This window comes from Dyadobacter sp. CY312, assembly GCF_021390535.1.
Classification (GTDB): domain Bacteria; phylum Bacteroidota; class Bacteroidia; order Cytophagales; family Spirosomataceae; genus Dyadobacter.
The window spans coordinates 1-57,671 of sequence record NZ_JAJUXG010000012.1; the positions used below are offsets into that span (position 1 = coordinate 1).

Genomic DNA, 57,671 nt, shown 5'->3' on the forward strand with positions numbered 1-57,671 from the left:
TTACATAATATAAATTAACTCTTACTGATCTCTTCTACTTCCAATATGACATGAAATTCAATGTTGATCATTGAATCACTCAAAGATCTTGTTGGTGGCTATTGGCCTGGACGGTGCGACGATTCGCCGAGACGCGAAGTCTTCACCTGTTTCCATCCCAATGTCACAAATAAACCAACGAAAATCTTGTTGGTGGCTATTGGCCCGGTGTTCACCTCTTCCCATCCCGAACAGAGAAGTTAAGCCCGGAACCGCCGATGATACTTGGATCAAACCTGGTAAAGTAGGTAGCCGCCACAATACTATTACAAAAGCCTCACAGAAATGTGAGGCTTTTTGCGTTTAAGCCGGGCCACCTAGCCCGGAACCGCCGATGATACTTGGCCTGCGCGGCGCGGATCAAACCTGCGCGGATCAAACCTGGTAAAGTAGGCGGGACGCGCAGTCTAGCCGCCACAATACTATTACAAAAGCCTCACAGAAATGTGAGGCTTTTTTGCGTTTAAGCCGCGACGCGTAGGCCGGACCGCGCAGGCTATTGGCCTGGACGATTCGCCGATTCGCGAAGTCTTCACCTCTTCCTGTCGACCGCGACTCCGACCCGCATACTCCCTCAAGTCGTTAGTAAGCCCTATCCAGAACCGCTGATTTTACCGCATACAGGCCTGAGGACATTCTCTTGGACTAAGGCGCCGTCGTCCCCTGATCAACCTGGACGTTGCGGCCTGGTAAAATAGGTGGGACACGCTATCTTGTCGCTAGTACCATTCTTAAAGAGATTTTGAAATATTGTCTTTTTGTATTTCCTCTACCGAATAACCGAAAAACATTCTGATTGTATTGAATCATACCCATGTAATTGGATAAATCCGGCACTTTAAGTCTTGTCTTGCGTAATTTAAGTCACCTCCATACCTGACCCACTTCTACCTTGTTGTAAGAAATGCTGATTACAAGTAAAAACGTATATTGGTTAAGTTCGAATTGCCTTTAATACTAATATGCGGAGATTAACTTATTTCCAATGGTATATCATGTTTGGAAGGATTGTGTTCTTTAAGCTGTTTTAAATACAAATGACGTTTACTATTATGAGTCGCTATATCCATAGAATTATCTAACAGTTAAATGAACCACTGATGTAAATGAACCACTGATGGTTTTTGACAATTTAAACTTGCAATTAATACTGTGAGGGACAAAGCTTATTGAAAGAGAGCTCAAATTTGTGCTTTTCCCCGATTCCACAGGGAAAGGTTTAGAATGGTTCGATAAATGCCGTGTGCTTGAAATAACAACCGCTTACCGCCATTCTAATGAGTGATCTTCATTAGCGATTTAACAAAAGGAGTTGCTAACCAGATTGCCGGCAAAATTCAATTTGCATCACCATGGCTTGGTTTATATAAGTTAGGGGTTGAAGTGCAAGGTCAGGTGGGATTACTTAGTTCTTTTCTTCTTGCTGGTAGCATTTTCAATGGATAAACAGCAGTTCGCAAAAAATCGGATCTTATTAAGATTTGTACAATATATCAAAGCTAAAGAGTCGAGCATGTCATTATACAACGGGCTTCAATGATTAGAAAAGATCTTGTTGATTCAAAAATCATTTCTTGGTCCCGAAACCGATTCCGGATTGTCATTTAATACAAACGCAAAACGCCACCATCTTTCGATAGTGGCGTTTTCTTTGTAGCGGGAGCTGGACTCGAACCAGCGACCTTTGGGTTATGAGCCCAACGAGCTACCAACTGCTCCATCCCGCGGAGTCGTTGAATTGGAGTGCAAACATACAACAAATGTTTCATTAAAAACAACTATTTTTGTAAAAAAATTGAAAATTTTTCTCATCTCTACTATTTTTTCTGGCACCACCATATTTATCAAATGCGTCTTTTACCTGAGTTCTCCTCGATAGGGAGGAATATACATTTTGTTTTATTTTCCAGAATACTGTGCGTCATGACCTTGTTCATGGTTTGCCGTATTGTCTTTTATTGCTTAAATGCTTCCTATTTCCCCGGAATCACCATTTCTCATGCATTTCGTTTACTGGGTGGCGGAATAAGATTTGATATCGTGGCGGTGTTATACACCAATTTGCTGTACATCCTTTTAATGACAGCCCCCATTACGTTTAAATACAGGGATGGGTTTCAAAAATTCCTTGATTTTTTATTTGTGTTTACCAATAGTATTGCCTTGGCGGGGAACTGCATGGATTTCATTTACTATCGTTTCACCATTAAACGCACAACCTGGACTGTTCTCAAAGAATTCTCCAATGAAGACAACATGGGAAGCCTTTTTGGTGGTTTTGTACTCAGATACTGGTATGTAACAGTAATATGGATTTTGTTCGTATTCGTATTGGTGAAAGTGACGAAATATGTAAGGGCGGGTGCAAGGCCAAAATTACCTGTCTGGGCATTTTTTCTAGTCCATACGGCGGCTATGGGTGCCGTCATGCTGTTATTCATTGCAGGAGTCAGAGGAGGCTTTTTACATAGCACGAGACCAATTACATTGAGTAATGCGGGAGAATATGTTAATAAACCCAAGGAGATGTTCCTTGTGCTTAACACACCGTTCTGTATCTATAAAACGATCAGACGAAGTGATTACGAGCGTGTAAACTATTTTTCTAAGGAAGAAGCCGGACGAATATTCAGCCCGGTACATTTGCCGGATACAAGTCAAAAACCATTCAGGCCCAAAAACGTCGTAATTATAATCTGGGAGAGCTTTGGGAAGGAAATGGTTGGAGGTTATAACCACGGGCTGGAAAATGGCACCTATAAAGGATATACACCCTTTATTGATTCGCTCATGCAGCACAGCAAGGTTAATTGGTATTCTTTTGCCAATGGGGTTAAGTCCATAGAAGCGATTCCATCTATTTTAACAAGCATTCCGGGTATTAAGGAGCCATTTGTAACATTACGCTACACTGATAATAAATTGCCAAGTTTGCCGGTCATACTTCAGGAAAAGGGATACAATACATCTTTTTTCCATGGAGCCCCCAACGGTTCAATGGGTTTTAAAGCTTTTGTGAACCTTATTGGCGTCCAAAAATACTACGGCAAAACAGAATATGCCAATGATGCAGATTATGATGGCATTTGGGGAATATGGGATGAAGAGTTTTTACAATACTGGGCTACAAAAATGAATACATTTCAAGAGCCTTTTCTGAGTACACTGTTTACGGTTTCTTCACATGATCCTTACAAAGTACCGGAACGTTATAAAGGCAAATTTCCCAAAGGAACAATGCCGGTGAATGAATCCATGGGTTATTCGGACTATGCAATAAAGAAATTTTTCGAACGTGTCAAAACAATGCCCTGGTATCAAAATACGCTGTTTGTTATCACCGCTGACCATGCCACATTTGCACATTACCAGGAATATAAGAATTCCGTGGGGAACTTTTCTATCCCAATCTTGTTCTATGCTCCCGGCGATAGCTCAATAAATGGAGTGGATTCGACAACTCTGGTTCAGCAGATTGACATCATGCCGTCCGTTTTGGGTTACCTGAATTATGACAAACCGTTTTTTGCTTTTGGTAAAAATGTGTTCAAAAAGGCACCTTTGAACTTCGCAGTGAACTACGACGGAGGATATCAATGGTTTAATGGTCCCTATATATTGCAATTTGATGGACAGAAAACCGTAGGTTTGTATAATTATCAGAAAGATAAGCTATTAAAAAATAATTTGGCGGGTAAGATGCCTGCCATACAACAGCTCATGGAGGTGCAAGTGAAAGCTTTTGCCCAACAATATATTAACCGCATGCTTGACGACCAGCTTACGCTGGAAACAAAATAGTTTCGTTGTTTAACAATTTGCAATAACCCTTTATTCAACGAATTATAAAAAAATATTATGAGTGAAAATGTAGAAAATGCAGTTCCTTTCCGCAATCATCGTGCAGGATTTGTGAGCATAATAGGAAAACCTAATGTGGGTAAATCAACGCTGATGAATGTGTTGGTAGGTGAAAAAATGTCTATCATTACTTCAAAAGCTCAAACGACCCGTCACAGGATTATGGGTATTTTAAATGGGAAGCATGAAGACATTCCTTTTCAACTGGTGTATTCGGATACGCCTGGCGTTGTGAAACCCGCATATAAGTTGCACGATTCTATGATGACCTTCGTAAAAGGTTCTCTGGAGGATGCTGATGTTGTTTTGTTTGTTACCGAAGTAGGAGAGAAAGCCCCAAATCATGAGGTATTACCCCTTCTTGAAAGAACACAGTCACCGGTTATTCTGGTTCTGAATAAAATAGATATTTCCTCAGATGAAGAAGTGAAGAGGAAAATGGAAGAATGGGAAGCAGAGATTCAGCCAGCTGCTATTATCCCGATTTCTGCTTTGCACAATGCTAATATTCAAACCTTGTTTGATGCGGTGATCACAAGGCTTCCTTTCCACCCACCGTATTTTGACGGAGACGAACTAACCGATAAACCGGAGCGATTCTTTGCTTCCGAAATTGTGCGTGAGAAAATTTTTCTCAATTACCGTCAGGAGATTCCATACAGCTCGGAAGTAGTGATTTCAGAATTTAAGGAGCGCGACGACATGATCGTGATCCGGGCGGAAATTTTGGTGGAACGAAAAAGCCAAAAGGGTATAATTATTGGCGAAAAAGGGGAAATGCTTAAAAAGATAGGAACCCAGGCACGAGAAGATATGGAAGCATTCTTCGGGAAAAAGGTGTTTCTTGAACAATATGTAAAAGTAGAACCCGAATGGAGGAGCAACGAAAGAAAGCTGCGCCAGTTCGGATATGAAGAGTAAATAAATAAGTAGAACGGAGGAAAGGGGTTCCTTTCCGGATCAAATTTTTTTAAAGGCTATACAAATGGCAAACATAATATCGATTGTAGGACGCCCGAATGTTGGGAAATCTACACTTTTTAACAGACTTACTGAAAGCAGGAAGGCGATCATGGACAACCAGAGCGGTGTAACCCGTGACCGTCATTATGGATATGGTGAATGGACCGATCAGTATTTTACCGTAATTGATACAGGTGGATATGTAGTTGGTTCAGAAGATATTTTTGAAGGAGCAATCAGAGACCAGGTTGAACTGGCAATTGAAGAATCAACGGTAGTATTGTTTATGGTTGATACCATGACGGGACTAACCGATCTTGACAAAGACTTTGCAAACGTACTCCGCAAATTTAATAAACCGGTATACCTGGTTGCAAATAAGGCTGAAACGACTGAAAGATATCAGTCAGCGGCTGAATTCTATGAACTTGGAATAGCTGATGAAATTTATGCAATCTCGGCACAAACTGGTTTTGGTACAGGAGATTTGCTGGATGAGGTCATAAAACATTTCGAAACAGCAGGTGTGGAAGATCCGGAGGCGGGTATTCCTCGTATCGCTATCATGGGTCGTCCTAACGTTGGAAAATCTTCGTTCCTGAACGTTTTGACTGGTACAGACAGAAGTATCGTAACAGACATTGCCGGTACAACACGCGACGCAATCCATACCCATTACAAGGCGTTCGGAATGGAATTCATTCTTACGGATACAGCCGGACTCCGTCGTAAATCACGTGTAAATGAGGACATAGAGTATTATTCCACACTCCGGTCTGTGAAGGCTATGGAAGAATCGGACGTTTGTATCGTACTTCTTGATGCCACATTGGGTTTGGAAGGGCAGGATCTTACCATTATCGGATTGGCAGATAAAGCTAAAAAGGGGATTGTGATCATGGTCAATAAATGGGATTTAATAGAAAAGGATTCCAAAACTGCCGACGCATTTAAGAAGAGTTTGCTCGACAGGCTTGCTCCTATGAATTATATGCCGATCATTTTTGCTTCTGTGGTTGAAAAACAACGGATTCACCAGGTGATGGAAAAGGCAATGGAGGTTTATCAGAACAAAACGAAGAAAATTTCTACTTCGAAACTCAACGACGTGATGCAGAAAGAGATTGAAAAATATCCTCCTCCTGCGGATCGTGGCAAGTATATCAACATTAAATACATGATACAGCTGCCGACACCTTCACCAACTTTTGTGTTTTTTAGCAGCAATCCTAAAAATGTGAAAGATCCTTATCTGCGCTATCTCGAAAACAGAATGCGTGAGAATTTCGATTTTTCAGGTGTTCCGATTACAATTTTCTTTAGGGAGAAGTAATACATATTTTAAGTTTTATCAAAAAAGCACCGATGGATCTTTCTGTCGGTGCTTTTTTGGTTCGTCCTTAATTTTGTACGGTTCACACATCATAAGTGACGCTTTGGTATAAATAATTTTTTTGATGCAACCTTTCCTTCTAATTTTCCATCTGTTAACCAATTGACAGGTAGCGAAAAGAAAAAATATAAAAATTGTTAAAAACAAGGTACTATGTATTGCAAGATACCAGATAAAACATATATATTTGTATCGTTAATTAGTTACAACAACTTTCAAAAGGGGAATATCTAAAAGACATAAAAGCCATAGCCATGAAAACCATCAAACTCCTTACACTTTTAGTTCTGTTCAGCATTCAGGCCGGAGCCACCGGTTATTCCCACAACATGTTTGTGGCGCACAAAAAATTGCAAGCCGGTAAAGAACGTAACGTAGTTCGGGAACACGACGTGGTAACACGGAAGACGAGCCCTGTTAAGGTGCAGATTAAGGTTTCTGCAAAGGCAGAGGGATCTATAACGAAACAGATCAGCGATAAATTTTCGAAGGCTGTAACCTTAAATCAGCGAATCGTTGAGCAGGGGCCATCTTCACTGTTTGTTTCTGACGACGAGGAAGAAGAGGCAGGAAATACAATTGTTTCCAGGCTGGTTGGCTTAGTAAAAGGAATGGTTTTCGCATTTGTTGGATCAACCTCATTGGGTAAAGCCTGAACAAGTCGGGATGTAAATATATTGGGGAAGCAGGGTTTTTGCCCTGCTTTTTCTATTTTATACGAGTGAAACTAACGATATTTACGGTCTTACAGAAGTAGTTAGTCTGTAAGATTTTTGTTATTTTACATTTGTTAATACTTCTTGCGACGGAGACGAAATGGTACAAAAGAAATGGACGAACATTTTTATCTTACTCTTAGCAGTTCTTTTTTCCAGTTGTCATTCAGAACTCAGGCCTAAAGAGACTGATAAGGAAACAGAAGTTGTGGATTCCTTAATTGCCGAGCCCGGTAGCGATACTACCTTTATTCCCATCGATACCAGTATTATCCGAAATACGGATTCTACCTTGTTCCACTCTATTCGGTTTGATGAATCTAACATTTACACGGAAAGTCAGATTCATGTGGAAAATGGACAATATTGGAGAGCAAATGATTACATCGGCCGGCCAATAGATCTTGGATATACATTTCAGGCGCCTGCAAATGACACCATGAAAGCCAGACCCTTCGTTATTTTGCTTCATGAGGGAGCTTTCTTGTTTGGAAGCCGAAAAAATGAGGAAGGCAAGGCCAGACTCTTGGCCCGGAAAGGATATGCCACTGCTACGATTGATTATAGAATAGGTTTTAATGGTGGAAGAGAAGGGTTTGCTTGTGAGAGCAATAGCCGCGAGCTTTATCAGGCCATTTATCGTGGCGTTCAGGACATTTATGTTGCTTTACGTTACTTCATGGATAACTCCGTAAAATTCGGTATTGACCCAAGGAATGTAGTTATAGGTGGTAGTAGTGCGGGAGGCATAGCAGCATCAGCATTTTTGTATATGGACGAAGCTGATTTTGAAAAGTTGAGTCCAGGTATCGTGAAAACATTAGGAAGGTTGGATACGTATCCGAATCATACCGGATTTAAAATAAGAGCTTTACTGACAAGCCTGGGATTTGCAATAATACAGAGCGATTACATTACCAGTAATAACGCAATACCAACTGTGTTCTTTCAAAGAACAGGTGATGATGTTCTTGCATATGAAAAAGGAAAATTGTTTTTCTGCAATGACTATTTTTTTACTGAGGGTGCAAAAAATACCTCTACCCGACTTGAAACCCTTCATAAGCCGTATGAGCTTAATTATGAACCGAAAGCTGGTCATCAATTAAGCTATAATGAGGATTATGTGGTAAACCGGTACGCCAAGTTTGTCAATCGAATTTGGGGCGGAGACCGGCGGCAGATAGTTAATGAGAACTATAACAATATCCGGAACAAGATTTTAAATTAACTGGTCCGGCTGGGCGATTTTCTCTGGTCTGGTAAAAGAAGATTTTTTACATAATTTGAGAATTCGAGTTCCAGGTATTTATGTGAGATCACGGAGCAAATGATTGTCATAGACATTGTCAGGAAAAACATGGCACTACCTGCTCCATACAGCGGGTAGCCAACCCTTTGAAAGATCGTTTCGATCAGCAGCTTAACGGGTAAATGTAGAAGGTAGATAGAGAATGAAATATCTCCCAGGCGGACAAGCCACTGGGGAAATTGGATGACTTTGCTGCTGGAATAGAATAAGACTGCAAGAAATAATAATCCGGAACCTACGCCCCACTGCAAAGGACCTTGCCCACCAAAAAAGCCGGATAAGTACTGCCACACTACAATTATTGTGACCGTACTCACTAAGGTGAGCGAAGAAAATATGCGGGATAGATAGCGATTGGAAAGAGGTGTGATAAAAAGCAGGCCGATAACAACGCCATAAACAAAATTCCAGATGATCGGATTAGTGATCATGTTGATATAGTGGTTGCCAAAATTGAAGTGTCTAGTTGGATCAGTTGTAAAATGTCCTGCCAGCTGGGGAATCACCACTAATGTGATAATTACCAAAAGGAAAAATACAACCCACCTGTATTTTGTAAAAAGCAGTGAAATTCCGACAAGGAAGTAAAAATAAATTTCATAATTGAGACTCCATCCGACTGAAAGAGTAGCATATCCATAAAATGGCGGATTATCATTAGTCAAAGGAATAAAGAGAATGCTGCGGATGATCTGACTCGCTTGATAACCAATTTGATAGCGGTAAGTTAAAAAGGCATACAACAGGGTAATTAAAACATAGGTTGGCCAGATCCTGACAAAACGTTTTATCAGAAATTGAAATACATCTTTCGGGCCAAAGGTTTTATGACTGGTGATATATACCATGATGAAGCCACTAATTACAAAAAACAGATTTACTCCGGCAGCCCCACTATTAAAGAAGAAATCCAGCGTTTGTGAGAATGCGGGAATATCTGTGGCCAAGTATTTCAGATGATATACAGCCACAATGACGGCAGCAATACCTCTAAGTACCTGAATGCTATCAATTTTAGAATTTTTTGCAGAGGCTGTCCTGTTATTGCTCTCCATTATGACACCCTGGTAAATTGCGTATTTGCTAAAAAAAATTTGGAACCCCTGCCATAAATTTATGAAGAGGTTCCAAAAGTAATGAACAATCAGCAAACAGCCGTACTAATGTATAATCTGTATACGTTTCAGGGTATAGGTAATTAGTTACCCGACAACATTTGTCAGTGTTCCAATTGGTTCAATGGTAATATGAACAATATCATCTTTTTGAAGCGTAAAGTCTGATGGAGGAATGATTCCTGTGCCCGTCATGAGATAACATCCTTGTGGAAAGGATAATTCTCTGAAAAGGTAGCTAAGCAATTCCGTAGGATTTCTTTTCATTTGAGACAATGTAATCTCGCCGTTGAAGACCTCTTCCCCACCTCGAACTATCGAAAGGTCAATGATGGTATCTGCCGGCAGCGGTTCTGCCGGAACGTATAAGCATGGACCAAGTGCAGTACTGCCTGTGTAAGATTTCGCCTGTGGTAAGTATAGTGGATTTTCACCTTCAATGCTTCGTGAACTCATATCGTTACCGATAGTGTATCCCACGAGTGTTCCAGATGTGGTAGCAAATAATGTTAACTCTGGTTCTGGAACATCCCAGGCAGAGTCCCTGCGGATTCGAACCGTTCCATGGTTGCCGATAACCCGCCATGCGGTCGATTTGAAAAATAGCTCCGGACGCTCGGCATCATACACGCGGTCATAAAAACTTCCTCCACCTGCTTTTTCCGATTCTTCCATGCGCGCCGTACGACTGCGGAAATATGTAACGCCGGCGGCCCACACCTCCTGCGATCCGATGGGTGCCAAAATCTGCGGAAACGCGAGATCTTCCGTAAAAGTGATAGGAATGAGATTCTCTGTCTGGAGTTCCAGCCATGCATACAGGTCGTCACGGTTAACGACTTCGTCCCAATCAGTTTCGTGTAAACGATAGAAGACATCTTCCTTGTCCAGTATGATACCTTGCGCGGTTCTGAATAATTTCATAAGAATTAAAGTTTACTTGCAGATTGCTTTCCAAGCATTTATGTAGTTGGATAAGCCTTCAATTGATCTGCTTTACTTATTTGGTACCTTGTTTTCTATTATTTAGGCTATGACGATAAGCGTAAAAATTAACAAAAATGTATCCTGTCGAGAGTTAGTCAGCACGCGCTCAGGCCGGGATCATTTTCAAAGCTTTTCCTTCAAAAAATCCGCAGTGTAATTGCCTTCCAGTTTAACCATATCCTCAGGTGTTCCTGAAAACGACAAAAACCCGCCCGAATCTCCGCCTTCCGGCCCAAGATCAAGTATCCAGTCAGCGCATTTAATCACTTCCATGTTGTGTTCAATAATGATCACGCTATCTCCCTGGTCAACAAGTGCATTGATGGCTTTAAGAAGCTTTTTGATATCATGAAAATGAAGGCCGGTAGTGGGTTCGTCAAAGATGAAAAGTGTTTTGCCTTTATGAGAAGAACCTTTCCCCAGAAATGAAGCAAGTTTTACACGTTGCGCTTCACCACCAGACAACGTATTTGAAGACTGTCCCAAGCCGACGTAACCCAGTCCAACTTCCTGTAATGGCATCAGTTTGTCGGCCAGTTTGGGTTCCGACTCCCGGAAGAATGCGATAGCCTCGTCGACGGTCATATCCAGAATTTCAGCAACATCTTTGCCTTTGTACTGAACTTCCTGAATTTCCTGTTTGAAACGTTTACCATTACAACCCTCGCACTTGAGGTAAATGTCTGCCATAAACTGCATTTCAACCTTTACCTGACCTTCTCCCTGGCAAATTTCGCAGCGCCCGCCATCCACATTGAATGAGAAATGTGATGGTTTGTATCCGCGGGATTTGGAAAGCGGCAGATCCGACATCATCTGGCGTATGTGATCATAAGCTTTGATGTAGGTTACAGGGTTGGATCGTGACGACTTCCCAATTGGGTTCTGATCAATCATTTCAATCGCCTCAATGCGGTCGACGCTGCCTGACAGTTCATCAAATCGTCCCACTTCTTCACTAAACTCACCTTTTAGGCGCATGAGTGCAGGATAAAGTATTTTTCTGATCAAAGTAGATTTCCCGGAACCACTCACACCGGTAACCACGGTGAGGTTATTTAAAGGGATCCTTACGTCAACGTCCTTGAGATTATTTTCTCTTGCTCCTTTGATATCAAGAAAATGCAGCGATTTTCTGCGCACCGGAGGTACCGGAATGGTATCATCTCCCAGCAAAAAGTTCAGTGTATGTGATTTCATTTCAGCATCATTGGCAGCAAAGGAAGGATCATTTTTCCAATTGCGGATATCATCCCAATTCCCCTGAAATACAACATGACCGCCACCTGTGCCTGCCTCAGGACCAATGTCGATGATCTGATCCGCAGCGTGCATTACTTCTTCCTCATGCTCTACAACAATCACAGTGTTTCCCAAGTCACGAAGCGATTCCAAAACACCAACAAGTCGTTGCGTATCGCGTGGATGCAATCCAATACTCGGTTCGTCCAGGATATACATAGAACCAACAAGCGCACTTCCAAGAGATGTAGCTAGTTTGATTCTCTGAAATTCACCACCAGACAATGAATTTGTCAACCGGTTTAAAGTCAGATATCCCAGACCGACACGATTCATGTAGTCTAGTCGTGTCTCTATTTCGGTGAGAATACGGCGCGATATCTGGCGGTCGTGTTCATTGATTTCTATTGATTTAAAAAATTTCAGTACTTCCTGAATTGGCATCAAGACCAGATCAGTAATGGACGCTCCCGCCACTTTTACGTAAGATGCATCTTTTCTCAATCTGGATCCGCGGCAATCCGGGCAGGTAGTGCGTCCCCGGAAACGGGATAACATAACACGGTACTGGATTTTATGGGTTTGTGTTTCAAGCTCGCTAATGAAGCTGTTTATTCCCTGGAAATATTCATTACCAACCCAAAGAAGCTCCTTTTGTTCATTGGTCAGATCTTTATAAGGACGGTGAATCGGGAAATCGAATTTTGCGGCATTACGAACAAGCGGCACCTGCCATTCACTCATTTTCTCTGTACGCCATGGAGCAATAGCACCGTCATAGATTGACAGATTTTTGTCAGGAATAACCAGATCAGGATCTATTCCCAGAATTTTACCGAAACCTTCACAACGCTTACATGCACCAAAAGGATTATTGAAACTGAAAAGATTAACTGTCGGCTCTTCAAACGTGATGCCATCCAGTTCAAACTTATCGGAAAATTCTTTTCTTTCTCCATTCACAACCTGCACAATACACAGCCCTTCTCCTTCAAAAAACGCGGTTTGTACAGAGTCTGAAAGGCGATATTGTGTGTCTTCATCATCATGTTTTACGGCAGCGCGGTCTATCAAAATAAAGATCTGATTCCCTGCCTGGCTGTAAGTTTCCGCATTTTCTACAACCTCTTCAATATTGGCAACTTCGCCATTAATGATAATCCGGTTATAACCTTTTGATAAAAGTATAGACAGCTCCTCTGCCTGAGTGCGTCCTTCGCGGATAAGCAACGGCGCAAGAATGAGAACGCGTTCACCTTCATCATGGCCAAGCATAAAGTTGACTACGTCCGTTACCGAATCCTTTTTAACCAACTCTCCTGATACGGGTGAAAAAGTATGACCTATTCGTGCAAAAAGCAGTTTGAGGTAATCATATATTTCAGTCGAGGTACCAACAGTAGATCGTGGATTTCGGGTATTTACCTTCTGTTCAATCGCAATAGCCGGCGAAATTCCCTTGATGTATTCCACCTCCGGTTTTTCCATTCGTCCCAGAAACTGGCGCGCGTAGCTGCTCAAACTTTCTACATACATTCTTTGTCCTTCGGCAAACAGTGTATCGAAAGCAAGCGAGGACTTTCCAGAACCCGAAAGTCCGGTGATTACCACCAGTTTGTTTCTTGGAATGGCAACGTCAACGCTTTTGAGGTTATTTACTCTGGCACCTTTGATAAGAATATACTTCCGGGGATCAAGTTCATCAAATTGGGCAGCTTCAATCCGCGGCACTGGTAATTGGATCATAAAATCAGATAAATATTGGGGTGATGTTAATAGAACCCCGATCTTAGAGTAAACCTAAAATTCGTGTATTTAGTTTTGGTTTGCAAACCTGAAAATGGCACAACCAACCTGCACAGACCAGAAACCAACTTTTCAATCGATTTTCGTGCAAGTAAATTATTTAAAGCAACGGTTTATTAGGAATAAACAAGTCTTTTCAAATAAATTGAAATTGTATGTAAATATTGAGTGCTTTTATACTTAAAAATTAATACCAGCAAAGTCTTACAACCAAGTTCGCATTCCACTTGTCTGATGTCATATACTATGAACACTAAACAGGATTCAAATGAAAATAGGATACTTTTCACCACTCATTTTCCTTACACTATTTGGGAGTTGTAAAGACGATAAGGAATCTGCTGTACTTTTTGGAAGTCAGGAATGCCGGTCTGACGAAAAAATGGTCAAGAGTGTTAACAATCAGAATGGTATCATTTTTTACCATGCTGGTGAAGAGAAATACGGTATCTCGTACGGCATTACAGGAACTTATGATTCTGTTGATGTTGGTTTCCTTTGTGAAATACCAGATTCCTTACAACAAACAGGATTACAGGTTGTGTTCAGCGGCAATTTGTTTTCTTTCGATAAAAAACCTCCGGCTATTCTTGCAGGGCAGACTTACTACTATCTTGATGTAACAGATTTGAAACTGAGGTAACACTTACATTGGTCTGAAAGCTTGATCGGAAAGAGTAAACACCATTCCTTTCTTTTCTGCCTCTTCAAAAATTGGATCAGCAAGGTGCCCCCAGTTCGTAACATCGGACATACAGTCAGTGAGCACTGTAACTTTTGGGATGAGGGCAGGAGCCAGCTCGACAATTTGTTTGATACTCGTTGCAACGCAATGTGAACGCGCTTCACCCACGACGAGGATGCGGTCGAAGGATTCAAGTTCTGCCAAAAATTGCGTATCCAGTTCTGTTTCAGGAGCATTCTCTATGACAACCTGTGCTTTAAAAACGCCGAAATGTTCAGTAAGCGGATTGGTACCTTTGATAATGGCCTTGTATTCCCTGCCCGTTCTGTGCGTCCAAGCCAGCAATGATTCCATAATGGTGTCATCCAATGAAGCACCTTTGGACCCGATCAGACAATGTTCCGGCCAGATGAAATGCTGAAATTCTCCTTCACTTTCCAGCTTTTTTAAATAGCTGATTACATGGTCTTTATGATATCTTGGAACCCACTTTCCGCTTTCAACAGCTTTGCTGGTGATCAGCGTAAAAGGCGCAATGGTGTTGCCGTTTGGATCTTCCCAAAATAGCGGATGGGCTACGTCGATAACATGATGCGTATCCAGCGTTACAAAAATGCCATCCAGCTTTTCACCATAAATCGCAATGAGCCGGGCAATCCGCTCTACGTCTTTTTCTGCGCCAGGAACGAATAATGCGCCTTTCGGATCACAAAAATCGAATTGAGCGTCAATGATCAGTAATGCAATTTTGGTGGTTTCCATATGGCTCATTATTGGATTCATTTACAATGTACTTAACAATTTTATTCCCAATCAACCGGTATTTCCATCTGACGCGCATACATTTTGGAGCAAAGGTTGTGTACTAGTTTAAGCATATTGTTGGTATCCTTCACGTAGTCAAACCGATAATCCTCATCCAGCTTGTTCAAACCGTTTAGTATGGTTTGCGCCTTTTTTGCAATGTAAAGAGCACAGGTGTCCGCCTTGGAAGAGTAGGTTTTGAGAATACTCTGGTAGGTTTCCAGGAAAGTATTAAGGAGGAATAGATTGAGCTCAATAGCACCAATTTTGTCCTTGGTCACTTTTACGTGATAGCTAATATCTCCGCTAAGATTTCGCATATCCATCAGCACCCATCCAGGTGTATTTTGGTTAAATTTTGAAGTTCTGGTAATGCGATTTACAATTTCCTCTCTCCGTTCCGGTATTGTTGCCGAATCTTCCAGAAGTTCAAAATGAAGGCGATCTGATAGCGTTTTGTCCTTGGTTATAAGCCTGAGAAGCAATTTGTCTTTCTCTTTGGCTGGCATTTGTATGATAGCTTTTTTAAGCTGATCGGGTAAAGCCATAGGTGCGTTGGTCGATTTTAAATAAGGAGATTTAAATACTCCAAATTTTATAATGAAGAAAAGTACTTGACAAAAATATTCAGATATGGTTAAATAACCTTAAATGAACGGTTTATTAGTGAACATTAATACGCCCCGCCAACTGGTAAATTTGTGTTGTAGACATATTTTTCAGGACTAAATGCGTATGTATATCTGCTATCCTGCAACTGCCGTTGGATAAAAGGGAAGTTAACATTTGCTGGTTAACATATTTGACTGTTAACTTGCACTGTTTTTGTATTACAAATCTCTATATACACATTATGGTTTCAGTAGCTATGTGCACTTACAACGGGGCAAAATATTTGCCGGAACAGTTGGAGAGCATTGCTAATCAGACGATTCCGGTAGAGGAGCTGGTTGTTTGTGACGATGGATCAACGGACAATACCATTGAGGTGATAAAGGCATTTGCTCAAACCTGCTCGTTTCCCGTGGCCGTTCATTCGAACGCAGAAAACCTGGGTTCTACCAAAAATTTTGAAAAGTGCCTCAATCTTTGCGCCGGAGATATTATTTTTCTTTGCGATCAGGACGATAAGTGGAGGGAAGATAAAGTAGAAAAACAGCTCGCGTATTTCAAAGCGAATCCGGATAAAGATGCCGTCTTTTCGGACGCCATGATGATCGATAATGATTCCAAACCAATTGGACGTACGATCTGGGAGGAGATAGAATTCACCACCACTTATCAGAAAAAATGGCTGGAAGGCAAAGCACATGAAATTCTTTTTAATGGATTTGTTGTAACAGGTGCTACATTAGCTATCCGTAAGTCTTCTCTTGAAAGACTGATGCCGTTTCCAACACATGTTGAGGATCTGATACATGACGCCTGGATGGCAATGGTTTTGAGTTTGGAAGACAAGATCGGTTTCATAGCAGAAAATCTGATTTCCTACCGCAGGCACGAAAGTCAGCAGGTAGGTTTTGGTAGTAAAATTGAATACGTCAAGATTAATGAGCGTTTCAAACGACCAAGGGAGGAAAAGCTGGTTCCTATTAAAGAGAAAGCAGATAAGTTACATGGCATGTATTTGTTACTGAGGGAATTGTCTTTTGTTCCAAGAGAGAAACTCATTAAATTGTATCTGGCTCAAAACCATTTTTACCGCCGTGCATCGCTACCTGAAAACAGGTTTCTTCGAATTTCACCCATCTTTCATCACGTTTTGAAGGGTTATTACATTTTTAGCAGCAAAGATTGGTGGTTGCCAGCTATTGGAGATCTTATTGAGTAATTTGAAGTGAAAAGCAACAGAGATACCCCTTCCGTAGCCATTGTTATTCCAATATATCAGGCAACATTTTCGGATGCCGAAAGGGCTTCCTTGAAGCAATGTATGCAGGTGTTGGGTCACTATCCTGTCAAGATTGTGAAGCCAAGAAGTCTTGATCTGGGCGAGATTAAATCCCAGTATCCTTCTGTTGACCTGGTATCCTTCGATGACTCATATTTTACAGGAACCGACGCCTATAATCGCCTGATGGTTTCTCCCGAATTCTACCGGTCATTTTTACCTTACCGTTACATCTTAATTTACCAGCTCGATGCTTTCGTTTTCAGGGATGAACTGCTCGAATGGTGTAGAAAAGATTATGATTATGTGGGTGCGCCATCGCTTCACCAGGAAGAATATGATGCATTGCCAGCCGCTGCCCAAACTACCTACGCTGGCGCCCTGACTAAAAATCGTTTTGTTCTCAATGGAGGCTTGTCTCTCCGGAAAATCCCTGCTTTTATCCGTTACCTGAAAATATACAACCGGTTTTATCCGGCATGGGTTGGTAATGAGGACATGCTTTTCTCTCAGGAAGCTACTCGACTCATCCCCATGAAACTCTTTCTGCGATTGCCGTCCTGGCAGGAAGCACTGCAATTTTCTTTCGAAAAGAGTCCCGCTGCCACTTTTGAAATCACAGGTCATAAGTTGCCATTTGCATGCCACGCCTGGGAACGCTATGATCCGGAATTCTGGTCACAATTCATTGACACACAGGCCTGATCGGACTTTAACAATTTTTAACAAACTATACGACAGGGAAGTACGTTCTTGCAGATATTTATATTTAACAAAATATCGACATGAATTTAAAATCGCTATTGGTAACATTTTGTACCATTGGCCTTTCACTAAGCAATAGTTTCGGCCAAATCACAGAGAATCCCAAAGTAGAGGAACAATCTGCGGAGTATGTTAAGATCAAAAAGGTTGAACTGACCGACAAATACACCATTGTTTATTTACAGTTTAATGAAAGGGGGAGCGGCAGTGCAATTCCATCGCTTCCTCCTGGTTTTCCGGGCGATATTATCCCGGATATGGGAGAAGGCAAGCAAAGTAGCACCATTTGGCTTGACGCTGAAACGAGATTGTATAAACCAGGGGAAGTCAATACCAAATTTAAGCTGATAAGGGCAGAGAATATTCCTATTGAAAATGTCAAAAAAGTATCTCCTGGCGAAAAAGTTGACTTTGTTGCCTATTTCGAAAGACTTTCGCCAGGAATCGAAATATTTGATTTTTATGAAGGAAGAAGCCAGCAAGGACAACAATCATGGAATTTTTACGGCATACATATCAAGAATCCATTAAAGAAAGAAGTTGCCAAATCGGCGAAGGTTACACCAAAGGCTCCGGCCAGTGCGCCAACAACTCCTAAAGAAACAGTAAAATCAACAGAACCCGAAAAACCGATTGCTAAGCCGGAAGAGGCGGAGTTTGCAGTAATCAAAGGAACAGTTTTCAGTTCCAAAACGAAAAAACCTATATCTGCGCAGATTTCTTATCAGGAAGAAGGTGATTCTTTACAAATAAGCTCGTCAACAGGGAACTACCGTATTGGTATCAATCCAAAAGAGAGATATAACCTTAGAGCAACGTCTAAGGGGTTTTACGGGGCGAATGTGGAGGTTTCAGCAGCAGATTCCAGTGGTAAACTTACTTTTAATCAGGATATTTTTCTTACACCGCTCGCCGTTGGAGAGACAATCGCACTTTCCAAAATCTATTTTGAAACATCTCAATTTGCATTATTGCCTGAATCGTTTTCAGAGCTCAATCAGTTGGTACAAACCATGAAGGATAATCCAGAAATTGGAATAAGGGTTGAAGGTCATACCGACAATATCGGTGATCCTGATAAAAATATTCAATTATCCAGAAAACGTGCGGAATCGGTGAAAGATTACCTGATTAAAAATGGCATAGCAGAGAGCCGCATTGAAGCCGTAGGCCTCGGCGCTACACGACTTCTTACAAAATCGGGCTCGGAAGCAGAGCGTAGCAAAAACAGGAGAGTTGAGCTAGTGATTACGGGAAAATAATTTTAAAGTTTACAGTTTTTAGTTTACAGTAACGACTGCCGTTTACTGTGAACTAAAAACTGTAAACTAATAAATTATCTCGCTTTGATAATGTTCGTGAACTCACGTGATTTCAGCGAAGCTCCTCCAACAAGTCCACCATCGATATCTGGTGAAGCAAAAAGTTCGTCGGCGCTGGCCGCCGTTACACTTCCGCCATATAGAATAGAAATTTCTTCGGCCACATCAGCACCATATTTGTCTGCAAGGTGGGCACGCAATGCCGCATGCATTTCCTGAGCCTGTTCTGCACTTGCAGTAAGACCAGTTCCTATCGCCCAAATTGGCTCATAAGCGATTACAACAGAAAGAATTTCTTGTGCTGACAGGTGAAAAAGACTTTCTGATATCTGGTTTTTAACAAACCCTATAAAGTCTTCATTTTGTCTCTGATCAAGTGATTCTCCGCAGCAGAAAATCGGAGAAACCCCGTTTGCCAAAGCTGTATTCACTTTTTCTGCCAGTAACGCGTTGTTTTCGTTGAAATATTGGCGACGCTCACTATGGCCGATCAATACGTATTCTACACCGATGGACTTTAGCATTGCTGCTGAGATCTCACCTGTAAAAGCTCCTGAAACTTTATCTGAGCAGTTTTGAGCTGCCAGGGAAAAGTTAGGCGCGTTTTCTATGTATTTGTTAATGGTAGTCAGGTAGATTGACGGCGGGCAAAGTATCACTTTTACATCACCTTTTACCTCGTCATTTGCCATATTTACAAGCTCAGAAGTGAGCGCAACTGCTTCATCTGCAAGCTTATTCATCTTCCAATTACCGGCAACTATTTTTTTTCGCATGAGTTAAATTTTATTATGGGAAATCATCTTTCAACGCAACAAAATTACCATAATTTCATCATTAACCGTATTATCTCTTCTATAAGAAAAATACTTGAAAATTTAAAGATTTTTTTGTGTTTAATGTAGTTTAAATCTGTTATTTTTACAGTAGATGATTCAATTTTAGAATTGATTTGCACGATATTACGGAGAAAGCATACAGGAGTTGCACTGCTTGGAAAAGTTGATAAATAAGATAATTGAGAAAATAAATTATAAAAGAAAAGGAGGCCACGATGAAAACGTCTATGTGGTTTACATTATCGTTAATACTACTTATCAGTATACCATCTCTCGCTAAAACGGATGATATACCTGATGTATCTCAGGAAAAGTATGGCTACTTTTTGGAAAAAAATTATAAGTCTGCCCGTATCCCTTTCGAGCTCCACTCGAACCTGATCCTGCTCTATGCAAAAATTAATGATACAGATTCTCTGAGATTCATCCTTGATACTGGTGTGAGTTCAATCATTATTACAGATCCGAATATTTTAAAGCCTGACAAACTTCGTCTTACGAGGAAGGTAAGCCTCACAGGAGCAGGGGAGGGAAATTCTGTGGCCGCACATGTGGCTATTGATAATAAGTTTTCAATGGGGCGGCTTCGAGCAAATCACCAGAATATTGTGGTGTTGGAGGAAGATTTCCTTCAACTTTCAGAGTATGTAGGTGTACCGGTACACGGCATTTTTGGTTATGAAATATTCAACAATTTCGTTGTAACCATTGATTTTTCCAGAAAGGAAATTATACTGATGAAACAGGATAAGTACAAATACAAACCTAGCAAAGGTGATAAACATCCTATCGTTATTGAAGATACAAAGCCGTTTACAGATGCGGTTACGCTCTTTGCTGATGGTCGCGAACATCCGATACGGGTACTTATTGACACGGGAGCGGGCCATGCTTTGTTATTGAATAATACTCCGAAAGAAAGCTTTCGCTTACCTGAAAAAGTAATTCGTGCCCAGTTGGGACGTGGACTGAACGGCGTAATCAATGGAAATTTGGGTCGTATAGACAGATTGCGGCTTGGTCGCTATGAAATGGATAATATCGTGGCCTCTTTTCCGGATAGCATTGCTTTCGGGGCAAAATTGCAGGGAAGGGCAGAACGCCAGGGAAACATTGGCTGTGAACTTTTACGCCGTTTCAAAGTTACCATGAATTATCAGGAACGCTACATGGTGCTGAAACCCGTGAAGAGCAGAATGCGTGAGAAATTTGAGCATGATATGAGCGGTTTGGAAATTCGTGCAGAGGCCAAGAATTTAAGATCGTATTACATAAATCATATCGTGGAAAGCTCTCCTGCTTCAACAGCGGGGTTAAAAGAAGGAGATCAGCTGTTGTATTTCAACGACCATGCGGCTTCTGAACTTAACATGAGTGAGATTTATAGGATGATGCAACGTGGTGATGGAAGAAGCATTGACTTGCTTGTGAAACGTAACGGGCAAATTTTCTTTGCACGCCTCACGCTGAAAAGAATGATTTAAGTACTTTTAGCGCCAAACTAATTATTGGCAATTTTGGAACGGATCATTGTTACAGAAGACGGCTCGCATTCACTTTACAGCGATTTATTTAACCAGCAATATCATTCACTCCAGGGTGCGCTTACGGAGTCTTTACATATTTACATTGAACTCGGATTACGACCAATACTTGAAGAATCCGCTATCACAGTAAATGTTTTTGAAATGGGTCTCGGGACTGGCCTTAACGCACTTCTGGCCTGGCAATTGGCCGACGAGCTGAAAAAAAAGATATACTTTACGTCCGTAGAGGCTTTTCCTGTATTGGCAGAGGAAGCGTCCCTGCTCAATTACGAGTCGCTCACAAACCGGGAGGGCTTGCTCAGGCTTCATACTGTTTCGTGGGCGACTGACCATGAACTTTCTCCATATTTTACCTTTCGGAAAGAACACACGTTGCTGCAAAACTTCTCTTCTGAGCACCTGTTTCACGTTATTTTTTATGATGCTTTCGATCCGCGTGCTCAGCCGGAACTTTGGACAGACGAAATTTTTACCAAAATTGCAGGCTATTCTCATGACGGAGCCGTTCTTGTAACGTACTCGTCTAAGGGAATTGTAAAACGGGCATTGGTGGCAGGTGGTTTTCAGGTCAAACGTCATAAGGGGCCAGGTAGAAAAACGCACGTTCTGAAAGCGGTGAAGTTGTAAGAGGTAGCATAAAGCAGGTAAGGGAAATTTTGATGCACTATTAGCCTCAATAGTTATTTATTATGTAATTATTGAGTTGATGGTTTAAAGTTGATTGTCAACTGCTACCTAATTTTAATCAGTATTAAAGAGAATCATGAATTATAAAGATATTATCAGTACCGAATTACAGGAAGCTCAGCAGGTGCTGGATCGTTTTCTGAATGATCCTGTACAAATTGAAAAGATAGAGAAGGCTGCGTCCATCATGGCTGCGGCTATTATGGAGAACGGAAAGATTATATCATGCGGCAATGGAGGTTCCCACTGCGATGCCATGCACTTCGCGGAGGAGCTGACAGGTAGATACCGCGACAATCGCCGCGCGTTACCAGCAATTGCTATTTCGGACGTAAGTCATATAAGTTGTGTGAGTAATGATTTCGGTTATGAATACGTTTTTTCACGATATATTGAAGGCCTTGGCCAGGCTGGTGACGTACTTCTTGGGTTGAGCACGAGTGGAAATTCTGAAAACATCATCCGAGCCGCAGAAGCAGCTCGTAATAAAGGAATGAAAGTGATCATTTTGTCTGGCAAAGACGGAGGAAAGCTTGGTGGTGTTGCAGATGTGGAAATAAGGGTACCTCACTTCGGATACGCTGATCGTATTCAGGAAATTCACATCAAAGTGATCCATATTTTTATGTTATTAATCGAGAGAATGGTATTGCAAGATTAATTTATTGCTAAATTATCGGATGTTTAGAATAAGTTTATTACTCCATTACTAACAAACTGATTCATGAAAGTACGTCCATCGGCAATGATTTTAAATGGCGAATCGGTCTTGACACTACGCTATAATTACGGTAATGTAAATGTGTATGCCTTGCCGGGAGGAAATCCCGATCCCGGTGAGAACCTTACCGAAGCATTGATGAGAGAGTTGACCGAGGAGCTGGAAATAGAGACCAAAATTGGCCCAATGGTTTTTTGCGGAGAAGTAATTTGGGATGAAATAAAAAAGGAAACGCTTCACATCATCTTTGCAACTGAAATTACATCAGGCATTCCAAAGGTCAACGCTGCCGAAACAACAGCTTTGGAACTCGTATGGCTGCCATTTTCAGAACTTAGTCACACCATTCTATACCCCAATGTTGGGAAATATCTTCTGAGCTACATCCAGGGCAAGCCAGAGCCCGCCCATGTCGGTGTGATCGATCAGCCTTATATTCAATAGAAACATGTCTTCGATTTGCTATAGAAACGTCGTTTGTTTCCGAAGAACCGAAACAAACCGTACTTTTGCATTTTAAAAGGCAGGGTAAATGGAAAATGAAAAGAAGGAGAAATTATCAAACTTCTTGATAAAAAGGACGGAGAAGGATGTGTTATCACGTGGGCGTTCCATTTATAGCAGCGGCGGCTTCAAAGTTGCAAAGCTTGAATACAACGGTCCCGGAAACGCAGAATTTAAGGTAAAGAGCGACTATTCTGTCCAGTATTATGTCATCCAGATCAGGGATTTTCTTACCCCTCAGATAAGTACAACCTGCACTTGCCCATATAATTATGGGGGGCTGTGCAAACATCGCGTGGCTGCAATTCTATACATTCTGGATAAAATGCCCAGCATAAAGCAGGTGCTTTACCAAATGGATAAAACTGTGGTGGAGCTCGGGGAAATAAAGGACTATAACCTTAGAAACCTGGTGTTGGATGATACCTGGCGTAATAGGGATGATATTACCAAAGTCGATATTGTTTCAGCCAAGGAGGGCGACGCAACCTGTGTCGTCCATCATAATAACGAAGATTTTACGGTTGAGTTTAGCCGGTTAAAAAGTACAAAACAACTCAACACCACTTGTTCGTGTGATCAGAAACTGTGGGTTCCCCTTTGTGAGCACAAGCTTGCTGCTTTGCTGAAGCTACGGGATGAACTGGGCGAACGTGCTTTTGAGGTAATGAGAGACCTTACAGCAGAAAAAAGTAGTTTGCTGGCTGAGTATGGCTACACGCTCGAAGATAATACACAATCAAAATTTGATTTTAAACTGGATGAGGACGGGGCATTACAGCTGCTAAAGCTTGACCCGGCCATTCAAAAAATAGGTGTTTACCAGGACTGGCAGGGTTTGCGTGAGCGGATTTTACCTGCTCAAAGTATTTCCTATCAGGTTGCATCGGCGGATACAGCGAAGGATGATGAAGACAGAATATCGCTTTTTGTTTTCTGGCCAAAAGGAAAAGACCACTTGATGGATTTTGGTTTTGGAGCTTTTTCTGCCAAGTATAACCCTAAAACACAGAAAATAACCAGTATCCGAAATGTAGCCGGAGGATCAAGCCACTATTATTCGCCTGACGAAATTCCTGTGCTTACGGAAGCGGAGGTCAGGCTGGTCAGGATTGCACGCCACCTGGAAGATGGTTTGCAGAAGTATATCAGAAAACAAGGCTGGTCGTATAATGCTTATCTGCATTTCAGTGATGTAAGTCAGGAGCAACAACACGATTCACGCAATTATGTAGGAAAGCAGGTTACGCAGATATTCAATGATCTGGACGAAGACTGGCTCTACATTTCAGATAGCGACTACATTACCACCAATAATCAGCTTACCAAAGTAAGGCTGCACCGGGAACCGGTCAAGCTATTTTTTGTGCTGACAGAAGATAATGAATTCGTCACGCTCAATCCTTACGTTGAGATAAAAAAAGGCAGTCCGATCGACCTGCAAAAGGTTGCGTCATTTGACAGCTTCTGGCTTGGACTTTATCAGGAAGAAACGCTGTTCAGATGGGCAAGTACAAGTGATGCCGAAATGGTGGCATACATGCGTCAGAACGGGTTCAAAGTTCGGGTTAGGAAAGAATATGCCGAAGAGTTCCTGAAAGATTGGATCATGCCGGTAACGGAGCAGTTTGATGTCATATTTCAAACCAGGCATGCTATCGAAACGCGCTCGCTCAAGTTGCTGAAATCGCGTATTTACCTTAAGGAAGATGATGCCAATTTGCTCATTGTTCCAATGTACGTATATGAAGGCGAGGAAGAGGGGACCGAAGTGGAGATGATCCATGACCAGCGACGTACCAAAGCAGGATTCGAAAACAATAAAATTACCATGCAGGAGCGTGATGCTGTTGCAGAGCAGGATTTGTGGAAGTGGCTGGAATCCCTGCATCCTGACTTCGCACATCAGGCAGGTAACCCGTTTTTCTACATTCCTTTCGAACATGTCATGAAAGAAGGTTGGCTGTTCAAGTTTGTAGAAACGGTCAATGATAAAAAATACGAACTGCTCGGATTCAAGGATCTGAAAAAAATGCGGTTCAATCCCAACAGAGGTAAGTTTCATGTAAAGGCTTCGTCGGGTATCGACTGGTTCGACATGCAGGTTGAGATTACTTTTGGCGATCAGAAGGTGTCGTTGGCAGATGCTAAAAAAGCTCTGTTGAAAAAGCAAAACTATGTGCAGCTAAAAGATGGCTCGCTTGGAATGCTTCCTGACGAGTGGATTAAAAAACTGGAACCGCTTCTGAAATTCGGAAGGGTAGACGGAGACGAAATTCATTTATCCAAAATACATTTCTCATTGATTGACGACCTGGTGTCGCAGGTAGACAATGAGGAGGTTTTTCAGGAATTGCAGGAAAAGAAGCAAAAACTTCTCAATTTTAAACAAATTCCTAACGTACCGCTGCCTCAGAATATTAATGCTACTTTGAGGCATTATCAGGAGGAGGGTTACAAATGGATTAATTTCCTGCATGAGTTTGGATGGGGTGGTTGCCTTGCAGATGACATGGGATTGGGTAAAACGCTGCAAATGCTGACGTTCATCCAGCAACAAAAGAATAGGAACAATAATTATACGAATCTTGTCGTAGTTCCTACTACGTTGATTTTCAACTGGCAGGCAGAAGCAGCGAAGTTTACTCCCGATTTGAAATTATATGTTCACCGGGGTATGGCCAGGCGTAAGGATTTTGCATTCTTTTCGGAGTATGATGTAATTCTTACCACTTATGGTACCATGCGCAGCGATGTGGAATTGCTTAGAGATATCAACTTCCACTACATTATACTGGATGAGGCCCAAGCTATAAAAAATCCGGATTCTCTCACTTCTAAGGCATCCCGATTGCTTCGTGCAACCAACAGGCTCACCATGACAGGGACGCCGGTTGAAAATAATACATTCGACCTTTATGCCCAATTTGAATTCCTGAATCCGGGTATGTTGGGGCACGCAGATTTTTTCCGGACCGAATATGCCACTCCAATTGACAAGTACCAGGATAAGGAAAAATCAGAGGAATTGAGGCGTCTTGTCTATCCTTTCATGCTAAAAAGGACCAAGGAAGAAGTAGCGACAGATTTGCCGGATAAAACGGAAACAATCCTCTTTTGTGAAATGGGCAAAAAGCAGCGGAAGGTTTACGATACATTCCGGGAAAAGTACCGTCTGGAAATTGCGGAGAAACTTGCTACCGAAGGACTTAATAAGAGTAGCTTCCTGATTTTAGAAGCACTCCTGAAACTTCGTCAGATATGCGATTCGCCTTCTATATTATCTGGAGATGAGGATTATGGAAACGAGTCTGCCAAGTTGGAAGAGATTACGCGTGAAATTGAAGAAAACGCGTCAAATCATAAAATTTTGATATTCAGCCAGTTTCTGGGCATGCTGGATCTCATCAGGAAGCATCTGGATAAAATAAATATTCCTTATGAGTATCTGGATGGGCAAACGGTAGACCGCGCAGGAAGGGTAAACCGATTCCAGAATGATCAGACATGCAGGGTATTCCTGATGAGTCTGAAAGCAGGAGGCGTGGGATTGAACCTGACCGAGGCGGATTATGTGTATCTGATAGACCCCTGGTGGAATCCCGCAGTGGAACGTCAGGCCATTGACCGTACGCACCGGATAGGCCAGACCCGGAAGGTTTTTGCTTATAAAATGATATGCAAGGATACCATCGAGGAAAAGATCATATTGTTACAGCAACGCAAGCAAGATCTCGCCGAAGACCTTGTTGGAGGAGAATCCGGATTTATAAAGAAACTAAGTCAGGAAGACATTATGGGCTTATTCAGTTGACCAGTTTTTGCCGTGGATCAAAGGATCCGCGGCAAGCAGTCAGCCTGGTGTAACAATGGGACTTATAAAGGTTTGTCAAACGAAGAAGACACACCATTAAAAGTGGTGTCAGTTACAGCCAGATCGGTAAAATGCAGTTGAGGTGACCAAAATTCACCATTCTCACTTTGTAATTCAACCAGAGCGGCTTCGGGGATTCTATAATTTTCAGGGTTTTTCTCCTTACTTCTCATCAGCTCCTCACCAGCAGCACGAGAATCCAAAGCTTGTTTCTTGAGCTCTTTTTCTATCAGGCAAAGCCCGAACAGAATCATTGCAACCAAAAATGTAGAAAAGGACTTCATAGCTAAATGTTAATTTACAGACGTAAACCCGGACAAATGTAAAAGAAAGAGTTGTAAAACGGGAAAATGGTTGGAATTAACCATGAGAATTTATTTTCTGTTTCTGCCAACGATCACTTTACCAATCCTTTATACATACGCACTAACAGTAAAATAAGATTATTTTAAGAGTCGGTTATTTTTAACCGAAAGACTTACCCTCAAAAAAATCTGTGCCAAAAGCAATTATAAGCGAATATCTACAAAGAAAGTCTGGAAAAATAATGATACTTATTAAGTGGCCTGATTGTTTATTAAAAGGCAATCAACCTTTTAAGGCAATTAAATTATCAGAAAGAAAACTCCTTAGTGAGACCAGCTGAATACCTCACCTGGTGTAATGCAATAGTCCATTGGGACATCGAAGGGGTTAATGTCGTCAATTTGGGGGATAGGCTCGAAGAAGGACAAACCGACTTTAAGCACATCATTTCTGCATTCTGCAAGAAAGCGATCATAATATCCCCCTCCATAGCCAACGCGGAAGCCCTGATTATCAAACGCAAGTAGAGGTACGAAGACAATATCAATGCTTTTTACTGCTACCAATTCCGATGATGCCGGATCAGGCTCAGGAATCAGCCATCGATTCAATATTAATCTTGTTTGATTATCCAGCAGGTAATGTTCCAAAATCCTTGTCCCAGGCGTTATCCTCGGTACAACGATTCTGACATTGCCAAACTTTTCGCAGATCATGTCAATGATCCGCTGCGTATCTATTTCTTTTTTACCAGTTTGTGCAAGAAAAGTATGCACGGTTGAAAAAGAGAGCCCTTGAAGTAAAATGCTTAAATTCTCCACAATTTGTGCATTAAACTGTTCCTGCTCAACCTTCGAAAGTAAATCTCGTTTGTGAAGATAGAGATTACGCAAACTTGCTTTCAATGCCATCTGGTTCAATTCTTGTTTTTATACCAGTCGGCAATATTAAAAATTAATCCAATGCTGCCAACCCCTGTTTCGGCATTGATGTTGTTTTTGGAGAGATTATACGAATAGCCAAACTGCCCCTGCAGCTTAATGAATTTATAACCTCCCCGAACAATAAGTGTCGGTTCCAGAAATGCGTAAGGTTTTTGATCAACGATATCAAAAAAATTATCAATTCGTTCTTTATCGCTATAGCCAGTCACGTCCGGCGTACTATACTTTATAACGGATAATCTCGGGCTCACAGCTACCTCGAAATATGGGTTAACCCAACCAATTGCAGGCTGCAAAAAATACTTGGTGGCGTCCGCATCAAAGGATTTGGTAGCGTTTGCCTCCTTCATATTCAGATTGTAAAAACCTGCTCCGGCATAGGCTTCGTAAGTAATACGCTTTTCGGTATGACCAAAATATCCTACTCCGATCTCGGCACCTTTTCCGTTGTTCTTAAAAGTCTTGTCGTCACTCGTATAACGATTCAAATAACCGTTTGCCATAATTCCGATGTGTTCGGTTACGGCAGTTGCAACTTGCACATTATTTGTTGCCAAAGTTGCCTTTAATTCCCCTTTTTCCTGAAAAAGAGGTACGTTTAGTGCATTTGGAGCGTACACGGTACGGCATGACGAGAAAAGTGCGCAAGATAACACGAGCAGGCTTGCACCGTAGGTTGCTGTTCTCATAGCTTGTTATGGTTAGATGAAGTCGAACTTTGTATTGTACTATTTATTGAAATAATTATGCCAATCGTATAATATACGATACCAATAGAATTGTACCGGAAGCCGCTTGCAATTGAAGATTTGAACAACAACTCTAAAGGCTGATAACCAACAATGTTCCCGCTTTCTTCGCCTTTTTAGATGTTTGTTTGTACTTTCACGGTCGCATTTAAATCTTTAACTATAGTATAGCAATAAGACATGAGCAAAATTAAAGTTGCAAACCCCGTTGTAGAGCTTGACGGAGATGAGATGACCCGCATCATCTGGAAGTTTATTAAGGAAAAACTTATTTTACCGTATCTGGACGTAGATATTAAGTATTACGATTTAGGTGTGGAATATCGTGATGAAACCAACGATCAGGTTACGATCGATGCTGCCAATGCTATTAAAGAATATGGAGTTGGTATCAAATGCGCTACAATTACCCCTGATGAAGATCGCGTAACTGAATTCAACCTGAAACAAATGTGGAAGTCTCCCAATGGAACGATCCGTAACATTTTGGATGGTACTGTGTTCCGTGAGCCTATTGTGATGAGTAATGTTCCCCGTTTGGTTACAAACTGGACAGCTCCTATCATCGTTGGCCGTCACGCTTTCGGGGACCAGTATAAAGCAACTGATTTCATCGTACCTGGAAAAGGTAAATTGACCATCAAATTTGAAGGTGAAGACGGACAAGTGATTGAGCATGAAGTGTACCAGTTCAAAGGTCCTGGTGTGGCAATGGGTATGTACAACATCGACGAGTCTATCCGTGGATTTGCACGCTCTTGCTTCAATGTAGCTTTGGGTAAAGGATGGCCTTTATATCTTTCTACAAAAAATACGATTTTGAAGAAATATGACGGTCGCTTCAAAGACATTTTTCAGGAAGTATACGATACAGAATACGCAGGAAAAGTACATTACGAGCACCGTTTGATCGACGACATGGTTGCTTCTGCTCTTAAATGGGAAGGTAACTTCGTATGGGCTTGTAAAAACTATGACGGTGACGTACAGTCTGATACTGTTGCACAAGGATTTGGTTCTTTGGGTCTGATGACTTCTGTATTGGTAACGCCGGATGGCAAAACAATGGAAGCTGAGGCTGCTCACGGAACCGTGACGCGTCACTACCGCGAGCACCAAAAGGGACGCCCAACTTCTACAAACCCGATCGCTTCTATCTTTGCATGGACGCGCGGATTGGAATTCCGTGGTAAACTGGACGGAAACCAGGAGTTGATCGATTTCTGCCAGACTTTGGAAAAAGTTTGTATCGAAACTGTTGAAGGTGGTGCTATGACCAAGGATTTGGCGGTGTGTATCCATGGCAACAAAGTGAACCACGGAGAGCATTACCTATATACTGAGGAGTTCCTGGAAGCAATCAATACGAACTTGCAGGCTGCTTTGGCATAATAGCCAATTAACATTTTCAAAACCGCTGACTTTGTACGAGGTCAGCGGTTTTGTGTTATAATACCTTTTAAGATGTTATTAGAAATTGCTGAGATTCTTTTCTGATAGGCATGGATTTTGCAATTTGAGCAGGAACTGTTTTAATTTCAATTCTGTAAAACTCAGACATCATTTTGCACAGGTTTCTTTTCGCTGTTATTGTTTGCCTTTTGAGCGCAATACCCGTTATATCACAATCAGCAACGGTTGAGGAAAATAGCGGAATAATCATTCCTGATACTTTAAAGAATAAGACCGTAACAGAAGAGGTGGATTTGGTGGATATTTTAAGAAAAGTGCTTAAAAAAGAGCCGAAGAAAGACTCAGCTGCGGACTCACGCAAAGTACATTATTCCCTTGTTCCCGCAATTGGATACACATTATCAACTGGATTTGTCGGTTTGGCTAGCGCAAATGCTGCTTTTCACCTTAGCGAAGCCACAACCACCAACCTGTCGAGTGTAAGCATGAGTGTCAATTATTCGCAATACGGGCAGCTTACCATACCAGTTCAAACTAATATCTGGACAAAGGACAACAGCTATAACATTGTTACAGACTGGCGGTATTTCAAATACCCGCAGGATACGTATGGTCTTGGAGGGCATAGTTTAGAGGAAAATGCCAGTAATCTGGTCTATTCACACATTCGGCTGCATCAATTGGTACTCAAAAAGATATCGGGATCATTTTATGCCGGCGTGGGATATATGCTCGATAAACGTTGGAAAATACAAGAAGAAGGAGAAAATGCGGATGTTGCAACTTACGGACTTCCTCATAAAACGATGTCATCAGGCTTGTTATTCAGCGCATTGTTCGATAACAGGAAAAATTCCATTAATCCGGAGGCTGGCTTTTATGGAAATATCCGTTATCGGGTCAATCAGAAATTTTTGGGAAGTGACAGCAATTGGGAATCACTGGTATTAGAGTTTCGGAAATACATCAACTTCCCTTCCGGCAGCAAGAATACACTCGCCCTGTGGAATTTGAACTGGCTTACACTAAGCGGAAAGCCGCCTTATCTGGATTTGCCCAGCACGAGTTGGGACGCTACCAATAATACTGGTCGGGGATATATTCAGGGGCGATTTCGGAGCCCTCAAATGCTTTATGTAGAATCAGAATATCGCTTTGCGCTTACTCAGAATGGACTTTTGGGCGGTGTGGTTTTCGCCAATGCACAGAGTTTTTCCAACTGGCCATCCAACCGTTTCGACCGCATTGCACCCGGTGCTGGCTTGGGTTTAAGATTGAAAGTAAACAAAGCTTCCAGAACCAACGTGGGTATTGATTATGGATTCGGAGCAAAAGGGTCGAGAGGAGTATTTGTGAATTTGGGGGAGATCTTTTGAGGGAAGCTGTCAACTGAATTTCACAGTATAGAGTATAATTATATTTCAAAAATATTTCATTTGAGATATTGTCAGTACCTTTGCGGGCAATTTGTTGATATAGATCGCAATATCCTTTCTTTAACTTAATTTTCCGTTGCAATGTCCGTAGTAGCTGAGCAAGCCAGGTTGGCCGACCGTATTAACGCCCTCGAAGAATCTTCGACGCTGGCGATGACCAAAATGGCGCGTGAATTGGCCGCACAAGGCCACAAAGTGATCAGTCTGAGTGTTGGAGAGCCAGACTTTAAAACGCCCGCACACATTTGCGAGGCAGCCAAAAAAGCAATCGATGATGGTTTTCATGGCTATTCACCAGTAGCAGGATATCCTGACCTACGTAAGGCAATTGCAGATAAATTAAAGCGGGACAATAATATAGATTGGAAACCAGAAAATATCGTGGTTTCTACGGGTGCAAAACATTCATTGGCTAATGTCATTCAGGTTTTGATTAATCCGGGTGATGAGGTGATCATTTTCGCTCCATATTGGGTGAGTTATTCTGAAATGGTGAAGCTGGCAGAAGGCAAGTCGGTGATTGTTGACGGTGCTTTTGAAAATGATTTCAAGGTAACTGCTGCTCAGCTTGAAGCTGCTATTACACCGAAAACCAAAATCGTTATGTATGCTTCTCCAAACAATCCGACAGGAGCTGTTTATTCAGAAGCAGAATTGAGAGAGATTGCCGCTGTTCTTGAAAAACATGAAGGTGTTTATGTTTTGGCTGATGAGATCTATGAATACATCAACTTCACAGAAGAAGGTAATTTCAGTATCGGATCTATTCCTGCGTTGAAAGACAGAGTTGTTACTGTGAATGGTGTTGCAAAAGGTTTTGCAATGACAGGATGGAGAATCGGATTTACTGCGGCTGCAAAATGGATCGCTGATGGCGTTGAAAAATTGCAGGGACAGGTTACTTCAGGAACCAATTCAATCGCTCAGAAAGCCGCAACTGTTGCGTTTAACGGAACATTGGAGCCTACCAAAGAAATGGCAAAAGCATATCAGCGTCGTCGCGACCTGGTTATTGGTTTGTTAAAAGAAATTCCTGGTTTCAAAGTAAGAGTTCCGGATGGCGCATTTTATGCGTTTCCTGACGTAAGTTATTACTTCGGAAAATCGGATGGAACAACAACCATCAATGATTCAGACGATTTCTCAAACTGGATTTTGAACAAATATTATGTTTCAACAGTAGCAGGTTCAGGTTTCGGAGCGCCAAATTGTGTGAGAATCTCCACCGCAGCAGCCGACGAATCATTGGTAGAAGCAGTTCAGCGCATTAAAGATGCTGTTGCAACTTTGAAATAATACGATAGAAATCATTTTAAGAGCCTCATGGTTGAATTAATCCATGGGGCTTTTGTTTTTGATATAAATAGAATAAAATCTGAATAAAGAGGCTAACAGCTGATAGCCAATAGCTAACAATGAGTAAATATTTGTTTTTAAAGGTCAAAGAGATAGAGAAGGAAACGGACGAGGCCTCTACCATACACTTTTGGCACCCTCTGAATGAGGTTGTGGCCTATCGTCCGGGTCAATTTTTAACGTTGTTATTGCCACAAGATGATAAAAAGGTAAGACGTTCTTACTCTATGTCGAGCTCGCCTTACACGGATGTTTCTCTGGCGATCACAATCAAGCGTGTTCCGGGTGGATTTGCTTCCAATCTTCTTTTGGATACCATAAAAGAAGGCGATGTGCTGGAAGCAATGGAACCGGCAGGTAATTTTTTTCCAAAACAGGAAGACGATCAAACACGCCAGGTTGTATTTATCGGTGCAGGAAGCGGAATTACACCACTTTTTTCCATCCTGAAATCAATCTTAATGGTGGAGCAGGAAAGTGAAGTTTTTCTATTGTATGGAAGCAGAAACGAAGAAGGCATCATTTTCAATGAGAAGATCAATACTTTAAAAGCGAAGTATAAGGAGCGTTTTAACGTGGTTCATACACTTAGCCAGGCATCTGACGAATGGGAGGGAGAAAAGGGACGTTTGAATAAAACACATATCCTTAAAATAATTGAAGGACTGCCTGCGCTAAATAAAAAGGAAGCAGAATACTTCCTGTGTGGTCCGGATGACATGATGGAAGAAGCGCATCGTGCATTGGCTATTCTGGCTGTTCCGGAAAGACAAATTCGTAAAGAGAGTTTCTTAACAGCCACCGCTGCGCAGCCTGGGGAAGTAACGATGGAAGAGGAGGATGATACCTTAAAAACGAGAGAAATTACGCTGTTTTATGAAGGCACGGAGTATAAACTCCCCGTGAAGCCTCACGAAACGGTATTGGAAGCTGCGCTGAATATGGATATTGACCTTCCATATTCTTGTCAGGCAGGAATGTGTACGGCTTGTTTGGGTAGATGTACGTCCGGTAAAGTTCATTTGGACGAAGAAGATGCCTTGTCAGAAGCGGAGTTGAACGAAGGGTTTATACTGACTTGCGTATCACGCCCAATGAGTGACGATGTCGTTATTGAAGTGGAATAGAAAAGTTAACAGTTTTTAGTCTGGAGTTCACAGTGATGTCCTGCCCACTGTAAACTCCAGACTGTTTACTTATTTTTACCCGTTGGTGGCGTAGAAGGCACTGCTGACGCAGGAGCTTTCGGAGCAGCAGTATTTTTTATTGCTCCGGTACGCGTTTTTGTACTTGCTGCTTTTGGCGGAGGAGGAAGTGATCGTTTACCTGAAGGTGGGGTCGCATTATTTTCTGTACGCTGTGCTGAGTCCTCCCGTTCAAGACGTTTGTAAATCACATTCATTTCTTGGTTGATTTCCTCAATTTCTCCGCTAAGTTTTTCTATTTCCTTTTCGGTTTCTTCGTAAGGTAGTTCGGCTTTATGCGCATTCACCTTGGTTAGCATCAGGTTGTTATTGTATTCAACAATCTTGTTTTGCTGCTCTTTTATTTTCTCTTCAAAGTCTGCCAACTGTTTTTCAATTTCTTCGTCAGATAGCTGTGCAGATCCTTTTTTCGAATCAGGATGTAGAAGTTTAGAATGTTTTTCTGAGAGGTTCGCCCGCATTTGGCTTGCCTTTTCTTTAGCCCATTCTATCTTCTGAATTTCACGGTGGTAACGTTCTATATCGAATTGCTTTTTTTCCAGGTCCAGATAAAGTATCTCGATCCTCATTTGTTTCGCATGTTGCAATACGCCGAGATGTCGTAGTTTCTCACGGTCTTCTTCCGATGACTTCTCATTACCCTGATTTGACGCGGGTAGTTGGTGGCTTAACATATCAATATCGTGCTCAGTCAGACTAGTAAGACTGGAACGTATTTCGTCTATGCTAAAACTGGATTTGTTGAAGCTATGGTATGCTTTTGCAAGCGCTTCAATTTTATCATTATTACCCTCAGTTTTAATTGAGCTCAGTGAATCCCAGTTTTGGGGTATCTCCTTAACAGGTTCTTCTGCCTTGCGGAGAACTGCCTCTTGACGTTTTTTTAAATCCTCTTTTTCCCTTACTGGTTGGGATTTGTTATCTTTTTTCTCCTGCTTTTTCTCTTGCTTCGCAACAGCATAGAATGAAATTCCAGCTATCAGACATAGAGCGAATAGCATAACCGGAAGGTTGCCAAATGATCTTGTGGGTTTGGATGTTATCCCAACTACCCGACGGATTCGATTTAGCAGAAGTGGTTTTTTTGAGGCAAAAGCCATAGCCAGTTCCGGTGCAGATTGCCATTCAGCGACTTTGACTAATGCGTTGGCAAGTACCATTTTGTCTCCGCAAACGCTTAAAGCGATATCGTCACAGCAGTGTTCGCGTTCGGTTCGTACTCTTTCGGAAATCCACCACAGAGCAGGATGAAAGAAAAATATAACCTCTACAAACGACTGAAGTAAATTTACCAGATAGTCGTTACGGCGAATGTGAGCCAGTTCATGAGCAAGAATTGCTTCAATCTGAGAAGTAGAGAAACCGGTTAACAGCCCAAACGGAATTAGTACTGCAGGACGAAAAACCCCGATCACCATAGGAGTCAGTACTTTGGCAGTTTGTCTGAATTCTATGGATTTAGAAATATTCATTCGAGCCGTGAGCATACCGAATCGGGTACGCCATTCCTGGTCCATCACAATATTCGCACTGGAACGGAGGTATTCTGCATAAATCCATGCGCCGGCGAATCGTAGTGTCAGAAGTCCGGTGCCAATAAACCAGCACAAAACGAGTTCAAACAAGTGCGTATTAAGCCAAAGCTGGACTTGCAATATGGCTGATGGTGCGTATGGAACTGTCTGTAGATTCTGCGTTGCCAGTGAGAGCGACGAGGTACTTAAAGATTGGTATGACCGTAAAGGTGTTGTGAGGTAATAATAAAAGTAGGTACCAATTGAGGCTGCCACCTGTAAACCAAGTAAAATAATTCCTAAGTTATAGCGGGCATTTGCGGACTTTTTATTCAATATGAAAAAACCGGCAAAGGCAAAAATGGCTAGCAATATTCCCTGCCATACAGAATGAACCAAGGTCCATCCGACTGCTGAGATCATAGAATCGGGAATGAAATGATAGATTAATTTCATGGCTAACTATTGTTTTCAAGGTTATTCAATAACTCACGAATTTCATCCAGTTCCTCTTTTGAGGTGGTGTGGTTACCCAACGCCTGCATCACTACTTGCGCGGCGGATCCCTGAAAAGCGGTTTGTACCAATCTGCCAAGCAAATTTTGCTGCGTTTCCTCCTTGCCAAGCAATGCAACATAAATGTGCGAACGGCCCTGTTCTGTACGATACAGCAATCCTTTATCATGCATAATCTGCATTAGCTTTAAGGTTGTCGTGTAACCCACGTCCTTAGTCGCAGCAAGGTAATCGTGTACAGCACGAACCGTACTTGGGCCGGCCTGCCATAAGTAGTTTAAAATTTCAAGTTCTGAATCTGTCGGTTTGATATACATGGCTAATTATTTTGATACGATAATCTTCGTATCAAAATTGTACGAAAAAAATCGTATGTGCAAGTGTTGCTACGATTTTTTTCGTACTTTGGATCATTGTATGTGTAAAAGGGTCTGTAAATCAGATATTTAAATAAAAAAGGTCGCTGGGAATATTTCCAGCGACCACAAACTTCTATAACTTCTTAATTCCTTTAACTTCTAATTCTAAACATACGTATTCAACATCACCGGCATCACAAGCATCAGGATATCTTCATTGTCTTCCTGATCAACAGGAATAATGAGTCCTGCACGGTTTGGTGCAGATAGTTCAAAAGTGATGGTTTTGCTTGATATGTTACCAAGAACTTCGATGAGGAATTTGGCATTGAATCCGATTTCCATATCGTCACCATTGTATTCGCACATCAGGCGCTCGTTGGCTTCATTGGAGTAATCCAAATCCTCGGCAGAAATAACGAGGTCGTTCAACGACATTTTCAGGCGAACCTGATGCGTTGTACGGTTTGAATAAATAGATATACGGCGCAACGAACTCAGAATTTCCATCCTGTTGATGGTAAGTGAATTCTGGTTGTTGGTTGGAATTGCATTTTCGTAATCCGGGAAACGCTCGTCGATCAGACGGCAGATCATACGGATATTACCAAAGCTGAAAAAGGCATTTGATTGAGTGAATTCAGCTTTTACAGGAACATCGTCCGAAGGAAGACATGATTTCAACAAGTTCAAAGCCTTGCGCTGAATGATCATGGATGTATCAACGTCAGATTTAATATCTGTGCGGCGGTAACGAACAAGGCGGTGACCGTCCGTAGCAACAAATGTTGCGTTTTCTGCACCCATTTGTACGAATACCCCGGTCATTGCAGGACGAAGATCGTCAGTACTGGTGGCAAAAAGTGTATTTGAAATTGCAGCACCCAAGGCAGAAGACGAAAGATCTACCGACTGACCGCGGTTTACAGATGGAGTCTTAGGGAAATCGATTGGATTCTCACCTGATAACTTGTAGCGTCCATTGTCTGAAATAATTTCAGTTCCAAATGTTTCCGCGTTTACCTGTAATGTAATTGGCTGTTCTGGTAATCCGCGTAGAGTATCCAGCAACAACTTTGCAGGAATAGCAATCGCTCCTTTTTCTGTGGACTCAACCTCAATTTCCGTAATCATGACGGTTTGAAGGTCAGATGCAGTCACGGTAAGTAAATTACCTTCCAGAGCAAGTAAAAAATTCTCGAGTATGGGCACAATAGGGTTCGTAGAAACGACACCATTGATAGCGGACAGTTGCTTGAGGAGTACTGATGACGAAACGACAAACTTCATAATTATTGACGTAAGTGTTTATATATGATGATATTGAAAATGAAATCGTTTACAAAAAACTGTTTTGCAGGGGACAAAAGTATGAAAAATTAAGTACTCTGCCATGGTGCTCAGGCGAATTTTCTTAATCTTAAATAGTGTCTCACACCTCCAAACAAGCCAATCAGAACAAGTGGAAGCAGCAGATTAAGACCCTGCCAGAATTTTTTGTTTTCCTGGATCTGTATCTTATCAAGTTGTCGGATGCTTACCTGCTTATTCCTAGTTGAAATCAATCCATTCGCATCAGTAAGATAATCCAGTGCGTGCATAATAAGGTCTTTATTTCCGTAAGTGAGGCCTGTAACACGGTCGTATCCAAGTGGAAGCGGAGCACTTCTTTTGTAGTCAACATCATTTACAATAATATCGCCATCAGAGAAAATAATGACTTTGCCTGGAGTACCCTGGGCTTTGAAATTGGCACTTCTCTGATCGCCGGGTAATATCCTGTTTTGGAATAGAGAAGTGAAAGAACCTTCCAATAATAGGCCCGCAATTTTCACGCCGTTGTTGTATTCAGATGGGTCAGGCTGTTTGCGCGCTTCATTATAACCTACAATAGCAGGTGTATTCACGACCTGCGTGTATGGAGAAGTCATGAGCAAAGCGGTTTTCTGTATTCCATTTGTCCCACCAACAGTATCCAGTGAACTTAAAAAGCGGGTGTATATACCATTGATATTGCGCGTCACAGGATGATTCCCTATGTTGTTTAATATCGGGAAGAAGCGCCAGGGCATAGGTTTAATTTCAGGCTTATCACCCATAGTTCCCACGTTCAAAAGGATCTGTGCACAAGTTATATCTTTGACCAGGTTGGTATTCAACCGTGTTCCCCAACGGAAAAAGAGGTCACTTAAATTAAGGTCCAATGGTTGTGCATAGGTTCCTTCCAGATTTACGCTATCAACTTTCGCCCCATCCACGAAGAACATGGCGTTTCCGCCTCCGACTACGTATTGGTCAATTTTGTATTTCTCGTCTTCCGAAAATGCTGAGTCTGGTTTCAGAATGAGCAGAGCGTCTAACCCGTCATAGGAAGATGGGTTATTCATGTCCAGAAAGACGTCGTAATTCTGCTGGATGGAAGCGATAAGATCACTCAGGCGTGAAGGTGCTATTTTTGTGTGGCTTACAACCAACCCAACCTTTTTTCTTTCCGGATTAGCCAATAAACGAATAGCCGATGAAAGTTCAAATTCAAGTCCTTCAACTGATTGGTTAAGCTGTTCGTCTGGTGAGCTGCTTTTGTTTCCTTTCAGGAGCTGCACCGGAATGGCCAGGGAATCGGCCCTGATAATTGCTCCGGGAAAAATAATTTTCTCTGTACGTTTTCCGTCAGGATCAGTTGCATGCAAATTTGTCGGCGTCAGTCCCTGGTCTACCAGGCTTTGATATTGTTTTTTTCTTGCTTCCTCGTTAGTGGCACTGGAAGGATCCGAAAACTGAAAATTGAGCTTTCCGTCGGAATAAGTTCTGAACTCATCTAGCATTTCGCGCGTAGCGTTTTCAAGTCTTTTAAATCCGGGAGGGAAATCGCCTGCGAGGTAAACGTTTACCTGAACGTTTTTATCAAGATTTTCAAGAAGCTGTTTGGTAGCGTCAGAAATCGTATAACGTTTATCGTCAGTAAGGTCAATTCTGAAAAAAAGGATTGAAGCCAGCCAGTTGATACCAGCTAAAATGGCCACAAGTGCCAAAAATCGCAAAATTGGTTTTTTCATGAAGGAAGAACGCCCGTTTTGACACAAAAATATAAAAAGAATACGGGAGTTAAATATTGCCGTCTATTTCTTGTATTTGCAGGAAGTTGGATCTGTTGCCACATAATAGGATTTGTAATTCACCGCCTTTGGATCCATACAGCCCTTTAAATTGAGTAACAGAATATTTTTGAAATCGATCGGATGGCTTTCTGCCTGTAGGGCAATGTATCCGCTGCCCAGTGCTGTGTTTTGCTTTTTCATCCATTCGTCTTCACCTCCAACCTTACCATCTTTAAAAGTATGACTTTTACCTACATATCCCCCTCCGATTTTAGGATTGGTAAATACTAAAACGGTGTCACCTTCAATTAAATGATACACGATGGAATCTCCTAAAACGATCGCTTCGGCAGATACCCATTGATCTCCGTTATAGGTTTTAGATGTTGAATTGATGCAATGCTCTTCGGTTGTTTTCCCTTTTATATCAACGATCGTTCCCGGAGTGCAAAGGTTACCAGTTGTTCTTTCGCCTGCGTTTAATCCACCGAGATATTGCATTTCGAGTGATATTGGAAAATCCTGATCCAGCCCCAAACTCGCTGCCGACTGGGAGTGGAGCATTATGCCACTATTCCTAACATTCCAGGAAGCGCCGCCTGGCACCTGATTGCCAGTGAAACGATATTGTAATTTGATTTTATAGTGAGAAAATGGCTGATTAAAGTACATGTGGCCATATTCCGTGGTAAACTTCTCATACTCCTTATAGTTTACCCGGATCATGTCATCCTCCACTATAAATGTGTTTTTATAGTTATCATTTACTTTGTGACCTGCGATTTTTATATCCCATCCGGTAAGATCTTTTCCATTAAACAGCGATTGCCAGTCCTCTTTTTCAGACTTCTTTTGAGCGAAAACGGAATGAGAAATGAAAAAAAGAATCAGGAGAACTTTATTCAAAGTACACATAAACTGCTAAATAGATTGATAGTGATTGAAATGCCACGGATACGCTAATTCTGCGAATTTAGATTATTATGCGTATCCGCGACAAAAATTGGGTGACATTTTCGACCTGTTGTTTTCATGCAATTTTATTACCGCCTCTTTCTTTTTCCTCTCGGCGCAGCATTGGTGCTCTTTCTGTTTTTGGGAGCGCTCACAGCCTCTCTTGGTGCTTTGGTCCGCTGGCGTGGCGGTCTGTCGTTCCTGGATGAACGGGAAGCGGAAGGTACAGTTCCTGCGAGGTACAAATCCATGCTTCTGCGCGCAAGGTTGGTATCTTTTACCTTTACTTTCACCTGATCTCCAAAAGTGTATATTTTCTTGGTACGCTGACCAACGATGCGGTAGTTTTCCTTTTCGAGTTCGTAGTAATCGTCCCCAAGGTCGGTCATGCGAATGAGGCCTTCTGATGCAGTTTCTGTGATCTCCACAAAAATTCCGAATTCGGTAACGCCGGTAATGATGCCGTCAAATTCCTTATCAGGTTCCATCATACTCATGTATTCCACCTGTTTGTATTTTATGGAAGCTCTTTCTGCTTCTGCTGCCAGGCGTTCACGCTCGGAAGAATGTTTTGAACCTTCTTCATAACTTTCCTTGTTAACCGAACCGCCTCCATCCAGATAATGCTGTAAAAGGCGATGCGCCATTACATCAGGGTAACGTCGGATAGGAGAGGTGAAATGTGAATACCTTTTGAACGCCAAACCGAAGTGTCCGAGGTCTTCAACGCTGTATCGCGCTTTGGCCATGGTACGCACTGCAAGTGATTCAATCAGGTTTTGCTCCGGTTTCCCTTCCACTTCCATCAACATTTTGTTCATGGATTTGGCGATTTTATTCTCCTCTTCCACTTCCAGCTTGTGACCCAGTTTGGCTACAAATGTTGCAAACGTTTTAAGTCGATCCGGGTCAGGAGCTTCGTGAATCCGGTAAACCATGGTATTTTTGACTTCTTCCTTCGAAAGTCCGTACACAAATTCGGCCACCCGTTTGTTGGCAAGAAGCATGAACTCTTCAATCAGTTTGTTGGAATCATGTCGCTCTTTTTGATAAATACCCAACGGTTTTCCGTTTTCGTCCAAGCGGAATCTTACTTCCGGTGTATCAAAATTGATGGCTCCATTTTTGAAACGCTCTTTTCTGAATATCTTGGCTATGGCATTCATTGTTTTCAATTCTGCTGCAAAATCCCCTTCACCGGTATCAAGCACCTGCTGTGCTTCCTCGTATGAAAATCTGCGGTCAGAGTGAATTATTGTTCTGCCAAACCATTCCTTCAATATTTTTCCTTTTGGACTTATTTCAAATATGGCAGAAAAGGCGAGTCTGTCTTCGTTCGGGCGAAGTGAACAAAGGTTATTGGATAGTTTTTCCGGTAGCATCGGAACCGTTCTGTCTACCAGATACACAGAAGTTGCTCTGCGGTAGGCTTCCTTATCAAGTTCGGTTCCTGGCAATACGTAATGAGAAACGTCTGCAATATGGACACCGATCTCTACATTTCCTTCGTCCAAATTACGCAGCGAAAGGGCATCATCAAAATCTTTTGCATCAACCGGGTCAATCGTGAAAGTGAGTACATCTCTGATATCCTTTCGCTTGGCAATGTCCTTTTTAGCAATCTTGTCAGGAATCTTTTGAGCCTCAGCTTCAACGTTTTCAGGGAAGTGATACGGAAGTCCGAATTCGGCAAGGATGGCGTGCATTTCTACATCGTTGTTTCCTGCTTTTCCAAGAACCGTAACAATTTCACCTTCTGCCTGGCTTCTTCTGGTAGGCCATTCTGTAACTTTGACAATGACTTTATCTCCGTTTTCAGCGCCTTTTAATTCTTCGGGTTCTAGATAAATCGGGTCGAAAAGTTTTTTGTTGTCTGGCTGTACAACAGCAAAACCCCTGTTCAATTCAATAATGCCGACAATCTCTTTCCCGGATCTTTCAATAATTTCCGCCACGCGGCCTTCAGTTCTGCTTTTCCCGGAGTCACCACGAACGGATTTACCGCCACGGCTATTTTTGGTTAGAGGCTGTATTTTAACAACATCACCATCCCATGCTCCATTGAGCAGTTCTGCTTCTACATAAATATCATCTTCGCGCCCTTCAATGATGACGAAGGCAAACGATTTATTCACCCGGTCAACACGCCCGGTGAGACCATGACTTTCCTTTTTAAGAGGAGCGGCGGTGTACGTTCCATTGTTGTGAAAAGTTATTCTGCCGGCTTCTTCCAATTCATGGAGAATGTCGTTGAACAATGTTCTCACTTTTTTATCCTGCACACCAAAATGATCGTGCACATCGAAAGGGCGGAATGAATGTTCGCTGTTGAGGTCGAAAAAAGCAGCAATATCTGCTTTAAGGTTATCTATATAAGACACAATTGTATGCGGAGATCTGATTTCCTTCTTTTCAACTGAATCTTTTCTTGTTCTTTTATCTTTCATGTAAATTAATTTTGAATGAGTGAATGAGAGAGTTTATGATAATGAGCGATTAAATCGCTCATAGCCAAATATTTCTCTTACTCTACTCTGGTAATATTTTCAGGGCTTACCATTTCCCACCCGTGCAGTCGTAAATAGATCTGTGCCAGCACCACAACGTCTTCTCTGCAATATCGGCAAATTTTGGCAAGGTCTTTCTCTTCATAATAAACCCTGGTTACCTGGTCTCCGCTCATTTCGTTCTTACTGCCCGGTATATCAAATACAGCAGCAAGCAGATCAAGAGAGGTGTAACTTTTATAGTCACCAAATTTCCAGAGCTCCATCGTATCCTGGTGAAGGACTTCCCATGGCTTTTTTCCTGAAATCTGAAGTGCTTTTGGTATTGGAATCCCATGTATCAGCATACGTCGGCATAAAAACGGGAAGTCGAATTCTCTTCCGTTGTGTGCACAAAGTGTAAGCTGTTCGGCGGGATATTTTTCTATGAGAGACTTGAATTCTAATAATAACTTTACTTCGTCATCGCCGGAGAAGCTGCGAACCTTGAAAGCTATTTCATCTTTTTCATTCCAATAAAACGCACCGAAAGCGATGCAGACCACCTTTCCAAACTCGGAATAAATAGCGCCCTTGTCATAGAAACAGTCTGAGCTCGAAATAGTTTCATCGCCTTTGTTCAGAGAAAGGGATTTTTTGTCCCAAAGCTTCTGCATCCGTTCAGTAAGCCCGCTGTAAGTTGCGTGTGAAGCTACTGTTTCAATATCAAGAAGCAGAAAATTTTTGGCGCGTTTACGGAAATCATCTGTCATATAGTGGTGTGTAATTTGACGATTTTGCTATTCGTGCAAAACTCCTTCTATTCCGAAAGGTGTTATTTCCACGATGTTATCTTCAACAATGCTGTCTGGTACGAAGATAAACTTTTTATCGTAAATCTGATTTTCAAGGAAGTAGCTAATCCAAAATTCATTCGTAAGGTGAAAAACGTCAGGCATAATGGTTTCCACCACCTGCTTCTGTTCTAGCTGGATTTCAGGGAAAAAATGTCTGAGCGTAGATGTTTTTTGCCCGGTACTCAATCCCGATTCTGTGTTACTATATCCCTTTGATGTAACCATAACGGTATTGATTGGCAGCGGATTTCTATTGATAACCACTACGCTCCATTCAGCAACGTTTGCTTCATTTATGTTTCTTACAATAGCTACCTGTATACCCTGAACAGGGTGAAATGGGATGTCTTTTTTCATTATTATTCCTAATTAAGTAGCTAATAGCAATTAGAGTTTAGCTACTAGCTTTTAAATCAGTAAGATACAAGTTAAAATTATAGCTCTAAATGTTTATTAGTACTTATACAACTCCTTTAACAGAAGCTTCAAACACTTCCATTTCAAACAAACGGGCTAAATGATTTTTTAATTTATTGGCAACTTCATCCATATCCACTTGTTCTCCAATCTCTGCGGAAATGGAAGTGACTGCCTTATCCTGAATACCGCAGGGAACAATGTTTCCGAAGAAAGAAAGATCCGTATTTACATTGAGTGCAAAGCCATGCATGGTCACCCAGCGGCTGGATTTTACACCCATTGCGCATATTTTTCTTGGATTAACCTGTTTTTCATGATCCAGCCACACTCCAGTGAGGCCTGGGATGCGACCGCCGTCGAGTCCATATTCGCCGATTGTGAGTATAATAGCCTCTTCGAGCAACCGCATGTACTTGTGGATATCCGTAAAAAAATTATCCAGGTCGAGAATGGGGTAGCCTACGAGCTGTCCGGGACCGTGGTAAGTAATATCGCCGCCGCGGTTTATCTTATAATATTTGGCATTTTTTGCGGCTAACTCCTCTTCTTGCAAAAGCAAATGGTCCGGTTTCCCGCTTTTACCCAGCGTATATACATGAGGATGCTGGCAGAAAAACAAGTGGTTGGGCGTGGCAAGCTGATCTTCCACAGTCAAATTCCGATTCTGTGTTTTTACTGCGATTGTTTCGGCAAAAATCTTTTCCTGATAATCCCATGCTTCCTGATAGTCGATCAGACCGAGATTGCGAAAGTTTACCTTTTTATTAATAAGGGTATTCATCGATTTGCGAGCTTCATAAAGGAAAATGTTGCTTTTCTAAACTTCAAGCAATTTCCGGTAACCTTTTGAAAAAATATGGTCTAAACAAGGATTATTTCCTGGAATAAGGAAATAACACATTTTTATCCAAAAAGTGTTCAAATGGCTACACACAACGACACCGGCAGCTGGGGAGAAACGAAAGCCTCTGCTTTTTTGACCGAAAAGGGATTTGAGATTATTGAGAAAAATTACCGTTATAAACATATGGAGATTGATCTCATTGCCAAATACAAGAAAATGCTGATTTTTATAGAGGTGAAAACCCGAAGTGGAACCGGTTTTGGTATGCCTGAAGAATTCGTGAATTACACCAAATCCCGGTTGATCATGAAAGCAGCCGAACACTATATTTTCGATAAAGACTGGCATTTTGATATCCGGTTTGACATCGTTTCCATTCTTATTTTACCAAATGGGGATCTTAACATCCGGCATATTGAAGATGCATTTTGTTGATTCTTGCCTATAAACCTTTCTGGAAATTTTTCCGATAATCCAAAGGACTGGTTTTCATGGTTCTTTTGAAAATTTTATGGAAATGGGATACATCTCCGAATCCACTTTCAAAAGAAATTTCTGAAACAGCTTTATCCGTATTCAGCAATTGCTGGGTTGCATAACTGATGCGGTAATCAGTTACTGTTTCCATGAGTGTTTTATTGGTAGTTCTTTTAAAATACTTACAAAAAGCATTTGGCGACATATTTACAGCCGCAGCCACGTCGTTGAGCAGAATATCGTTTCTGAAATTATCTACGATGTAGCCCAACGCTGTGTTCATGCGCTCCTTGTTGACGTTTTGCTGAAAAGCAAAAACTCCATCACTATTGAGCAGGGTGTACTGATCAGAACTAGCCAGATCGTTCAGTATATCAAGTAACTGAGATAATTTCCGGAAGGAATTTTCTTCTGCTGCAAGCCTCTGCATTTTAAGTTTTATCTCGCTGGAAACTGATTGTTCAAACCGGACACCCAAGGTACTCCTTTTCATAAGGTCTTGTATATGGGTAAGTTCTGGCCGGTTGAAAAAATCTGTTCCCAGGAAATTTCTTTCGAATTGGATCACAATGGACTGAACATAATCTCCGTCTAATATTTTATCGTCAGATTTCCAGCAATGTGGCAGGTCTGACCCTAGAAACACTAGGTCTCCATCGGAATAATCTTCCATGTTTTTCCCTACATATCTTTTGCCATTACCTTTTAAAATCAACGTCAATTCGTATTCAGGATGAAAGTGATATGGAACAGTAAATCTTTCCAGATGAAAGAATTTTACGAGAAACGAAGTCCCGGGGGCAGTGTTGATATTTTCGAATTGTGCCTTAATCATTGTCATTATTATTCGTCAGGGGAATAAATATATAATTAAATGATAAAAAAAACCATAAAATATCCATTATCCGCCTGAACGATCTGACAGAAAGCTTCGAAATTTGAATACTAATATTTGAGGTTAAAATAGAACAAAATGAGCACCATCACTTCTCCCGATCTTACAGGTTTTAAAGTTATTTCAGCAGAACAAAGAGCAGTTTTTCAGGAAAACGGACACATCCTGATTCCGGAAGTTTTAGATAGAAATGAAGTTGCCTACTATCGGGAGGTAATCAATAAAGCCACATCGACATTCAATACTGAAAAACGAAAACTTGAAGATCGGGATACTTACGGAAAGGCCTTTTTACAAATTATGAATTTGTGGGAAGTCGATGAAAGTGTTCGTAATTATACACTAGCCAAACGTTTTGGGAAAATAGCTGCTGATTTACTGGGAGTTGAGAACGTAAGGCTATACCACGACCAGGCACTGTATAAAGAGCCGGGAGGAGGTTTTACCCCATGGCATCAGGATCAGTATTACTGGCCATTGGACACGAATAACACGGTCACGATGTGGATGCCGCTCATTGACATAACAGAAGAAATGGGCATGCTAACTTTCGCCTCAGGGTCGCACAAGAGTGGGTTTGTAGAAAACATGGCGATCTCGGATGAATCAGAAGCTACGCTGGAAAAATTTATTAAGGAAAAGGGATTCCCTGTATCACGTGCCAAAACAATGAATGCAGGCGACGCTACATGGCACTACGGCTGGACATTGCATTCGGCACCCGGCAACAAGTCAAATGACACCATGAGGGAGGTGATGACGATCATATTTGTCGCGGATGGAGCGAAGATAACAGAACCTGGAAACGAGCATCAGGAAGCAGATCGTCAGAGATGGATGTGTGGATTGCCTGCCGGTAGCCTGCTGAATTCGGAACTGAACCCCTTAATTGTCTGACTTTTATAACAGATGAGGAAGACAATTGATGGTCGGAATAATTGATTCCAACATAAGAGGGACATTGTAAGTAGGAGAGGGAAGAAAGCTACTTTTTAGTTTTTAAAGAAAATTATATTAGCGTATTTAAAATTGGAAGCGTTTCTAACCGAACGCTTTTTGGTTAAATAATGATGAACAGGATTCTTATTGGTTCGGTTGCGCTGGCATTACTGCTGTTTTCCTTCACCTGGTCGGGGTTGTTCGGAAGCAAGGTAGACTACAATGCCGAGGTGAAGCCCATCCTGAACAAACATTGTATGGGTTGCCATGGCGGTGTGAAAAAGGCGGGTGATGTTAGTTTTCTGTTTGAACATGAAATGCTTGAACCAGGCAAATCCGGTAAAATTCCGGTGGTTCGCGGAGACGCTGATGCGAGTGAGATGATCCGAAGGATACTGACGGATGACCCGGATGAAAAAATGCCTAAAAATGGGACACCTCTGAATGACGATGAGGTTGATATCTTAAAAAAGTGGATTAACGAAGGAGCAGAATGGGAAACGCACTGGTCTTATAAACGTATAGAAAAGCCGGATGTTCCCTCTACAAAAAATGTCTGGAATCTTTTTGGTCTCTTAAATCAGCAGGAAAGCAATTGGCCCAAAAATGAAATTGATCACTTTGTTCTTCAAAAAGTAAAGGAAAATGATCTTTCGGTTTCTCCCGAAGCTGATAAAGCGACTTTGATAAGAAGAGTAAGCCTGGATTTGACTGGTTTGCCACCTACCGAGAAAGAAGTTGAAGCGTTTCAGAATGATCAATCTGAAAATGCTTATGAAAAAGTTGTTGACCGCTTGTTGAAATCACCGGCATATGGGGAGAAATGGACGTCGATGTGGATGGATCTTGCGCGTTATGCGGATACAAAAGGATATGAGAGCGATGGTGGTCGGAGCATGTGGCGTTATCGCGATTATGTTGTAAAGTCGTTTAACGATGATAAGCCTTTTGACCAGTTTACGATTGAACAGCTTGCCGGCGATTTATTACCGAAAGGGAAAGATCATTTCCCGAAAGAAGAAAATATGATTGCGACTGGTTATCACCGTAATACGATGACCAACAACGAAGGCGGTACGGATGACGAAGAGTTTCGTAATGCTGCATTAATTGATCGAGTGAATACAACCTGGGAGGTTTGGCAGGGTACCACTTTCGCTTGTATACAATGTCACAGCCATCCTTATGATCCAATTCCGCACGAAGATTATTTCAAGTACATGGCCTATTTCAACAATACCCGCGACGAGGATGTATGGGACGAATGGCCTAAATTGAGGTTTTACAAAGGAGAAGATTCCGCTCGGGTGGAACGGGTGAAAGCCTGGACCCTGCAAAATAACCCAAAACAGATTGAGGAAGTAACGCAGTTTATGAAAGTAATGGAGCCGAAAATCAATGCTCATAATTTCATAAAAGGTGATCAGTCTACGGTTTTGCTGATATCGTACTATGGTGTTAAAGACAAAGGAAATGCCAGAATTCCAGGGGTGAATTTGTCAGGTGTTGGAAATGTAGTCATGAATATTTCTACAAGAGCTGAAAATGCAGTGTTGACTTTACACCTGGACAAGCTGGATGGACCTGTGTTATCTCAGATCAAAATTCCGGTCCGTGATACAGTATTAATAGCCCCGATTGTAAAAACTTCCGGGAAGCACGATGTATATCTTTCTCTTGATAGTCCGAAAGCACCGGAAGAGTGGGTGAGAATTACCTGGATGTCATTTCAGAAGGAGTTGCCGGGTGCCGGTAAGCCTGAATATGAACAGATTGTGGCGGATTATGCAACTTTGCTCACGCATTCGCCTGAAAGCATGCCGGTGGTTTGGGAAGGAAAAGATGATTTTGCACGAAAAACGAATGTTTTCATAAGAGGAAATTGGATGGTGAAGGGAGCAGAAGTGAAACCTGGTGTTCCGCAATTATTAGCTCCTATGCCGAAAGATTATACAAACGACAGACTCGGACTTGCTAAATGGATTGTAAACCGTGAAAATGCTTTGACAGGAAGGGTGATTGTAAATCGTTTTTGGGAGCAGCTCTTCGGTAAAGGAATTGTAGAAACAGTCGAAGATTTTGGATCGCAGGGAAGTGAACCGACGCACAAAGAATTGCTGAATTGGCTTGCGGTTAAGTTTATAGAAGAGGATCAATGGAGTGTCAAAAAACTTCTGAAAACGATTGTGATGTCGGCAACGTACAGGCAGAGTTCTAAAACTGACAAAGACAAACTCGAAAAAGATCCATACAACATCTGGATTTCCAGAGGACCAAGAGTAAGATTAAGCGCAGAACAGGTCAGAGATCAGGCTCTTGCATGTGCAGGGCTTATTTCAAAAAAAATGTATGGGCCGGGTGTAATGCCTGCACAGCCCGATAAGATCTGGCAGTCACCTTACAGCGGTGAAAAATGGACATTGAGTGAAGGTGAGGACCGATATAGAAGAGGAGTTTACACGTATTGGAAAAGAACAGCTCCTTATCCTTCCATGGTCACCTTTGATGCTCCAAGCCGGGAGTTTTGCCAGTCAAGAAGGATTTTGACAAACACACCTTTGCAAGCTCTGGTTACGTTAAATGACCCGGTTTATCTGGAAGCAGCTGAGAAACTGGCGAGCAATATGCAGAAGCGTGGCAAAACGCCGGAGCAGCAATTGACGGAGGGTTACCGTATGTTGACATTTCAACCGATTGAGAAAAAGAATCTGAATGTATTGATCAAGGTATATAATGAAGCTTTGGATGTTTACAGGAAGAAACCCATGGATGCTGATAGTATTCTGGCTTATGGTAGTAAAAAATCGGCAGAGCTGGCTGCACTGACCATTTCGGCTAATGTCATGCTGAATTTGGATAATGTGGTGACGAAGGAGTAAGGGGGCATTGATTAGCATTTTTAATTAGAAGGATGGCCTGAAAGGCCTGCATACCTCAACCTGGGGCGTCGCCCTGGGAATTAATGAAAGTATAATTACTATGGAAAAGCTATTAAAGGAACTCCAACATGCAGATTTGCAGCGTCAAACCAGGCGGCATTTCCTGCAATCCTGTGGCTTTGGGCTTGGAGCTTTGGGTTTGGGGTCATTATTAAGTTCATGTGGAACTTCATCGGGCAATACGCCCATGTCGGAAGCGGCATTAATGGCTAAAATCCCTCAGTTTGCTCCGAAAGCCAAACGTGTGATTTACATTCACATGGCCGGTGCTCCATCGCAGCTCGAACTGTTTGATTACAAGCCAGAACTTTTAAAGTATCATGGCAAGGATTGTCCTGCTGAGTTTTTGGAAGGGAAGAAATTTGCATTTATTCAGGGCGTACCTAAAATGTTGGGACCGCAAAGCACTTTTAAGCAATATGGTCAATCCGGCGCATGGATGTCGGATTATGTTCCTTATTTGCAGACCGTTGCTGATGAAATCACATTCATGAAGGCGATGCATACGGATCAGTTTAACCACGCGCCTGCTCAGTTACTGATGCACACAGGAAGTGCTCGATTAGGTCGACCAAGTTTGGGTGCCTGGGCAACGTATGGGTTAGGTTCAGAAAATCAGAATTTGCCAGGATTTATCGTGCTGGCTTCCGGCGGGCAGCAACCAGATGCCGGTAAGAGTGTTTATGGAAGCGGGTTTTTGCCATCCGTTTATCAGGGCGTGCAATGCAGAACGGGTGGAGATCCGGTGTTGTATGTCAGCGATCCGAGCGGGATGAACCGTGATATGCGCAAACAAACAATCGAAGCCATTAATGAAATCAACCGGCAGACTTACGAAGATGTACAGGATCCTGAGATTTTAACAAGAATAAGTCAATACGAAATGGCGTTTCGGATGCAGATGTCTGTTCCGGAAGTAATGGACGTTTCCAAAGAACCGCAGTTTATTCTGGATATGTACGGGGTAAAACCAGGTGAAGGTACTTTTGCAATGAACTGCCTCTTGGCTCGTAAGCTGGTAGAAAATGACGTACGTTTTGTGCAGCTTTTCGACTGGGGCTGGGACGGACACGGAACATCCAAAGACCACAATGTGGAAGGTGGGTTGAGACAGAAATGCAGGGAATCGGATCAGCCTGTTGCAGCTTTGATCCAGGATCTGAAAATGCGTGGATTACTGGAAGAAACACTTGTAATTTGGGGCGCTGAGTTCGGACGTACACCTATGCAGGAAAACCGCAACGGACTTGTGATGCCTTATATGGGACGTGACCACCATTTGGATGCATTTACGATGTGGATGGCAGGTGGTGGCGTGAAACGGGGATATTCACATGGAGAAACAGACGAACTAGGATATTACGGTACAAAAGATCGCGTGCATGTGCACGACCTTCAGGCGACCATATTGCATTTGATGGGTTTCAATCATGAGAAATTCACTTATCCTTTCCAGGGAAGAAATTTCAGATTAACAGATACTGAAGGCAAAGTAGTAAAACAGGTTTTGGCTTAATTGATTTATTTGTGAAATATGTTTTTACTGCTTTTTCAGGCTTCTGGCTGGTTTCCCAATTTTGCGATTTTCATTGGTAGGTTTCATCCCGTATTGGTGCATTTGCCAATTGGTTTTTTATTCATTGCTGCGCTTTTAGAAATTGGCCGCCGTGCGGGGAAAATCGGTGTTAGCGAGTCAGCTATTTCCTTCATATTGTTCTGGTCCTCCGTTAGTGCTACATTCGCTTGTATAGCAGGCTATCTGTTGTCGTTGGGTGGAGGTTACGATGAAAAATTATTAAGTGATCACCAGTGGCAGGGAATAGGTGTGGCAGCTTTCGCCTGGATTGCCTGGTTGGTCAAATCGGATCGTTTTGGAGATAAAATTCCTTTTGGCCCTGCTTTCTATTTACCTGCTTTTGGCTTGGCAACAATTCTCACCATGACAGCCGGGCACGATGGCGGATCGCTCACACATGGAGAGGGCTTTTTGACACAATATACACCTGAACCTTTCCGGAGTATAGCGGGAATGTCTCCGATTCAGGAAAAAGTAACTGAAATAAAGCCAATTGAAAATGTGGAACAGGCTGTGGTTTATAGAGATATCGTGCAACCGATTTTGGAAATGCGTTGTACCCAGTGTCACAATGCAAATAAACAAAAAGGCGATTTAAGGCTTGATGAATTGTCATTGATGCAAAAAGGAGGTGAAAGCGGACCGGCCTTTGTGGCAGGGAAAGGTTCTGAGAGTGATATGGTGAAAAGATGTTTGCTTGATGAAGAGGACGACGACCGTATGCCTCCAAAAGGGAAACCTCAACTTACGAGTGCGCAAATCACGTTAATATCGTGGTGGATAGACCAGGGAGCTCCCGCAGAGAAAAAAGTGTCGGAATTGAAAATTTCAGATGCAGTAAAACCCGCTCTTGCTTCGCTAGGAAAGAATTCAACGCCAGATTTAGCGGAGTCTAAAAGCAAAATATCTCCCGTATTAGCTCTGAAAGTCCCAGTTGCAGATGAGAAGGCAATCGAAGCTTTGAAAAAGGCAGGATTAATTGTTAATAATTTATCTCATGATCAGAATCTGATTGAAGTAAGTGCCGTGAACGCACCTCAATTTGGAGATAGTCAAATGGCTCTTTTGATTCCTTTGGCAGAACAAATTACGTGGCTCAAACTTGGAGGGACGAAAATTACCAATGCCGCCATGAAGGAAATCGCCAAACTTAAAAATCTGAATAAACTGCATTTGGAACATACGGGAATTACAGATGCAGGGATTACAAACCTAAAAAATCTGCCGTATCTGGAATACATCAATCTGGTGGATACGAAGGTTACAGACAGTGGATTGAAGGATATAGCGGTTATGAAGGGACTTAAATCCGTTTACGTTTGGAAGTCTGTGGTAACGGATAGCGCAATAGGCCAGGTCAGGAAACAATATCCAGGTCTGGTTATAGTCAATGGATTTAATGAAGCCGAGGTTACGCAGTTTTTAAAAGCAGGTGACACCACTGCAAAGGAAGATATCCTGCCAGTTAAAGAGAAATAACAAAAGCAATGAATTGCCTTTTTCCAAATTACAGTCAAATATGAATCGTCGGAATTTTATAAATACTTCTCTTGCCGGTGCCGGAGTTATTACTGGTCTTGATGCTGTTGCAAATAAATTTGACGCACCTGCTAGGTTTGAAAATAAGCTTTCGTTGAAGGTTTTTGGTACCAATTGGGGTTTCGTAGGAAACACAGATGCATTTTGTGCAGCAATAAAGAAAGAAGGTTACGATGGGACAGAAATGTGGTGGCCAGGTTCAAAAGAACGCCAGGCTGAATTATTGGCTGCGCTGAAAAAATACGATTTGCAGGTAGGATTTCTGTGTGGCTCACATTCGGTGGATTATCCTGTTCATCTGGATGCATTCAAAAATCAGATCAGTGCCGCAACTTCTCAATTTGGCATAAAGCCTGTTTACATCAATTGCCATAGCGGGAAAGATTTTTTTACATATGAGCAGAACAAAGCGTTAATTGATTATACAACCGAAGCCTCTGCAAAGTCAGGTATTCCCATTTACCATGAAACACACCGTGGACGCATGCTTTTTGCTGCACATGTTACCAGAAATTTCATTGAAAAGAATCCGGGACTAAAACTCACACTGGATATATCACATTGGTGTAACGTTCACGAAAGTTTATTGCAGGATCAGGAGGCGACGGTAAAACTTGCACTCGCAAGGGTAGGGCACATTCATTCACGCATAGGGCATGAGGAAGGTCCGCAAGTGAGTGATCCGCGTGCTCCTGAGTGGGAAGCTGCTGTGAAAGCCCATCTGAGCTGGTGGGATCAGGTGGTTGAACATAAGGTTAAAAATGGCGAAACCTTAACGGTCCTTACAGAATTCGGTCCGCCAAATTATTTGCCAACTTTACCATATACCAAACAACCCGTGGCCGACCAATGGGCTATTAATGTGTATATGATGAAGTTGTTTCGCGAGAGGTATTTAAAATAGATCTATATCAGAGCTTTCTCTCAATCAAACTGATGATACTTTTCAGGAACTTGGCATCTAGTTCGCTGAAATTATCCAGTTCGTCGCTGTCGACGTCCAATACCATAGCCACTGTTCCATTTCTATGAAAAACGGGCAATACAATTTCCGATTTGGAAGCAGAGCTACATGCGATGTGACCCGGGAATGCTTCCACATCAGGAACAGTGATGGTTTCCTTTCTGGAATAGCTGGCTCCGCATACTCCTTTATGAAATGGGATACGTGTACAGGCAATAGGTCCCTGAAATGGTCCAAGTACCAATTGTCCTTCTTTTACAATGTAAAACCCAACCCAGAAAAAACTGAAAGCCTCTTTAAGTGCAGCACTGACATTTGCCAGATTGGCCGTCAGGTCACTTTCTGTCTCAATAAGCGCTGAAATTTGGGGAAGCAATGCACTGTAAACCTCTGTGCGATCAGTTGTTTTAGGAATGATTAATTCTTCTGCCATGACTTAAATAATGCGGTTTGATGAAAATTGAACATGATCCGAACCCAAATAGTTACAGAAGCCGGCTCTAAAATGAAATGTTGTAAATTAAAGCCTTATTGTTCAGTATTTTGGTTAAAATCCGTTATTTAGCGGATAAGTATATTTTAAGATAAAATAATGACCCAACGCCACATTCTGCTAATGGATGGCCCAGATCATAAAGGGCTGATTTATAAAGTAACACGCATCCTTTTTGAGCATAACCAGAATATTATCCGGAATGATGAATACGTGAGTCCTTCCAAATACTTCTTCATGCGGACGGAATTTGAGGGAGAAACGGATGCCAGCGAACTCCTTGAAGTACTGCGCAAGGAATTGCCTTCGGGAATTAATCTTCGCGTCAACCCCAAAAAGAAGAAGGACATTGTCCTTTTTGTAACGAAGGAGCACCATTGCCTTGGCGAACTTTTGATCCGTTATGCATTTGATGAGCTGGATGCTACAATTCTGGCTGTTGTAAGTAACTATAATACCTTACAGCCCTTGGTTAGCAAATTTGGAATTCCTTTCCATTACATTTCTCATGAAAACAAAACAAGAGAAGAGCACGAGGAGTCAATTTTAAGAACACTGGATGTTTACCGGCCTGAATATCTGGTTCTTGCAAAGTATATGCGAATCATTACGCCTGAATTTGTAAACCATTATCCTGACAGGATTATTAACATCCATCATTCTTTCTTACCGGCATTTATTGGTGCCAATCCTTACCGGCAGGCGTACGAACGAGGCGTTAAAATTATTGGAGCCACAGCGCATTTTGTAAACAATGATCTTGACGAGGGACCAATTATCGCGCAGGATGTGAAATCAATTGACCACCGTCAAACGGCTACGGATATGTCAACGATCGGAAAAGATACCGAAAAGGCGGTATTATCGAAGGCTTTGAAGTTGGTATTTAATGACCGTGTCTTCATTCATAATAACCGGACAATAATCCTTTAAACAAGAAAAAACCCTTGGTCAGAATCACCGAGGGCTTTTTATAATCTGATGGATGTTATTGAATGTGTAATCTTACAAAAAAATCTTCAAAACATCAAATTCATTTTCAGGCTATTAGCTATTTCTAATAGGATTCTAATTAAACCGGAATCGCGGTGCGGGCCAGATCCACAAGATCTGCATCGTTTACTTCTTTCTTAATATCGGCAACTTCAAGGAACCGTGTATACAGTTCATCAAGTATTGGTTTTTCAAAGCTAAATCCAAGCAGCTCTAATCTGTGTTTCAGTGCATGGCGTCCGCTACGCGCTGTGAGTACGATATCCGACTTGTCCACACCCACATCCTGAGGATTCATGATCTCATAATTCAGTGTATTTTTCAGGTGACCGTCCTGATGTATTCCTGAGCTGTGAGCAAAGGCGTTTCTTCCCACAATTGCCTTATTAGCTTGTACCGGCATGCGCATCATTTTAGATACAAGTTGACTTGTAGGATAGATAAACGGCGTATTTACACCTGTTTCCAGGCCAAGTTCTTTATGCACAGTAAGTGCCATCACAACTTCTTCAAGGGAGGTATTTCCTGCTCTTTCTCCAATCCCGTTGATGGTAACTTCAACCTGGCGCGCTCCCTGGCTAATACCAGCAATGGAGTTTGCAGTAGCAAGACCTAAGTCGTTGTGGCAGTGAATGGAAATGATGGCTTTATGTACATTCTTTACATTCTCAAAAATATACTTGATTTTGTTTCCATACTCATCAGGAAGGCAATATCCTGTTGTATCCGGGATATTAACTACCGTTGCTCCTGCACCAATAACTGCTTCTACAAGCTGAGCCAGGAAAACAAGGTCAGCACGACCAGCATCCTCACAGTAAAACTCAACATCTTCTATTTTACTCTTAGCATATTTGGTAGCGGCAATAGCTCTTTCAATAATCTTCTCACGAGTAGTATTGAACTTGTGCTGGATGTGGATATCTGATGAGCCAATTCCGGTGTGGATTCTTCCACGTTTTGCATATTTTAATGCATCTGCTGCTGCGTCAATATCACCGATTACGGCGCGAGAAAGCGCACAAATAATTGGTTCGCGAACTGCTTTCGATATTTCTACCACCGAGCGAAAATCGCCGGGGCTGGATACAGGAAATCCTGCTTCAATTACATCAACGCCTAGTTTCTCGAGTTGAGTGGCAACAATTATCTTTTCTTCCGTAGTTAATTGGCTGCCCGGTACTTGCTCGCCGTCCCGTAAAGTGGTGTCGAAGATCTGAACTCGATTACTCATTGATGGGTATTTTTGATTATTATAAAATTACGAATTTAATAATTTTCGGTCAATATAAAACCCTTTCCCGATGAGAGAAAGGGTTTTGGATG

General features: G+C 41.9%; 46 protein-coding genes, 1 tRNA gene and 1 rRNA gene. 26 read left to right on the forward strand and 22 right to left on the reverse strand.

Translation table 11 applies throughout. From position 1 onward, the window contains the following. Positions 1 to 188 precede the first annotated feature (188 nt). Positions 189 to 300 (forward strand): 5S ribosomal RNA (rrf, locus tag LZG71_RS16760). Positions 301 to 1,693: 1,393 nt separating this feature from the next. Here rrf and LZG71_RS16765 read toward each other — a convergent pair. Beyond that, positions 1,694 to 1,766, reverse strand: a tRNA-Met gene (locus LZG71_RS16765). A gap of 196 nt (positions 1,767 to 1,962) precedes the next feature. On the opposite strand from LZG71_RS16765, the gene LZG71_RS16770 reads away from it, so the two are divergent. The 5 genes from LZG71_RS16770 to LZG71_RS16790 all read left to right on the forward strand — a co-directional run bounded on the left by LZG71_RS16770 (position 1,963) and on the right by LZG71_RS16790 (position 8,203). After that, a complete protein-coding gene (locus LZG71_RS16770) occupies positions 1,963 to 3,840 on the forward strand; it encodes an LTA synthase family protein (RefSeq protein ID WP_233822191.1) in 1,878 nt (625 codons plus the stop codon). Positions 3,841 to 3,897: 57 nt separating this feature from the next. Further along, positions 3,898 to 4,821: a GTPase Era gene (gene era, locus LZG71_RS16775; protein WP_233822193.1), complete on the forward strand. Its 924-nt coding sequence runs from the start codon at positions 3,898 to 3,900 to the stop codon at positions 4,819 to 4,821. Positions 4,822 to 4,885: 64 nt separating this feature from the next. Next, positions 4,886 to 6,196 (forward strand): ribosome biogenesis GTPase Der, encoded by a 1,311-nt coding sequence (der, locus tag LZG71_RS16780; protein WP_233822195.1) that lies wholly within the window; start codon positions 4,886 to 4,888, stop codon positions 6,194 to 6,196. 314 nt (positions 6,197 to 6,510) lie between these two features. After that, on the forward strand, positions 6,511 to 6,912 hold the full coding sequence (locus LZG71_RS16785; protein WP_233822197.1) for a hypothetical protein: 402 nt from the start codon (positions 6,511 to 6,513) through the stop codon (positions 6,910 to 6,912). A gap of 268 nt (positions 6,913 to 7,180) precedes the next feature. Next, positions 7,181 to 8,203, forward strand: coding sequence for an alpha/beta hydrolase (locus LZG71_RS16790; protein ID WP_233822199.1), 1,023 nt, complete (start codon positions 7,181 to 7,183; stop codon positions 8,201 to 8,203). Here LZG71_RS16790 and LZG71_RS16795 read toward each other — a convergent pair. The 3 genes from LZG71_RS16795 to uvrA all read right to left on the reverse strand — a co-directional run bounded on the left by LZG71_RS16795 (position 8,200) and on the right by uvrA (position 13,374). Further along, entirely contained in the window at positions 8,200 to 9,339 is a 1,140-nt protein-coding gene (locus LZG71_RS16795; RefSeq protein ID WP_233822201.1) for an acyltransferase, read from the reverse strand. The two genes, LZG71_RS16790 and LZG71_RS16795, sit on opposite strands and share 4 nt — an antisense overlap. Positions 9,340 to 9,486: 147 nt before the next feature. Next, positions 9,487 to 10,323 (reverse strand): fumarylacetoacetate hydrolase family protein, encoded by an 837-nt coding sequence (locus tag LZG71_RS16800; RefSeq protein WP_233822203.1) that lies wholly within the window; start codon positions 10,321 to 10,323, stop codon positions 9,487 to 9,489. Positions 10,324 to 10,509: 186 nt separating this feature from the next. Continuing rightward, complete coding sequence (gene uvrA / locus LZG71_RS16805; protein WP_233822204.1) at positions 10,510 to 13,374, reverse strand: excinuclease ABC subunit UvrA; 2,865 nt, start codon at positions 13,372 to 13,374, stop codon at positions 10,510 to 10,512. A gap of 328 nt (positions 13,375 to 13,702) precedes the next feature. Here uvrA and LZG71_RS16810 point away from each other — a divergent pair, with 328 nt between their 5' ends. Continuing rightward, positions 13,703 to 14,077, forward strand: a complete 375-nt coding sequence (locus tag LZG71_RS16810) for a hypothetical protein (RefSeq protein WP_233822207.1) — start codon at positions 13,703 to 13,705, stop codon at positions 14,075 to 14,077. Positions 14,078 to 14,080: 3 nt separating this feature from the next. Here LZG71_RS16810 and LZG71_RS16815 read toward each other — a convergent pair whose 3' ends face one another. Together LZG71_RS16815 and LZG71_RS16820 are read right to left on the reverse strand one after the other, a co-directional pair. Beyond that, on the reverse strand, positions 14,081 to 14,881 hold the full coding sequence (locus tag LZG71_RS16815; RefSeq protein WP_233822208.1) for an isochorismatase family protein: 801 nt from the start codon (positions 14,879 to 14,881) through the stop codon (positions 14,081 to 14,083). A 41-nt stretch (positions 14,882 to 14,922) separates the two neighbouring features. Continuing rightward, the gene (locus tag LZG71_RS16820; RefSeq protein ID WP_233822210.1) at positions 14,923 to 15,471 is read right to left on the reverse strand and encodes a hypothetical protein; all 549 of its coding nucleotides are present in this window, start codon (positions 15,469 to 15,471) and stop codon (positions 14,923 to 14,925) included. 305 nt (positions 15,472 to 15,776) lie between these two features. Between LZG71_RS16820 and LZG71_RS16825 the strand changes: the two genes are divergently transcribed. From LZG71_RS16825 to LZG71_RS16835, 3 genes are all read left to right on the forward strand, one after another. After that, complete coding sequence (locus LZG71_RS16825; protein WP_233822212.1) at positions 15,777 to 16,754, forward strand: glycosyltransferase family 2 protein; 978 nt, start codon at positions 15,777 to 15,779, stop codon at positions 16,752 to 16,754. 6 nt (positions 16,755 to 16,760) lie between these two features. Continuing rightward, on the forward strand, positions 16,761 to 17,519 hold the full coding sequence (locus tag LZG71_RS16830; RefSeq protein ID WP_233822214.1) for a DUF5672 family protein: 759 nt from the start codon (positions 16,761 to 16,763) through the stop codon (positions 17,517 to 17,519). Between the two features lie 80 nt (positions 17,520 to 17,599). Continuing rightward, the gene (locus tag LZG71_RS16835) at positions 17,600 to 18,841 is read left to right on the forward strand and encodes an OmpA family protein (RefSeq protein ID WP_233822216.1); all 1,242 of its coding nucleotides are present in this window, start codon (positions 17,600 to 17,602) and stop codon (positions 18,839 to 18,841) included. Between the two features lie 74 nt (positions 18,842 to 18,915). Here the strand turns inward: LZG71_RS16835 and tpiA are convergent, their stop codons facing one another. Beyond that, positions 18,916 to 19,677 carry a triose-phosphate isomerase gene (tpiA, locus tag LZG71_RS16840; protein ID WP_233822218.1) on the reverse strand — a complete coding sequence of 254 codons (762 nt, stop codon included), beginning with the start codon at positions 19,675 to 19,677 and terminating at the stop codon, positions 18,916 to 18,918. Between the two features lie 278 nt (positions 19,678 to 19,955). On the opposite strand from tpiA, the gene LZG71_RS16845 reads away from it, so the two are divergent. The 5 genes from LZG71_RS16845 to LZG71_RS16865 all read left to right on the forward strand — a co-directional run bounded on the left by LZG71_RS16845 (position 19,956) and on the right by LZG71_RS16865 (position 27,013). Further along, positions 19,956 to 21,224, forward strand: coding sequence for an aspartyl protease family protein (locus LZG71_RS16845; protein WP_233822220.1), 1,269 nt, complete (start codon positions 19,956 to 19,958; stop codon positions 21,222 to 21,224). 33 nt (positions 21,225 to 21,257) lie between these two features. Next, the gene (gene mnmD / locus LZG71_RS16850; RefSeq protein ID WP_233822222.1) at positions 21,258 to 21,914 is read left to right on the forward strand and encodes a tRNA (5-methylaminomethyl-2-thiouridine)(34)-methyltransferase MnmD; all 657 of its coding nucleotides are present in this window, start codon (positions 21,258 to 21,260) and stop codon (positions 21,912 to 21,914) included. Between the two features lie 136 nt (positions 21,915 to 22,050). Continuing rightward, complete coding sequence (gene lpcA, locus LZG71_RS16855) at positions 22,051 to 22,635, forward strand: D-sedoheptulose 7-phosphate isomerase (protein ID WP_233822224.1); 585 nt, start codon at positions 22,051 to 22,053, stop codon at positions 22,633 to 22,635. Between the two features lie 63 nt (positions 22,636 to 22,698). Continuing rightward, complete coding sequence (locus LZG71_RS16860; RefSeq protein WP_233822226.1) at positions 22,699 to 23,139, forward strand: NUDIX domain-containing protein; 441 nt, start codon at positions 22,699 to 22,701, stop codon at positions 23,137 to 23,139. An 88-nt stretch (positions 23,140 to 23,227) separates the two neighbouring features. Next, on the forward strand, positions 23,228 to 27,013 hold the full coding sequence (locus tag LZG71_RS16865) for a DEAD/DEAH box helicase (protein WP_233822228.1): 3,786 nt from the start codon (positions 23,228 to 23,230) through the stop codon (positions 27,011 to 27,013). Positions 27,014 to 27,075: 62 nt separating this feature from the next. On the opposite strand, the gene LZG71_RS16870 is transcribed toward LZG71_RS16865, so the two are convergent. The 3 genes from LZG71_RS16870 to LZG71_RS16880 all read right to left on the reverse strand — a co-directional run bounded on the left by LZG71_RS16870 (position 27,076) and on the right by LZG71_RS16880 (position 29,012). Further along, the gene (locus LZG71_RS16870; protein ID WP_233822230.1) at positions 27,076 to 27,357 is read right to left on the reverse strand and encodes a hypothetical protein; all 282 of its coding nucleotides are present in this window, start codon (positions 27,355 to 27,357) and stop codon (positions 27,076 to 27,078) included. A 345-nt stretch (positions 27,358 to 27,702) separates the two neighbouring features. Beyond that, positions 27,703 to 28,290 (reverse strand): 5-formyltetrahydrofolate cyclo-ligase, encoded by a 588-nt coding sequence (locus LZG71_RS16875; protein WP_233822232.1) that lies wholly within the window; start codon positions 28,288 to 28,290, stop codon positions 27,703 to 27,705. 5 nt (positions 28,291 to 28,295) lie between these two features. Next, positions 28,296 to 29,012 carry a hypothetical protein gene (locus tag LZG71_RS16880; RefSeq protein ID WP_233822234.1) on the reverse strand — a complete coding sequence of 239 codons (717 nt, stop codon included), beginning with the start codon at positions 29,010 to 29,012 and terminating at the stop codon, positions 28,296 to 28,298. A 240-nt stretch (positions 29,013 to 29,252) separates the two neighbouring features. Here LZG71_RS16880 and LZG71_RS16885 point away from each other — a divergent pair, with 240 nt between their 5' ends. The 4 genes from LZG71_RS16885 to LZG71_RS16900 all read left to right on the forward strand — a co-directional run bounded on the left by LZG71_RS16885 (position 29,253) and on the right by LZG71_RS16900 (position 34,404). Further along, entirely contained in the window at positions 29,253 to 30,464 is a 1,212-nt protein-coding gene (locus tag LZG71_RS16885; protein WP_233822236.1) for an NADP-dependent isocitrate dehydrogenase, read from the forward strand. A gap of 209 nt (positions 30,465 to 30,673) precedes the next feature. Then, entirely contained in the window at positions 30,674 to 31,861 is a 1,188-nt protein-coding gene (locus LZG71_RS16890) for a BamA/TamA family outer membrane protein (RefSeq protein WP_233822238.1), read from the forward strand. Positions 31,862 to 32,002: 141 nt separating this feature from the next. Continuing rightward, positions 32,003 to 33,217, forward strand: coding sequence for a pyridoxal phosphate-dependent aminotransferase (locus LZG71_RS16895; protein WP_233822240.1), 1,215 nt, complete (start codon positions 32,003 to 32,005; stop codon positions 33,215 to 33,217). Between the two features lie 119 nt (positions 33,218 to 33,336). Continuing rightward, complete coding sequence (locus LZG71_RS16900; RefSeq protein ID WP_233822242.1) at positions 33,337 to 34,404, forward strand: ferredoxin--NADP reductase; 1,068 nt, start codon at positions 33,337 to 33,339, stop codon at positions 34,402 to 34,404. Positions 34,405 to 34,469: 65 nt separating this feature from the next. Here LZG71_RS16900 and LZG71_RS16905 read toward each other — a convergent pair whose 3' ends face one another. The 9 genes from LZG71_RS16905 to lipB form a co-directional block, all read right to left on the reverse strand. Then, positions 34,470 to 36,452, reverse strand: coding sequence for a M56 family metallopeptidase (locus tag LZG71_RS16905; RefSeq protein WP_233822244.1), 1,983 nt, complete (start codon positions 36,450 to 36,452; stop codon positions 34,470 to 34,472). A 2-nt stretch (positions 36,453 to 36,454) separates the two neighbouring features. Further along, the gene (locus LZG71_RS16910; protein WP_233822246.1) at positions 36,455 to 36,829 is read right to left on the reverse strand and encodes a BlaI/MecI/CopY family transcriptional regulator; all 375 of its coding nucleotides are present in this window, start codon (positions 36,827 to 36,829) and stop codon (positions 36,455 to 36,457) included. A 207-nt stretch (positions 36,830 to 37,036) separates the two neighbouring features. Then, on the reverse strand, positions 37,037 to 38,161 hold the full coding sequence (gene dnaN / locus LZG71_RS16915; RefSeq protein WP_233822248.1) for a DNA polymerase III subunit beta: 1,125 nt from the start codon (positions 38,159 to 38,161) through the stop codon (positions 37,037 to 37,039). A gap of 110 nt (positions 38,162 to 38,271) precedes the next feature. Next, entirely contained in the window at positions 38,272 to 39,927 is a 1,656-nt protein-coding gene (gene gldG, locus LZG71_RS16920; RefSeq protein ID WP_233822250.1) for a gliding motility-associated ABC transporter substrate-binding protein GldG, read from the reverse strand. Between the two features lie 63 nt (positions 39,928 to 39,990). Beyond that, a complete protein-coding gene (locus LZG71_RS16925) occupies positions 39,991 to 40,884 on the reverse strand; it encodes a DUF1080 domain-containing protein (protein ID WP_233822252.1) in 894 nt (297 codons plus the stop codon). A 128-nt stretch (positions 40,885 to 41,012) separates the two neighbouring features. Beyond that, a complete protein-coding gene (rnr, locus tag LZG71_RS16930) occupies positions 41,013 to 43,370 on the reverse strand; it encodes a ribonuclease R (RefSeq protein WP_233822254.1) in 2,358 nt (785 codons plus the stop codon). A gap of 77 nt (positions 43,371 to 43,447) precedes the next feature. Next, the gene (locus tag LZG71_RS16935) at positions 43,448 to 44,182 is read right to left on the reverse strand and encodes a 3'-5' exonuclease (protein WP_233822256.1); all 735 of its coding nucleotides are present in this window, start codon (positions 44,180 to 44,182) and stop codon (positions 43,448 to 43,450) included. Positions 44,183 to 44,209: 27 nt separating this feature from the next. Next, the gene (locus LZG71_RS16940) at positions 44,210 to 44,623 is read right to left on the reverse strand and encodes a hypothetical protein (RefSeq protein ID WP_233822257.1); all 414 of its coding nucleotides are present in this window, start codon (positions 44,621 to 44,623) and stop codon (positions 44,210 to 44,212) included. 103 nt (positions 44,624 to 44,726) lie between these two features. Further along, entirely contained in the window at positions 44,727 to 45,467 is a 741-nt protein-coding gene (gene lipB / locus LZG71_RS16945) for a lipoyl(octanoyl) transferase LipB (RefSeq protein ID WP_233822259.1), read from the reverse strand. Between the two features lie 141 nt (positions 45,468 to 45,608). Here lipB and LZG71_RS16950 point away from each other — a divergent pair, with 141 nt between their 5' ends. Continuing rightward, on the forward strand, positions 45,609 to 45,965 hold the full coding sequence (locus LZG71_RS16950) for a YraN family protein (protein ID WP_233822261.1): 357 nt from the start codon (positions 45,609 to 45,611) through the stop codon (positions 45,963 to 45,965). Between the two features lie 7 nt (positions 45,966 to 45,972). Here the strand turns inward: LZG71_RS16950 and LZG71_RS16955 are convergent, their stop codons facing one another. Beyond that, the gene (locus LZG71_RS16955) at positions 45,973 to 46,842 is read right to left on the reverse strand and encodes an AraC family transcriptional regulator (protein WP_233822263.1); all 870 of its coding nucleotides are present in this window, start codon (positions 46,840 to 46,842) and stop codon (positions 45,973 to 45,975) included. 138 nt (positions 46,843 to 46,980) lie between these two features. Here LZG71_RS16955 and LZG71_RS16960 point away from each other — a divergent pair, with 138 nt between their 5' ends. The 5 genes from LZG71_RS16960 (at position 46,981) to LZG71_RS16980 (ending at position 54,799) form a co-directional block, all read left to right on the forward strand. Then, positions 46,981 to 47,799: a phytanoyl-CoA dioxygenase family protein gene (locus LZG71_RS16960; RefSeq protein ID WP_233822265.1), complete on the forward strand. Its 819-nt coding sequence runs from the start codon at positions 46,981 to 46,983 to the stop codon at positions 47,797 to 47,799. Positions 47,800 to 47,969: 170 nt separating this feature from the next. After that, complete coding sequence (locus LZG71_RS16965) at positions 47,970 to 50,720, forward strand: DUF1553 domain-containing protein (RefSeq protein ID WP_233822267.1); 2,751 nt, start codon at positions 47,970 to 47,972, stop codon at positions 50,718 to 50,720. A 100-nt stretch (positions 50,721 to 50,820) separates the two neighbouring features. Further along, positions 50,821 to 52,296: a DUF1501 domain-containing protein gene (locus LZG71_RS16970; RefSeq protein WP_233822269.1), complete on the forward strand. Its 1,476-nt coding sequence runs from the start codon at positions 50,821 to 50,823 to the stop codon at positions 52,294 to 52,296. 18 nt (positions 52,297 to 52,314) lie between these two features. Further along, complete coding sequence (locus LZG71_RS16975; protein WP_233822271.1) at positions 52,315 to 53,835, forward strand: c-type cytochrome domain-containing protein; 1,521 nt, start codon at positions 52,315 to 52,317, stop codon at positions 53,833 to 53,835. A 40-nt stretch (positions 53,836 to 53,875) separates the two neighbouring features. After that, positions 53,876 to 54,799 (forward strand): sugar phosphate isomerase/epimerase, encoded by a 924-nt coding sequence (locus LZG71_RS16980; RefSeq protein ID WP_233822272.1) that lies wholly within the window; start codon positions 53,876 to 53,878, stop codon positions 54,797 to 54,799. Positions 54,800 to 54,806: 7 nt separating this feature from the next. On the opposite strand, the gene LZG71_RS16985 is transcribed toward LZG71_RS16980, so the two are convergent. Further along, a complete protein-coding gene (locus tag LZG71_RS16985) occupies positions 54,807 to 55,292 on the reverse strand; it encodes a GAF domain-containing protein (RefSeq protein WP_233822274.1) in 486 nt (161 codons plus the stop codon). Positions 55,293 to 55,451: 159 nt separating this feature from the next. On the opposite strand from LZG71_RS16985, the gene purU reads away from it, so the two are divergent. Then, a complete protein-coding gene (gene purU / locus LZG71_RS16990) occupies positions 55,452 to 56,285 on the forward strand; it encodes a formyltetrahydrofolate deformylase (RefSeq protein WP_255713107.1) in 834 nt (277 codons plus the stop codon). A gap of 139 nt (positions 56,286 to 56,424) precedes the next feature. Here purU and LZG71_RS16995 read toward each other — a convergent pair whose 3' ends face one another. Beyond that, positions 56,425 to 57,579, reverse strand: a complete 1,155-nt coding sequence (locus tag LZG71_RS16995; RefSeq protein ID WP_233822276.1) for a 2-isopropylmalate synthase — start codon at positions 57,577 to 57,579, stop codon at positions 56,425 to 56,427. Between the last annotated feature and the right edge of the window lie 92 nt (positions 57,580 to 57,671).

Coding starts and splice junctions, on each gene's coding strand:
- LZG71_RS16935 (WP_233822256.1), bottom strand. CDS start 44,182: ATGACAGATGATTTCCGTAAACGCGCCAAAAATTTTCTGCTTCTTGAT.
- LZG71_RS16835 (WP_233822216.1), top strand. CDS start 17,600: ATGAATTTAAAATCGCTATTGGTAACATTTTGTACCATTGGCCTTTCA.
- der (WP_233822195.1), top strand. CDS start 4,886: ATGGCAAACATAATATCGATTGTAGGACGCCCGAATGTTGGGAAATCT.
- LZG71_RS16905 (WP_233822244.1), bottom strand. CDS start 36,452: ATGAAATTAATCTATCATTTCATTCCCGATTCTATGATCTCAGCAGTC.
- uvrA (WP_233822204.1), bottom strand. CDS start 13,374: ATGATCCAATTACCAGTGCCGCGGATTGAAGCTGCCCAATTTGATGAA.
- lipB (WP_233822259.1), bottom strand. CDS start 45,467: ATGAATACCCTTATTAATAAAAAGGTAAACTTTCGCAATCTCGGTCTG.
- LZG71_RS16820 (WP_233822210.1), bottom strand. CDS start 15,471: ATGGCTTTACCCGATCAGCTTAAAAAAGCTATCATACAAATGCCAGCC.
- LZG71_RS16860 (WP_233822226.1), top strand. CDS start 22,699: ATGAAAGTACGTCCATCGGCAATGATTTTAAATGGCGAATCGGTCTTG.
- LZG71_RS16975 (WP_233822271.1), top strand. CDS start 52,315: ATGTTTTTACTGCTTTTTCAGGCTTCTGGCTGGTTTCCCAATTTTGCG.
- LZG71_RS16845 (WP_233822220.1), top strand. CDS start 19,956: ATGAAAACGTCTATGTGGTTTACATTATCGTTAATACTACTTATCAGT.
- LZG71_RS16965 (WP_233822267.1), top strand. CDS start 47,970: ATGATGAACAGGATTCTTATTGGTTCGGTTGCGCTGGCATTACTGCTG.
- LZG71_RS16770 (WP_233822191.1), top strand. CDS start 1,963: ATGACCTTGTTCATGGTTTGCCGTATTGTCTTTTATTGCTTAAATGCT.
- era (WP_233822193.1), top strand. CDS start 3,898: ATGAGTGAAAATGTAGAAAATGCAGTTCCTTTCCGCAATCATCGTGCA.
- LZG71_RS16910 (WP_233822246.1), bottom strand. CDS start 36,829: ATGTATATCAAACCGACAGATTCAGAACTTGAAATTTTAAACTACTTA.
- LZG71_RS16995 (WP_233822276.1), bottom strand. CDS start 57,579: ATGAGTAATCGAGTTCAGATCTTCGACACCACTTTACGGGACGGCGAG.
- LZG71_RS16960 (WP_233822265.1), top strand. CDS start 46,981: ATGAGCACCATCACTTCTCCCGATCTTACAGGTTTTAAAGTTATTTCA.
- LZG71_RS16865 (WP_233822228.1), top strand. CDS start 23,228: ATGGAAAATGAAAAGAAGGAGAAATTATCAAACTTCTTGATAAAAAGG.
- LZG71_RS16900 (WP_233822242.1), top strand. CDS start 33,337: ATGAGTAAATATTTGTTTTTAAAGGTCAAAGAGATAGAGAAGGAAACG.
- lpcA (WP_233822224.1), top strand. CDS start 22,051: ATGAATTATAAAGATATTATCAGTACCGAATTACAGGAAGCTCAGCAG.
- LZG71_RS16810 (WP_233822207.1), top strand. CDS start 13,703: ATGAAAATAGGATACTTTTCACCACTCATTTTCCTTACACTATTTGGG.
- LZG71_RS16875 (WP_233822232.1), bottom strand. CDS start 28,290: ATGGCATTGAAAGCAAGTTTGCGTAATCTCTATCTTCACAAACGAGAT.
- LZG71_RS16980 (WP_233822272.1), top strand. CDS start 53,876: ATGAATCGTCGGAATTTTATAAATACTTCTCTTGCCGGTGCCGGAGTT.
- LZG71_RS16800 (WP_233822203.1), bottom strand. CDS start 10,323: ATGAAATTATTCAGAACCGCGCAAGGTATCATACTGGACAAGGAAGAT.
- LZG71_RS16950 (WP_233822261.1), top strand. CDS start 45,609: ATGGCTACACACAACGACACCGGCAGCTGGGGAGAAACGAAAGCCTCT.
- rnr (WP_233822254.1), bottom strand. CDS start 43,370: ATGAAAGATAAAAGAACAAGAAAAGATTCAGTTGAAAAGAAGGAAATC.
- LZG71_RS16970 (WP_233822269.1), top strand. CDS start 50,821: ATGGAAAAGCTATTAAAGGAACTCCAACATGCAGATTTGCAGCGTCAA.
- LZG71_RS16955 (WP_233822263.1), bottom strand. CDS start 46,842: ATGATTAAGGCACAATTCGAAAATATCAACACTGCCCCCGGGACTTCG.
- LZG71_RS16785 (WP_233822197.1), top strand. CDS start 6,511: ATGAAAACCATCAAACTCCTTACACTTTTAGTTCTGTTCAGCATTCAG.
- LZG71_RS16985 (WP_233822274.1), bottom strand. CDS start 55,292: ATGGCAGAAGAATTAATCATTCCTAAAACAACTGATCGCACAGAGGTT.
- gldG (WP_233822250.1), bottom strand. CDS start 39,927: ATGAAAAAACCAATTTTGCGATTTTTGGCACTTGTGGCCATTTTAGCT.
- LZG71_RS16895 (WP_233822240.1), top strand. CDS start 32,003: ATGTCCGTAGTAGCTGAGCAAGCCAGGTTGGCCGACCGTATTAACGCC.
- purU (WP_255713107.1), top strand. CDS start 55,452: ATGACCCAACGCCACATTCTGCTAATGGATGGCCCAGATCATAAAGGG.
- LZG71_RS16815 (WP_233822208.1), bottom strand. CDS start 14,881: ATGGAAACCACCAAAATTGCATTACTGATCATTGACGCTCAATTCGAT.
- LZG71_RS16870 (WP_233822230.1), bottom strand. CDS start 27,357: ATGAAGTCCTTTTCTACATTTTTGGTTGCAATGATTCTGTTCGGGCTT.
- tpiA (WP_233822218.1), bottom strand. CDS start 19,677: ATGCGAAAAAAAATAGTTGCCGGTAATTGGAAGATGAATAAGCTTGCA.
- LZG71_RS16940 (WP_233822257.1), bottom strand. CDS start 44,623: ATGAAAAAAGACATCCCATTTCACCCTGTTCAGGGTATACAGGTAGCT.
- dnaN (WP_233822248.1), bottom strand. CDS start 38,161: ATGAAGTTTGTCGTTTCGTCATCAGTACTCCTCAAGCAACTGTCCGCT.
- LZG71_RS16885 (WP_233822236.1), top strand. CDS start 29,253: ATGAGCAAAATTAAAGTTGCAAACCCCGTTGTAGAGCTTGACGGAGAT.
- LZG71_RS16825 (WP_233822212.1), top strand. CDS start 15,777: ATGGTTTCAGTAGCTATGTGCACTTACAACGGGGCAAAATATTTGCCG.
- LZG71_RS16880 (WP_233822234.1), bottom strand. CDS start 29,012: ATGAGAACAGCAACCTACGGTGCAAGCCTGCTCGTGTTATCTTGCGCA.
- LZG71_RS16925 (WP_233822252.1), bottom strand. CDS start 40,884: ATGTGTACTTTGAATAAAGTTCTCCTGATTCTTTTTTTCATTTCTCAT.
- LZG71_RS16795 (WP_233822201.1), bottom strand. CDS start 9,339: ATGGAGAGCAATAACAGGACAGCCTCTGCAAAAAATTCTAAAATTGAT.